Origin of the sequence: Streptomyces sp. H27-C3 (assembly GCF_030063415.1) — a bacterium.
Classification (GTDB): Bacteria; Actinomycetota; Actinomycetes; order Streptomycetales; family Streptomycetaceae; genus Streptomyces.
In genome coordinates, this window is the sequence record NZ_JASITA010000018.1 from 110,916 (window position 1) to 161,990 (window position 51,075).

Genomic DNA, 51,075 nt, shown 5'->3' on the forward strand with positions numbered 1-51,075 from the left:
AACGGCGGGCTGTGCGCCCCGACCCGGGCAGGGGGAAGTCGTACTCCCCGGACTCGACGCGTCCGACCGCGGAGGCGAAACCCGCCGCCGCCTCGGCTGCGGGGGCGGCGAGCAGGTCACCGGGCCCCGCGGGATCACCAGGCATGGAACGAGCTCCTTCAGGACGGCCATGGGGGGTGGGGCACGTTGCCCCTCAACTCTGGAACGCCTTTCCGGGTTCCGCGCGGCCACTGCCTCGGCGCAGGGATCTCCCCAGTGCCCCGCCGGGCGGGGTCAAAACCCGCAGGCGCATGCGTGGGACGAGCGGAAACAGGGGAAACCGGGCGCAGGGACGTGCCGGGTCGGATCAACCGGCATCAGGGCATCGGGTGCCCACTTCGGTCCCGCTGAGGTCCCGGCGACGCGCCCCGGCGACGGCCCGGTGACGTCTCGGCCGCGAGCCGGTGGGTCAGGGCCTTGCCCCGACTCGACCGTGCCCCGGCCGGGGCCGACCGAGTTGTGCGCAGAGGCCGTTCCTGTACGGGAAGGCGGCCGGGTCGCTGTCAGCGACCCGGATGACGCGGGCGTGGATGGAGACGCGGGCCGTCAGGCCGCGAGCGCTTCCGGGCCCTGTCGGTCCTGACGGGCGGCCTGGACCTCCAGGAGCAGGTCGGCTGCAGCGAGTGCGTCCAGGACGTCGGAGGTGGCGGTGGTGACGCACAGGGTGTACGAGACGTCCTCCAGTGCCAGGCGTGTGATCTCGCTGGGGTATTCCTCATGGGCCAGCCGGGCCGTCGCGTAGCGGGACAGGAGTACGCGCAGGACCTTCGAGTCGGGCATGAGCATGGCGGTGGCGGCCTTTCCGATGAGATCTGCAGTTCTTACAGCACCGAGAGGAGGTGGCTCCCTCACCCAGCGTTTTGCCCCGTACCCCGTATTCATGCCCGTCGATGCACTGATCAACTTGAACTCTTTCTCCGCGCCCGCCGGGCCCGGAGGCCCGCCTGTGCCGTACCTCTCGATTCAGTGGCCCTCGGGCGGGCATCCGAGTTTTCCCGGCGCGTGCGGCGCGGGGGACGGACGGGGGAACGGCATGACAGGCGCGTGATGGACTGGGTACGCAGCAGCGGGGCGTGGGCAACGCGGGCGCGGCGGTCGCCGGGGCACGAGCGCAGTACCGTCCTGATGATCGGCAAGAGCACGCTGGCGGCGACGCTGGCGTGGTGGGTCGGGCACGACCTGATGCACGCGACCTCGGCGGCGTTCGCGCCGTTCTCCGCAGTGCTGATCATGAACGCGACGATCTACCGGTCGGTGTGGCAGGCCCTGCGCTACACGGCAGCTGTCGCGGCCGGGGTCGCGGTGCAAGGCGCGCTCAAGTTTCTGATCGGATCCGAGCTGTTCGCCTTCCCTCTCGTCGCCGTCATCGCCCTGGCCATAGGGCAATGGGCCGCACTGGGCGAGCAGCGCACCCAGGTCGCCACCGCCGCGTTCTTCGCCTTCTCCACCTACACCACCGCGTCCACCACCGGTGATCAGGCGGCCCAGCTCGGGCAGATCGTCCTGCTCGTCCTCATCGGCTGTGTCCTGGGCCTGATCGTGAACCTGGGCATCGCACCCCCGCTGCGCTATCGCAGCGCCGAGCAGGGCATACAGGTACTGGGCCACGAGGTGGCGACCCTGCTGGACGACATGGCGGAAGGCCTGCGCGAAGGAGACGTCCGTGCCGAACGGACCCAGGCGTGGATCCTGGCCGGCGAGCGCGCCCAGCGCTCGGTCGCCCAGGCGCGCACCGGCCTGAGCATGGCGGAGGACAGCCTGCCGCTCAATCCGCGGCGCCTGTTGCCCGCGCACCGCGGCTACCTCACCTTCGGCCGCTACCGGCAGGTCCTGGTCTCGATGGAGCGCTCCGTCTTCCAGCTGGCGTCCCTCAATCGCAGCCTGGACCAGTGGCAGGAGACGGAGAGCACCTACAGCTACACGCCCGTCCTCCAGGCTTACGCCGACTTCCTGGCCGCCCTGCGCGACATCGCCCAGGTGCTGTCCGCCCTGGACACCGACACCCTCACCGACCAGGCCGCGGAAGCGAGCACGCTCGCCGGCACCGCCCAGGAGAGGCTGCAGGACGTCCTGAAGGCGGCCCGGACCGCCGGGCTGCCCCTGGCCGACCCCTCCCGCCCGTACGGCGTCCTCGTGGTCGAGGCCACCCGGCTGATGGAGGAATTCCAGTACACCTGCGACGCCCTGCAGACCACCGCCACCGGCTAGTCGGTACGGCGACGCCGCTCGCCGCGACGGGGATGCGCGGGACGTCAGGCACTGCAGTACTGACAGGCGGTCAAATACCTTACGTCGCACTCGTATCGTCTGCCACGCCCTGGCTGGTGAGGTCGGTCGGTGAAGTGGACGTCACCCCGGACGGCAGGCGGATCGCGTGGTGCCGGGTGGCCCGGCAGGGTCTTCTTCCGGCCAATTCAACTGAACTGTGCCTAGGGATCGCGGAGTTGTCGCCGGGGCGGTATTGACTGAATGACGTCCTCCAATTTCCGTCACGCGCATCCGGTCTCAGCCTCCGCTCCGTCCGTGGTTGCAGCTCAAGCTATGGCCAGCGCCTTCGCCGCAGGCAGCCTCGACCTGCTGGAACAGTCGTGAAGAAAGCGCTTGGGAAGATCCAATGGCCTCTACGCCCGTGTGCGGGGCGTGTTCCCGTAACTGGCCTGATCGTGGGCAGGGGCATATTCGATGCCGGATCCCCTTTGGCGTGACCTCACCCCAGGGCATACTTCGATCAAGACATACACGTTCGGCGCCACTTGTGGGGGATGGCGCCAACCTGGGGGGTCTATGTGTGTAGTCACTGTGCTGCCTCGGTTGTAGTGCGTTCAACTTCAGGAGTGTGTGGAACGGAGTGGGGGCTGCTTCGTATGGACCGGACTGACCCGCCCTTCCTCGGCGCGGGAGCGGTCATGCTTCCTCGTGGCGCCACCCCTGGAAGCTCCACGAAGGTTTTGCTCTAGCGGTCCGACGTAGCCGGGCTGCCAGGAGTACGAATTCGGGCAATGGCGCGCGTGGTTGGGCCTCTCCCAGGACGTGCGATGCGGTCTGGGTTCGTACGGCCGGTCAGGCGATGCTGTCGCTCGCTGCAGTGGCCACGCTCTGTCGGAATTTGGGGTAGGGGTTGGCCCGACTCGCCTGAGTCCGTGACGTCGGCGCTCCGGTGTTGTGGCGCCGTCGGCATCGTCAGGTGGGTCCACCCTCGCAAGCCCTTGTGCCACGCCGTAGTCGGGCGTGGTGTGTCCAGAGCTCGGTGATCATGGTCGCTTCCGATGCCAGAGAGCGGAGTCTTCTGATGTTAGATGCAACGAACTCGCTGTCCGTACAACTGCTGGGTCCTCTGCGGGTGTGGTTTCGCGATGAGGAGTTGATCATCGGCCCGCCGAAACAGAGAGCCTTGCTCGCGATGCTTGCCACGCATCAAGGGGCCGTGGTGAGCCGTGAGCAGATCATCGATGGGCTGTGGGGTACGGAGGCACCCAGTACCGCCGTCAATGGCGTACACACCTACATTGCCGGACTGCGTCGGGTGCTTGATCCCGTGCGGGGCAGACGGGAGTCCGGTGAGGTGCTGGTCTCCAGGCTGGGGGGCTATGAACTGCAGCTGCCCGCAGACGCCGTCGACGCACTCCTCTTTGTGCGCCAGCGCGAAGAGGCGCGGCAGATGGCGGCCGCGGGGCGGTCGGACGAAGCGTTCGAGCGGCTGGGGATGGCGCTCGGGCTGTGGCAGGGCGATGCGTTAGCCGGGGTACCCGGGCCTTTCGCGGCGTTCGAGCGCAGCCGGCTGCGCGAGATGCGGTTCACGGATGTCGAGGAGTGGACCGGCGGGATGATCGCGACGGGGCGGAGCGAGGAGGCGATCGTCGTGCTGAACGAGGCGATCATCCAGGAGCCGCTGCGCGAGAAGCTGCGATACCTGCTGATGCTTGCGCTGTACTTGTGCGGCCGTCAAGCACACGCGCTCCACGTCTACAGTGACACCCGCGTCTATCTCGACGAGGAGCTGGGTATCACTCCCGGCGTCGAGCTGCGGGATCTGCACTCCCGCATCCTCATGGGCACGGTCGAGAGTGAGGGGTCCGGCCGGATCCGTCCTTCGAGACTGGCCCCGACGCGCGGTTCGGAAGCGGTACGAGGCTCGGAAGCGGGCGGCATGCCGTCGTCGTCCGACTGTATGCCGAGCCACCTTCCCTCCCGCGCCAGCACCTTCGTCGGCCGGAGCGCCGAGCTGGCCGCCGTTCGGGTGATGCTCACTCAGGACAACCCCGAGCGGGGCCGTGCCACCCCCATCCTGGCCATCGACGGCGCCCCCGGGGTGGGCAAGAGCGCGCTGGCTCTGGAGCTGGCCCATGAGTCACTGGACCGCTTTCCGGGCGGTCAGCTGTACGTCGACCTCGGGGGGACCGGGGACAGCCCGCTGAGCGCCTTCGACGCGCTGGCGCAGCTGTTGCAGAGCCTGGGGATCGAACGGGCCTCCCTGCCGGCGGATCTGTCCGGCCGGGTCCTGCTCTACCGCAGTCTGCTGCACGGCAGGCGGATGCTGGTGGTGCTGGACGATGCCGTGGACGCCGATCAGTTACGGCCATTGATACCTCAGGGGTCAGCCTGCCTCATCGTTACCAGCCGCCAGTCGCAGCGCGCTCTGGTCGTGCGGTACGGGGCCCATCGCATCCGGTTGAAGCCACTGGATCCGGAGACCGCGGCGGAACTCCTGCTGAGGCTGACCGGTGTTGAGTACGGCCGGGAGCGCCCGTGCGCCATCGACCGGCTGGTCGAACTGTGCGGGTACTTTCCGCTGGCCATCAGGATCACCGCCGGAACCCTGCTCGGCGATCTGTATGGGCCTCCCGAGCGGCTGGTGGCGCAGTACGAGGATCCCGCCGTGCGGTTGGACCTGCTGGCGGTCGACGGTGACGAAGAGCTGAGTGTCCGCGCCATGTTCACGGCCAGCTACCGCAAGCTGTCGGACGAGGCGGCCCGGATGCTGCGGCTGCTGTGCGCGGCGGGGCTGGAGGAGATCGGCCTGCTGCCTTCTCTGCGGCTCATGGGGACCTCCGTCACCGCGGTTACGGAATGTCTTGAGTCGCTGGTGAACCATGGCCTGCTGGAGCGTGTCGGCCCCGAGCGCTACGGGCTGAACGAGCTGGTGCGGATCTACGGCGCCGAGCGCGCCGAGGCGCAGTCCGAGGCGATACGGCTGCCCACGCCCCGTCAGCTGACGTCGGGTCAGGGCGTTGAGGGGCGTCGTATCGGCGGCCGCGTGAGGTAGCCGACCGGCCCAACCACTGGGCCGGCTGGCTGATTTCAGACCCTGACGCATCGAGTAGGGGATGTGGGGCCGGTGCGACCGTGATTTGATACGGGACAGTCTCGTATCAAAACTCAAGAAGGAGAGCACTGTGCCCGGTCCTGCGGTCTGGAGCAGCCCCAAACGATGGTGGGCGCTCGGCGTCCTCGTCATCTGCGTACTGGTGAACGGTCTCGACGCGACGATCCTCTATGTGGCAATGCCGCAACTCGTCGAGTCGCTGGGCGCCACGAACTCTGACCTCCAGTGGTTCCACAACGCCTACCTGCTCGTCTTCGCCAGCCTGATGCTCCCCTTCGGAGTATTCGCCGACCGGATCGGCCGCAAGCGTCTCCTGATGGTCGGTCTGGCGGTGTTCGGGCTCGCGTCCGCCTACGCGATGAGCGTGGACAGCCCCGGGGAACTGATCCTCGGGCGGGCGCTGATGGGCCTCGGCGCGGCGATCGTCACACCCGTGTCGCTGGCGATGCTGCCGGTGCTCTTCGCTCCGAAGGAGCGTGCGCGAGCCCTGGCGATCTGGTCCGCCGGTGTGGCGCTCGGACTGCCGATCGGCCCGCTCGCGGGCGGCTGGCTGCTGGAGCACTTCTGGTGGGGTTCGGTGTTCCTGATCAACATTCCGATCCTCCTCGTGGCCATCGTGGCCGGCCTGGTGCTGTTCCCCGAGCACAAGGGGCAGCGCGAGCACGCCTTCGACTGGCAGGGGGCCGTGCTGTCGGTACTCGGCCTGGCCTCGCTCACCTTCGCCCTGACCCGGGCGCCGGAGGAGGGCTGGCTGAGCACGGAGACCCTGGGCGGCTCCGCCGCGGGGCTCGCCCTGCTCGGTCTCTTCGTCCTGCGTGAGCGGACCACCGCGTACCCGCTGCTCGATGTACTGGCCTTCCGCGTAAGGCACTTCGGTGCCTCCGTGGTGGCCCTGCTCTTCGTCCACTTCGCCATGACGGGCTTCCTGTTCATGCTCAGCCCCTACCTTCAGGCGGTGCTCGGCAATTCGTCCTTCGGGACCGGCGTGCGCATGCTGCCCGTCGTGCTCGCCGTCATGGTCGGCGCGGGCGCTGCCGAGCGGCTTGCCCCACGGGTGGGGCCGCGCGGTCCGGTGACGGCAGGGCTGCTGCTCATGGCCGGCGGGCTGCTGCTCTTCACCACGACCACCGTCGATTCGGGAGACACCCAAGTGGCGCTCTGCCAGCTGATGCTGGGCATCGGCATCGGTCTCACCCTGGCTATCGCGATGCACACCGCCCTGTCCACCGTGCCCGACGAGAAGTCCGGCGAGGCATCAGGATCGACGAGCGCCTTCCGGCAGGTCGGCGGCGTCATCGGTGTCGCCGTACTGGGCAGTGTGCTGGGAACCGCGTACCGCGACGACATGAAATCGGCCACGCGGGGGCTTCCCGAGCAGGCGGCGGAAGCCGCAGGGGACACGGTCGGCGCGGCACTGCGCGTCGCTCAGCAGCTCGGACCGCAGGGGGAGGGACTTGCCGCGGCGGCCCGCCAGGCCTACGTGGACAGCATGGACCTGGCGCTCATCGGGGGAGCGGTCGTGCTGTTCGCTCTCGCCGCCGTGGTGTTCGCCTGGATGCCCTCCAAGGCCGTCGTCCACGCCACGGAAGCCCCTGCCGACGAACTCTCCACGTCGGGAGCGGGGCCCGTACGATGAGTACTTCGTGGCGCACCGGGACTGTGATGCCACGCATACGGAGGAGCTGACGGTAGAGATGCAGGACACCCGTGAAGGTCGACAGGCCGACGAACGACGTATCGGACGCCCGCGCAAGCGTCAGGCGGACACTGCGATTCTCCAGGCGACGGTCTCGCTGCTCGGAGAGTCGGGGTTCCAGAACCTGACGATGGAACAGGTGGCACGGCGCGCCGGCGTCGGCAGGGCCACCGTCTACCGGCGCTGGAAGACGAAGGAAGAGATGATCATCAACGCGCTCGACACGTTGATGGCCGACTTCGACGTCACGGCGACCGGCGACCTTCACGGCGACTTGTTCGCCATGACCTGCTGGCTCCGCAACGGGCTGCTGACGGCCCCCGAAGGGCGGCTGCTGCCGCACCTGGCGGCCCAGGCGGTCAGCGACCCCAACTTCCCGTCGAGCCACATGGAATCGTGGGTGTGCCCCTGGCGTGACGCGGTGGAGGCCGTGCTGGTCCAGGGCCGCGACGAGGGCCGCGTACGACCCGATGTGAACATCATCGGGATCGTGGACATGCTGGGCGGGGTAGTGATCCTCCGCCTCTTCCTCGGGCAGGGGCGACCCCTCGTCGACGAGCAGATCCGCGACATGATCGACGGCGTACTGAACGGCGCGCTCGTCCGCAGCGAGCCCACCGTCTAGGCGCACAGCGAGACACACCCAACCGCCTCCAGACCACTTGGCATCCGGGCCCGGCCCGGCCCCACCGCAGACGTGCGGATGGGGCCGGACCGGGCCCGGATGCGGTAGGCCACTCAAGGAGTCCCGATGACTGCCCACGCACACCCTTCGCTGTCCGAACCCCGGCCGCTCGGCGAGATCCGTACTTGGCCGGGTTCCTTCACCGACCGCCTCACCTCGCCCTTACCCGGCGTCTCCGACTTCGTCCGCCTCGCGCTGCGGGGTGAACGCCTGCACCCGTCGCCCGCAGGGCGGGCCCAGATCGCCGACCTGCCCTTCGAGCCCGGCCCGCTGCCCGAAGCAGGCCCCGGGGAACTGGCCCTGACCTGGGTCGGCCACGCCAGCTACCTGCTGCGCATCGGCGGTCTCAACGTCCTGACGGACCCGGTCTGGTCGCGGCGGATCGTAGGAACCCCCCAGCGGGTGACCCCGGTCGGTGTCGCCTGGGACGACCTCCCGCGGATCGACGCCGTGGTCATCAGCCACAACCACTACGACCACCTGGACGCCCCCACTCTGGAACGACTGCCGCGCGAAACACCGGTGTTCGTGCCGGCGGGGCTGGCCGCCTGGGTACGTCGCAGGGGCTTCACCCAGGTCACCGAACTCGACTGGTGGGAGGCGGTGGAGCTGCAGGGCGAAGCCGGCCCGGTCCGCTTCGACTTCGTGCCCTCCCACCACTGGAGCCGCCGCGGCCTGAACGACACCTGCCGCAGCCTGTGGGGCGGTTGGGTACTGACCGTGCCCGGCGGGCAGCGGCTGTACTTCGCCGGTGACACCGGCTACGGCCACTGGTTCGAGGAGATCGGCAGTCGATACCCGGGAATCGACATCGCGCTCCTGCCAATCGGTGCGTACGAGCCGCGCTGGATGCTCTCGCCCGTCCATACGTCTCCCGAGGAGGCGGTCCAGGCCTGCGTGGATCTCGGCGCGCGGATCATGTCGTCCATGCACTGGGCGACGTTCCTGCTCTCCGCCGAGCCGCCGCTCGAGCCCCTGCACCGGGTGCGAGCTGCGTGGAAGGCGGCCGAGCTGCCCGCCGACGATCTGTGGGATCTTCCCGTGGGCGGGTCCCGCGTCTTGGGCCGCAACTGATCCTTCAGCGGTGTCTGTAGAGCCGCCCAGGCCCAATCCAGATCGGATGCAGACGCTCTCCAGTACGTCCAATGCAGACTGGCGACGCGCAATACGGCGGGTGCTGAAACAGCCTCACCCGCCTGCCTCTGCATAGGACTAGGGGAAGGTCTACGCATGTCGTCCAGTATCTTCGGCATTTCCGCCGAATATGACGTCATCGTCATCGGGGGAGGCCCGGCCGGAGCCACGACGGCCGGCCTCCTTGCCAAGCGAGGACACCGCGTACTCGTGCTCGACCGGGAGCGGTTCCCGCGCTATCACGTCGGTGAGTCCCTCATTCCCGCGTTTATGCGTCCTATGGAGGAAATGGGACTCACTGAGCGCATGGACGAGCGCGGTTTCGAGCGCAAGTACGGCGGAAGTCTCGTCTGGGGAAACAACCAGGTGCCGTGGAAGTTCGGCTTCCTCAAGGGAAAGTACCCCTACGCGTACCACACCCGCCGTGCCGACCTGGACGCGATGATCCTCGACCGTGCACGCGAGCTGGGCGCGCACATCATCGAGGACGCCACGGTCAAGGAGCCCATCGAGGAGAACGGCCGCGTCGTCGGCATCCGCTACGCCCTGCGCGGCATGGACGGGGTCCGCGAGGTGCGGGCCGGGCTCGTGATCGACGCCTCCGGCCAGGCCCGTGTCCTCAGCCGCCGCTTCACCGAGGTCAAGTGGCACGAGGAGCTCCGCAACGTCGCGGTGTGGACGTACTACGACAACTGCGAACGCCTCGAGGGCGACGAGTATACGAACATCCTCATCGAGGGCCTGGACGAGGGCTGGTTCTGGGCCATCCCGATCGACAAGGGCACCGTCAGCGTCGGGTACGTCACCCGCTCCGCGACTGCGGGAGAGGCCGGGCACTCCCTGGAGGAGCTCTTCCACTCCGAGGTCGGCCGGACCACCAGGCTCAAGAAGATGCTGAGCGGCGGGCGTCAGTCCGCAGGCTTCCGTACGGCCCGCGACTGGTCGTACCACTCGGACCGGTTCTACGGCGACGGCTGGGTGCTGGTCGGCGACTCGGCCGCCTTCGTCGACCCGCTGTTCTCCACCGGGGTGGCCCTGGCCACGCTGGCCGGCAGCACGCTGGCGCAGATCGTCGACCAGATCATCAAGCACCCGGAGATCGAGACCAAGGCACTCGACCGGTACGCCACGGCCTACTCCACCTTCTTCGACGAGATCCGTGAATTCGTCGAGCGGTTCTACGACCGCACGAAGTACAAGGAGTTCTACCACAGCCTCGCCCAGGAAATGATCGACCCCGAGCACGAGCAGAAGCCCGCCGATGACTTCGTCACGCTGATTTCCGGCCTCAGCGGAAATCACCCCATGTTCCACATCAATCTCGACGATCTCATAGCGGATGTGTCGCAGCCGGTGATCGCGCAGTCCTGAATTTCTCCTGTGACAGCCGCCGCAGCGGGCGGCTGTCACAGGTGTGTCCGAAAATTCGCGCAGTCGATTGATGAAGGCCACGGGGCAATGACCAGCCATCAGTTGCAGATTCTGTTTTTCGATATCGCGCTTATTCTCATCATGGCGCGCGGACTTGGATACCTGGCGACGCGGATCCAGCAGCCACCGGTCGTCGGTGAGATCCTCGCGGGAGTCCTCCTCGGCCCCACGCTGCTCGACGGGGCGATGAGCGAGCTGCTCTTCCCCGAGGAAGTGCGCCCGATGCTGATCGGGATCGCCAACCTGGGTGTTGCCCTGTTCATGTTCGCCATCGGTCTGGAGATCGAGGCCGGCACGCTCAAGGGCAACGGGCGGGTCACCGTCGCATCGGCGATCGGCTCGACGATCGTGCCGTTCGTCCTGGGTATCGGCCTGGCCTTCATCCTGCTCTCCCGCCACGAGACCCCGAACAAGGGGGCGTTCGTGGTCTTCATCGGCCTGGCCGTATCGGTCACGGCCTTCCCCGTACTCGCCCGCATCCTCACGGATCGCGGACTGAGCCGCACCGCCATCGGCGCGATCGCCCTGACCACGGCGGCCTTCGTCGACGTCGCGGCCTGGGCGGCACTCGCCGGGGTCAACGCATCGGTGGGCGCCGGGGGAAGCAACTGGCTGGTCGCCCTGATCCTGCCCTACCTCGCCGTCATGCTGTTCGTCGTGCGGCCGCTCCTGAGCCACTTCCTCACACCCGAGGGCAAGCCCGCGCCGGCCACCGCGCTCAAGTACGCCGTGGTTGTGGTCGGCGCCCTGCTGTCGGCCGCGGCCACCGAGGCCATGGGCATGCACCACATCTTCGGAGCCTTCCTCTTCGGACTTGTCGTACCGAGGAAGGGCGCCGACGCGCTGAGGGCCGACATCCACGACCGCACCGGGCACCTGACCTCACTGTTGCTGCCCGTCTACTTCGTGGTCGCCGGATTCCAGGTCAACCTGAGCGGGATCGGCCTGTCCGGACTGCTTGAGCTGGGACTGATCCTGCTCGTGGCCGTACTGGGCAAGTTCGGTGGCACCTACCTCGGCGCCAGGTCGCAGAAGCTGCCGCGACGGGACGCGGCGACGCTCGCAGCACTGATGAACACCCGTGGTCTGACCGAGCTGGTCATCCTCGGGGTGGGACTCAAGCTGGGGCTGCTGGACGGCCCGCTGTACTCGTTGATGGTGGTCATGGCCGTGGTCACCACCGTGATGACGGGCCCCCTGCTGACGCGCATCCGGCCCAAGGCGGTCGAGGCGGAGGCCGAAGCCGGTGCGGTGGCCGGGGCCGCGACCACTCCCGAACCGGCGCCGGCCAGGGAGCGCACCGACGTGCCGTTGTAGGGCCACCGGGCCGCCGGTCCACCTGGCCCATTGGTCCACCTGGCCATTGGTCCAGAGGCCCGCCGGTCCACCGGGAATGTCAGCGGGACACCATGGGGGGACAGATCATGCGCTTGGTCGAACGCGACCGGGAGCTGTCGGTACTGGCGGACATGCTCCGCCAGAGCACCAACAGCGGCGGCCACGTCACACTCATCGCCGGCGGCATCGGATGCGGCAAAACGTCGTTCCTGGCCGAGGTCGCGGCCCGCGCCACCGCGCAGGGCTTCGAGGTCCACGGCGCGGCGGGCTCCCTGGCCGAGCGGCAGTTGCCCGGCGCCGTACTCGGCCAACTGCTGCGCAACGTGGACCTTCCGCTCCATGACCGCGAGGCCCTGGCGGACCTGTCGGCGCAGTCAATCGGGCAGAGCACAGCGGGCTCAGTGGCGGAACTCGGTCCGTCCGCTCTCGAACCGGAAACCTCCCGGAGTCTCCAGCGGTTGTGCGACGCCGTCGAGCGCAGCGCACAGGCCGCTCCGCTGCTGCTGTGCGTGGACGACGTGCAGTTCATGGACGCGCTGTCGGTCCACTGGATGCTGCTCATGCTCCGCAGACTGCCCACCACCCGGATCACCCTCGCGATGACCGAGTGCACGCTCTCGCGGCCCGCCGACCCGAGGCTGCACGCCGAACTGCTGCGCCAGCCCGGATACCGGCCCATCACGCTCGACCGGCTCTCCCCGGCCGGGGTCGCCACCATCCTTTCCCAGCACGGCCTCGCCGCCGTCGCGCAGGTTCTGGCGCCCGGCTGCCACGCCGTCAGCGGCGGCAACCCGCTCCTTGTCAGGGCGCTCGCGGAGGACACCCGCCACCTCGGGGCCGACGGCGCAGGCCCGCACCCGGCGGTCGGTGACGCCTACCTCGACGCCGCGACAGGCTGCCTGCACCGCGGCTGGCCGGCCCTGCTGCGCATCGCCCAGGCGCTGGCCGTCCTGCACGACGACAGCGCGCCACCGGAGCTGGTCGCGCAGCTCGCGGATGTGGAGGGCGCCGTACTGGCCCGCGGGATGAAGGCGCTGGACACCGCGGGCCTGCTCGCCGAAGGCCGCCCACGCCACCCGGCCCTGCGCAGCGCCGCGCTCGGAGGCCTCACCGGTCAGGAAGGCTCCGCACTGCACCGGCGCGCCGCAGCCCTCCTGTACGACGAGGGCGCGCCGGCGGTGGAAGTGGCACGCCACCTGCTCGCGGCCGCCGAGCCCTCCGGATTCCCCTGGGCCGTGGCCCAGTTGCAGGAAGCCGCCGAACGGCATCTGGTGGCCAGCAGGCCGGCCGAGGCGCAGGGCTGCCTCGAGGCGGCCCTGCGCGTGTGCGCCGAGGAACCGCAGCGCCTGCGCATCAAGGCGCTGCTCGCCGGCACGGCCTGGGTCCTTGACCCGTCGGTCGGCGCCCGCCACCTCGTGGAGCTGGCCGTGGCGGTGCGCGAGGGGCGGCTGCCCGCCCACTACTCCCTGATGCTGGCGAAGTATCTGCTGTGGCACGGCAAGTACGACGAAGCCGCCGATGCCATCGACCGGATCACCCGCACCGGCGACGAACCCGATCCGATCGCCGCAGCCGAGGCACGCGCCACCCGCGAGCTCCTCTCCGCCACCTACCCGGCGCTCGTCCCCAGCAACAGCGCCCGCCCGGCATCGGCGCGACAGCAGGCGCCACTCCCCAGCGATCCGCGCAGCAGGGGGGCGGCCGCGCTCTCCGACGTGCTGCGGCACGGGCCAGGACCCGAGGCCGTCGCCGCCGCGCAGGCCTCCATGCGCGCCATGCGGCTGGGCAGGAACACCCACGAGTGGCTCACCTGCGCGGTGTCGGCCCTCCTGTTCGCGGACCGCATCAAGGAGGCCGCCGACTGGTGCGACCACTGGCTGGCGCAGTCGCGCAGCCGACGCGTCCCCCTGTGGATCGCCGAGTTCTCCTCGCTGCGCGCGGGGATCGCCCTGCGCCAGGGCAGGCCGGTGCTCGCGCGCGAGCTCGCCGAGGCCGCCCTGGCGCAGGTGCAGGCCGAGAGCTGGGGGGTGTGCATCGGTGGCCCCCTGGCCAACCTTATCCAGGCCAACACCGACATCGGTGATCATGCAGCTGCGGCGGAATACCTGGAAGTCGCCCTCCCCGCAGGCATGTTCCACAGTCGGTTCGGCCTGTACTACCTGCACGCGCGCGCCAGCCACTACCTGGCGACCGGCCAGCCCCAGGCGGCCCTCGACGACTTCCTCAACTGCGGTGCGGTGATGGGGCGGTGGGGGCTGGATCAGCCGACGCTCATCGCGTGGCGATCCGGCGCCGCTCGCGCGCAGCTCGCTCTGGGCGACACCGCGGGTGCGCTGGCGCTGGCCCGCGAGCAGATCGCGCTGGCCGGCGAGGGGCTCTCGCGCACCCGGGGCATCTCGCTGCGGACCCTGGCCGCGGCGAGCCGGCCTGCGCAGCGCGGCAGCCTGCTGACGGCTGCCGTGGGGATCCTGGAGGAGTGCGGCGACCAGCTGCAACTGGCTCATGCCCTGGCCGACTTGAGCACCACGCACATACGGGCCGGCCGATTCGACCGGGCCGAGGCGCTCCTGGGCCGGGCCGCCGGGCTGGCCCAGGAATGCGGCACAACAGGTTTCGGGGAGGAACTGCGCGCGGCCCGGCCCGTACCGATCGGATCTGCACGCGCGGACCGCCAGACGGTGGAGCGGGCCTTCCATCTGCTGAGCCCGGCGGAGCAGCGCGTCGTCGACCTGGCGGCCCGAGGCCATACCAACCGGGAGATATCCGATCGCCTGGGAATCACCGTCAGCACGGTGGAGCAGCACCTCACCCGGATATTCCGGAAATTGGGTGTGCGTACGCGCGGCGACCTTCCGCAGCGCGCGGTCATTGAGGCGGCCGCGGGCTGACGCATTGTCCCGGCAGGTTCACCCACGGATTCGACGACCTTGAGCGATTGATGGATTGAGAGGAAGAGGAAGACCATGGCTCGTAAAGACCAGTACGATGTCGCGATTCTCGGCAGCGGTATGGCAGGTGGGATGCTCGGAGCGGTCCTGGCCCGAAACGGCGTCAAGGTGCTGTTGCTGGACGCCGGAACGCATCCGCGGTTCGCTGTGGGCGAGTCGACGATTCCCTACACCTCGGGCATGACGCGGCTGGTCGCCGACCGCTACCAAGTGCCGGAGCTCCGGGCCCTGTCGAGCTTCAAGGGAATTCGCGACAAGGTGTCGCGGAACTGCGGGCAGAAGCAGAACTTCGGATTCGTCTACCACCGCGAGGGCCGGGCCCAGAACGCCCAGGAGATCAACCAGTTGGTGGTGCCGTCCATCCTGCGTACGGAAACCCATCTGTTCCGCCAGGACATCGACGCGTACCTCTTCCATGTCGCCGTGAAATACGGCGCCGTCCCGCGCCTGAACACCAGGATCGTCGACATAGAGGTGGACCCCGAAACGGGCGCCGTCCTGCGTACCGACAGCGGTGAGGAATTCCGCGCCAGCTATGTGGTCGACGGAAGTGGTTTCCGCTCACCGCTGGCCGACAAGTTCGACCTGCGCGAGACACCCACCCGCGCCCGGACCAACTCGCGCTGCCTGTTCACGCACATGACCGGAGTGGAGGCCTTCGACAAGTCGCCTGCCGCCCGGAACCACGACCAGCCCAACCCCTGGCACAACGGCACGCTTCACCATGTGTTCGACGGCGGCTGGCTGTGGGTCATCCCCTTCGACAACCACTCCGAGTCCCTCAACCCGCTGTGCAGCGTGGGTCTCACGCTGGACCCCCGGGTCTTCCCCAAGGGCGAGGAGACTCCCCAGCAGGAGTTCGACGAGTTCCTGCGGCGGTTCCCGGAGATCGCCCACCAGTTCCGCAACGCCAAGCCGGTACGCCCCTGGGTGTCCACCGGCCGGCTCCAGTACTCGACGAAGCAGGTCGTCGGCGAGCGCTACTGCCTCACCTCCCACGCGTCGGGCTTCATCGACGCCCTGTACTCCCGCGGCCTGACCAACACCCTCGAACTCGTCAACGCCCTGGGCTGGCGCATCATCGAGGCCTCCAAGGACGGGGACTGGTCCCTGGAGCGTTTCGGCTACCTGGAAGAGCTCCAGCAGGGCCTGTTCGACTTCCACGACGACATCGTCTACAGCTCGTTCGTGGGCTTCCGCGACTACGAGCTGTGGAATGCGGTGAACCGGACCTGGATGCTGGGCACCATGCTCGGCAACGTCATGCTGGAAGATGCGTACTACCGGTTCGAGCGCACCGGAAACGACGCCGTATTCCGTGAGCTGGAGACGCACGGGCACCCGGGATCCCCGCTCCCCGTCAGCTCCGGTTTCAACGAAATGGGCAAGATGACCCGCGAGTTGTGCCGTGCCGTCGAGGCAGGCGGCGAACAACCCGGCGACGCGGCACGAAAGATCCTCACGCACATCCGTGACGCGGACTTCATCGCCCCGTCCTTCAAATTTGGTGAGCGCGACACCCGGTGCTTCGCCATGTCGCCGGGCAAGATGGCGATGAATGCCCGCTGGTGCCGCAATGACGCCCCGCCGGAAATCGGAAAGCGCATGATCAACGCGAGTAAGGGTCTTGTGCGTCAGCGGTTGCGGGCCGGAAGGTAAACACCCCGGAAGCGCCTGGGCACCCCCGGGCAGCCCCACCCCTATCTCTCCTTGAGGGGGACCCGGGGAAACTCGCCGCCCGATGAGGCAGGGGGTTTCCCCGGGGACGACCGGCTCATAGTCTCAAGTGCAGGTGAACCGCGGATATCCGGCTGTGAAAAGCGGCTGTAGAGGTCCGGGGAGTTACCTGCAGACCCCGAGTGCACGACCGGGACCGGTCAACTCCTCCAGGATGAGAAGGCAGCGAATGAACGCGCATGCACTGCTTGACCCCGCGGACTCGATCGCCGTCGTCGGCATGGCCGGCCGGTTTCCCGGGGCCCCGGACATCGACAGCCTGTGGACGCTCATGATGGACCGCCAAGAGGCGATCCAGAGCGTGCCACCCGCCCGCTGGGACAGCTCGGCCCAGCTTGACCCGCAGCTGCGTATCCCCGCCTTCGGCGGGTTCCTGGACGACATCGACCTCTTCGACGCCGGATTCTTCGGAGTGTCCCCCCGCGAGGCCGCCGCCATGGACCCCCAGCAGCGCCTGCTCCTTGAAGTGGGGTGGCGGGCCATGGAGGACGCGGGCCAGCGCGTCGCCGACCTCGCGGGCAGCCGCACCGGTGTGTACGTGGCCACCGTCTGGCACGACTACGAGCTGCTGCGCAAGGCGCGCGGCGCCCGGCACACCTCCCACACCCTGGTCGGAGCCGGCCGCGACATCCTCGCCAACCGGCTCTCGTACTTCATGAAGCTGCGCGGCCCGAGCCTGGCCGTGGACACCGGTTGCTCCTCCGGGCTCGTCGGGCTCGACCTGGCCGCCCGCGCGCTGCGCCACGGCGACATCGAGGCCGCGATCGTCGGCAGCACCAACCTGATGATGGACCCGCACGTCAGCGTCGGCCTGACCCACTTCGGCGGGCTGTCGCCCGACGGCCGGTGCGCGTCCTTCGCCAAGTCCGCCAACGGCTTCGTCCGCGGTGAGGGCGTCGTCGCGGTGTATCTGAAGACGCTGAGCCGGGCCCATGCGGACGGCGACCGCGTCCATGGGGTGCTGGTCAACACCCTGACCAACAACGACGGCGGTGGCTACAGCATCGTCAGCCCGAGCCAGGAAGGCCAGGAGGACCTGCTGCGCCGCAGCTACCGCAGGACGACGGTACCGGCCGCGGCCCTGTCGTACGTCGAGGCGCACGGCACCGGCACCAAGCGCGGCGACCCGACCGAAGCCGGCGCGCTCGGCGCAGTCCTGGGCCGCGCACGGCCCGCCGGCGATCCGCTCCCGATCGGCTCCCTCAAGACCAACATCGGTCACCTGGAGGGCAGTTCGGGCCTGGCAGGGCTAGTCAAGGTACTGCTCTCGCTGCGCCACCGCGTCGTGCCCCCGACCCTGCACGCCGAGGAGCTCAATCCCGACATCCCCTTCGACGAGTTGAACCTCAGCGTGGTGCGCGAGCCCCTGCAGCTCCCCGCCGAGGGGCCCGTCTACCTCGGGGTGAACTCCTTCGGCTGGGGCGGCACCAACGCCCACATCGTCGTGGCCAGCCCGCCTCCGGTGGCGGCCGAAGCCACCCGTCACCAGTACCGGCCGACGGCCGACATCGGCCTGCCTGCGGTTGTCGCCCTCTCCGCTCAGCGCGCACCCCTGCTGGCCCGCCGGGCCGCGCAACTGTCCAACGAGCTCGCCGTCAGGCAGACCGACACCCACGACGTGGCCGGGGCGCTCGCCTGGCGCCGCGACCACTTCGCCCACCGGGCTGCCTTCGTGGCCGGTGACGTACACGAGCTGCGCACCACACTCGATGCGTTCAGCGGATCGCAGGCCGAGGGCGCCGAGGCTGCCGGTGTGGTCACCGGACGGGCGACAACGCGCGGCAGGACCGCCTTCATCTTCCCCGGCCAGGGCTCGCAGTGGCGGGACATGGGCCGGGAGCTCTACCGCGACAGCCCGCTGTTCGCCTCCGTCGTCGACCGCTGCGCCAAGGCACTCTCGCCGCACATCGACTGGGACCTGATCGACATCTTCGGCAACGACGCGGCCGATGCCGACGACGCCACCGATGCTGACCACGCCACCGCGACGAGTGGCATCGCCGAGACCTGGACGCGGCGCACCGATGTGCTCCAGCCCGCACTGTGGGCCATGTCCCTGGGTCTGGCGGAGTTGTGGACGTCGTCCGGTGTGACCCCCGACGTCGTACTCGGCACCAGCCAGGGCGAGATCACCGCGGCCACCTTCGCCGGTGTCCTCTCGTACGACGACGCGGCGCTGATCCTGGCCCGCCGCGGCACCCTCATTGCCGACCGGGTCTCCGGGCGCGGGCTCATGCTCGCGGTCGATCTCGACCGCGAGGCCGCCATGGAGGCGATGGAGGGCTTCGAAGGCCTGGTGTCCTTCGCCGCCCACAACGGGCCCAACTCCTCGGTGCTCTCCGGGGACAAGGAGTACATCCTGGCCCTGAAGGAGCTGCTGGAGGCCGACGGCACCTACTGCGGCCTGGTCAACATCGACTACGCCTCGCACAGCGCCGGGATGGAAGAGCTCAGGGACGACCTCATGTCCGCGCTGGCCCCCATCCAGCCGATGGCCGGGACGACCCCGGTCATGTCGACGGTGCATGCCCGACTGGTGGTGGGTACCGAACTCGACGCGGACTACTGGGTCCAGAACCTGTGCAGGCCCATCGAGTTCGTCACCTCCATGACGGAACTGTTCGACAGCGGAGTCACCCACGTGGTGGAGATCAGCCCGCACCCGGTGATCTCCCCGTCCCTGGAGCAGCTCGCGGCCACACGCCCGGAAACACCCGCCGTACTGACCACCCTGCGCCGGGAGCAGGGCGGCGTCCGCGACTTCGCCCAGGCCCTGGCCCGCAGCTACACGACCGGCCTGGAGCCCTTCGGCGCACTGCCCCACGACAGCCACTTCCCCGTGCCCGGATATCCCCTGGAGCGGGAGAGTTTCTGGCCCGCCGACGGCCCCCGCCGCACCACCGGGGCCTCGCAGGGATTCGAAGCCCCCCTCGCTCCGGCGCCCGGCCGGTCCGGCGTCTGGCAGGGCGCGCTGGAGCTGTCCCTGGACGACCAGCCCTGGCTCGGCGACCACAAGCTGTACGACACCCCTGTGCTGCCGGCGGCCGGAATGCTGGTCCTCGTACTCAATACCGCACTGGCCCGCACTGGCGCGCTGCCGCGCCGACTGTCCGGCATCGCCTTCCGTAAGGAGGTGACACTCGGCCAGGACCCCGTGCGGTTCACCACCGAGTGGCAGGACGCCCCGGGCGGCGGGGGCGACACGCGACTGCTGTCCCTGTCCCCGGGGGCCGCCGCATGGGACGTCATCGCCACGGCGCACGCGGACCAAGGCCAAGCCGCCCTGCCCGCACCCGAGTTCCCCGGCTGGGCCACCGCACTGGAATCCGCCGACATCGAGGCCTTCTACAGCCAGGGCGCCGAACGCGGCCAGGTCTACGGGCCGGCCTTCCAGGGCGTACAGAGCCTGTACAGCCACCCCTCCCTGGACGAAGCCCTGGGCGAGGTGCGGCTCGGCGGGAAACTCCGGGCGGCTGCCCGCCCGGATGTCCTGCACCCGGCCCTCTGGGACGCCGCGCTGCAGGTCGGCCTGGCGCTCAACCAGGGGCGGGAAGCACTGATGCCGACGGCCGTGCGCGCCGTCCACCTGCTTACCACCCCACCGGAGCCCGTCGAACGCCTCTGGTCCCATGTCCTGCGCAACGCGGACGGCACCCTGGACGTACGGCTCTTCGACGCCGACCATCGCGCGCTGCTGGTGATGGAGGGCCTGCTGCTCCAGCCATTGCCCAGCAACGCGGGGCGCGACGCCGACGCGGACCGGCTGCACCGTATCCGCTGGACCGAGATCCCGGCGCAACCTGCGTCGGCCGCGCCCGCCGGGCAATGGATCGTCTGCGGTGGCACCGACGCCATGGCCCAGACCCTCGCCGACGCGCTGTCCGCGACCGGTGCGCAGGTCCGCCACCTCGGGGCCGACGCCTGCACGGCGGAGCCGTTGGGTGATGTCTCCGACGCCGCTGGTGTGGTGTTCGTGGCGCCGCGCTCCTCGGCCGGCGCCGACGCGCAGCAGCGGGGCCTGGGCCATCTCACCGCCGTCATCCGGGCCTGCTCGGGCCTGGCCACCCTGCCCCGGCTGACCGTGATCACCGACCGGGCCCAGCTGGCCGGCGGCGACGAGGTCCCCGACCCGGGCGCCGCGCTCTACTGGGGCTACGGACGTGTCGCGCAGCGCGAGCACTCCGAGCTGGAGCCCCGCCTCATCGATGTGGACGCCTCCGCCCAGGACTGGGCCGGGGCCTGCGCGGCGGCGATCCTGGCCACCGGGGGAGCGGACCAGCTGGCCCTGCGCCACGGACGGCAGCTGGCCGCCCGCATCACCCGGGGCGCCGTCGACGGCGATGCCGTCACGCCCTTGCCCGGGTGGCGTACGGGAAAGCAGCCCTTCCGGATCGGCGCCGCCCGGCACCCCGGACGTACGACGGCGGAGTTCCTTCCGCTGGTACGCACCGCGCCCGGCCCCGGCGAGGTCGAGATCGAGGTGACCGCGGGCGCACTGTCCTCCGCCGACGCGGATGAACTGGCAGTCGGCGGGTCCCTGCGGATCGGCCGCGAATGCGTCGGCCGGATCACCGCCGTGGGCCCTGACGTCTCCGCCCTGCACATCGGCGACCGCGTGGTCGCGGTGGCCGCCGGTGCACTCGCCAGCCACACCGTCGCGGTGGCCACCCATGTCCTGCGGATCCCCGAGCGGTTCGGGGACGCGGAGGCTGCGGCGCTGTCGCTGCCGACGGTGGCGGCCTGGTACGCGCTGACGGAGGTGGGACGGCTCGCCGCAGGCGAGACGGTACTGATCCACTCGCCCTCCCTCGCGGACGGCCTGGCGGCCGTCCAGATCGTGCGGGGTCAGGGCGCCCGACCCGTCGTCGTCGCGGCGATGGGTCCGAAGCAGCATGCACTGCTGATCGAGGCGGGCGCCGAACTGGTGCTTGACGTAAAGGACTTGGGCTGGCCGGCCGCCGTACGTGAGGCCACCGACGGCCGCGGTGCCGACATCGTCCTGGGGCCGCAGACCGGTCCCGCCGCAGCATCGGCCCTCGAACTGCTCGCGCTCGACGGCCGATTCGTGGAGATCGCCGACGCAGGGGAAAAAACCACCCAGCCGTTCCCCGGCCGCGAGGTCCCCCGCAAGGGGATCAGCGTCAGCTCCGTCGACCTGGACGGGCTGCGGGAACGCAAGCCCGAGACATTCGCCCGCCTGCTCGCGGCGGTCTGGGCCCTGGCCGCCGCGGGCCGACTCACCCCTTTGCCTGTACGGACCTACGACTGCTTGGCGCCGGCCGGGACGACCGCGGATCTCACCCACGATCACGATCTGGCGCGGCTCGTGCTCACCGGGCTCCAGGGCGTCGACCACGTCGCGCCCGAGCCGATGCCGGGCGGCCGCTTCCGCGCCGACGCGAGCTACCTCATCACCGGCGGACTGGGCGCGCTCGGCCTGTCCCTGGCCGAGTACCTGGCCGCCCACGGCGCCGGCACCCTCGTCCTCGTCGGCCGCTCGGCACCGAGCACCGAGGCCATGGAGCGCATCACCACGCTGCGCGCACAGGGCACTGGCGTCGAGATCCTGCGCTGCGACATCGCCGACCGCTCCGCCCTGCGCCAGGCGCTCCAGGGCCTGCGCGACGGCGGGTTGGCGCCGCTGCGTGGGGTGGTGCACGCGGCCGGTGTGGTGGCCGATGCCACGATCGCCAATGTCACACCGCGTCAGATCGCCAAGGTGCTCCAGCCCAAGGTGGAGGGCGTACGCAACCTGGACGCGGTCACCGCCCAGGACCCGCTGGACCTCTTCGTGATGTTCTCCTCCGCGGCAACCCTGGTGGGCAACCCGGGCCAGGCGGCTTACTCGGCGGCCAACGCCTATCTGGACGCCTTCGCCGAGTCCCGCCGGATGCGCGGGCTGCCGGCCCTCAGCGTGCAGTGGGGCCCGTTCGCGGGCATCGGTCTCGCGGCGAAGGACGCGCAGGCGGGCGCCCGCCTGGGGGAGCGCGGCCTGGAGAGCTTCTCCGTCGAGGAGGCCTGGACGGCGCTCGTCCGGCTGCTCGGCCAGGACCAGCCGGTGGTCGGGTACGTCCCCGTCAACACACGCCGGTGGTTCGACGCCTACCCCAACACCGTCTCCCTCAGCGCCTGGAGCGAGCTGTACGCCGCCCTCAAGGAGGACAGCGCCGCCGTCTCGGGCAGCGCCTTCCTGACCGCGTTGCACCAGACCCCGCCGCAGGACCGCCCCGCCCTGGTCGAGGCGAAGGTACGGGAGCTTGCCGCCCGGGTGCTGCGCCTCGCCCCGGAACGGCTCGACCGCGCCGCCCTGTTCGACTCCCTGGGCCTCGACTCGCTGATGAGCCTCGAACTGCGCAACCGGCTGGAGGCGGCCTTCGGGCTGCGTCTGTCGCCGACCCTCCTGTGGACCTACGGAACCCTGCAGGCACTCTCCGGCGCCCTGCTCGCCCAGATCACCCCGACGGACGAGGTGCGGTAATGGCCGGCCCGACCGACCGCCCGACGCACCCCGGCCCTCTACCGCAAGGAACCCCGATGGACTCGTTGGAAGCGACACTTGCCTCCGGGGGAGGCAAGCAGACCCCGCTGACCAGGGCTCTGGACACCATTCGCACACTGCGCCGGCAACTGGGCGCCGAGCAGGGCAGCCAGCCCGTCGCGGTGATCGGTGCGGGACTGCGGCTGCCCGGGGGCATCGAGGACCTCGACGGCTACTGGGCGGCGCTCGCCGAGGGCCGGGACGGGGTGCGGCCCATGCCGCACAGCCGCAAGGGCCCCTTCGCCAAGGAGTGGGAGGGCCTGCCGCAACGCGGCGGATTCCTCGACGAAGTGCTCGACTTCGACGCCGCGTTCTTCGGCATCAGCCCCCGCGAGGCCCGGCACCTGGACCCCCAGCACCGGCTCCTGCTCGAAGTGGCCTGGGAGGCCATGGAGCACGCCGGAGTGCCCTCCGACACGCTGGCCGCCGCCCGTACCGGCCTCTACCTCGGGGTCATGTGGCAGGACTACCGCGAGTGGTGCGAGGGCGAGCCGGACGCCTACTGGGCCACGGGCAACGGCCACAACTTCGCCGCGGGGCGCATCGCGTACGCACTGGGACTGACCGGACCGGCCATGACGGTCGACACGGCCTGCTCGTCCTCGCTCGTCGCCGTCCACCTCGCGGTGCAGGCCCTGCGGCGCGGGGACTGCGAGATCGCCTTCGCCGCCGGCGCCAACCTCATCATGTCCCCCCGGACCATGAAGCTGGTCCAGGAGACCCGTTCGCTGTCTCCCGACGGCCTGTGCAAGACGTTCGACGCACGGGCCAACGGATTCACCCGCGGGGAGGGCATCGGGGCCGTACTCCTCAAGCGCCTCGACCACGCCCTGCGCGACGGCGACCAGGTGCTCGGCGTGATCCGCGGCACCGCCGTCAACCAGGACGGCCGCTCCAGCGGGTTCACCGCCCCCAATGTGCTGGCCCAGGTGTCGCTGATCGAGACGGCCCTCGCCGACGCGGGACTTCAGCCGTCGGACGTCGGCTACGCCGAGACCCACGGCACCGGCACCGCACTCGGCGACCCCATCGAGATGGAGGCGATCGCCACCGCACTGGGGCGGCGCAACGGCGGCGCCCCCCTCCCGGTCGGCGCCGTCAAGACCAACTTCGGCCACCTGGAAGGCATGGCGGGCATCGCCGGGCTGATCAAGGCGATGCTCTGCGTGAGCAGGCGCCAGGTCCCCCCGGTGGTGCACTTCCGCACCCTCAACCCGCGCATCGATCTGTCCGGCACCGGCATGCTCGTGCCCGGCACCCTCCAGGACTGGTCGGCCGAATCGGGCGACTGCGCCTCCGTGAGCTCCTTCGGCATGAGCGGCACCAACGCCCACGCCATCGTCGGTCCACTGCACCCCGACGAGGTGCCCGTCGACCGGCGGGGTGAGCAGACCCCGGCCGACGTTGCCGGGTTCGAGCTCTCCGCGAAGACACCCGAAGCCCTCCGCGCCCGCGCCGCGCAGTACGCCGAGCATCTCGCCGCCATCGACCCCGCCGACTACGCGGCGTTCGCCTACACCGCCACGGCCGGCCGCTCCCGGCTGGAGGCCGGGGCCCGGATCGCGGCCGCGGACCCGGCCACCGCCGCCGCGGCGCTGCGCACGCTCGCCGCCGGTGAGCCCTCGCCGCAGATCACCCTCACCCAGGGCCGGGAAAGTGCGGGCGACGACCTCGTCGCCGCACTGCCGCGCCGCCTGCTCGACCTGCCCGCCTACCCCTGGCAGCGCCGACGCTTCGCCCCCGAGCAGCTCGCGCCCGCCCCCGCTGCCGAGACGCCGCAACTGCCCACCCACCACGCGGTGGTGTGGGAGGCCGCGCAGCCGCGCACCGCCACCCCCGGCGGCGAGCTTCTCCTCGCGGGGGACGACCAGGCGCTGCTCACCGGGCTGACCGACCGCGCCGCCGGAATCGGCCTGCGCGGTACCGTCCTGGCGCCGCACCCGGTGACGGCACTGCCGGAGGGCTGGCGACACGTCACCCTGCCCAGTGACGCCACCGACTGGGCCCGCTTCTGGGCAGCCGACACCACCTCCGGATCCACCCCGCTGCTTCTCGCCCTGCGGGCCACAGCTCTGCCGGTCGCCCAGGACGGGACACCGGCCACCGACCCGGCCGAAGCGGGCGCCCGGCTGTGCGCGACGGTGACCACGGCGGTCGCCGCCCTCGCCGAAAGCGGCCGCGCCCACCGCGCCTTCGCCCTCACCCGCTCCGCCTGCCGCAGCAACCCCGAAGAGCAGGTCGCGGCCACCGACCACGGCCTGCTCCCGGGGCTCGCGCCGGTGCTCGGCCTCGAATTCGGCCCGGCCTGGGGCGGGATCGTCGACCTCACCGACGCACCCGCGGAACAGGAACTCGACACCCTGCTCGCCTTCGTGGCCTCCGAGGGGGCGGTCCCTGCCGACGGAACCTCCCTGCTGGAGGACCTTGCTGCCGTCCGCGCCGACGGGCTCAAGGTCGCGCGGCTGCGGACGAGCACCGCCCCGGCCGGCACTCTCGAGGTGCGCGAGGAGGCCACGTACCTCGTGACCGGCGGTCTGGGCGGCGTCGGCCGTGAGCTGACCTCCGAACTGGTGGCCCGCGGCGCCCGGCATCTGCTGCTCATCGGCCGCAGGCCCGAGGCCGAGCTCGGCGCCCCTGCATCCGCGTTGCTGCGGGAGCTGACCGACAATGGCGTCCAGGTGGTCTATCGCGGCGGCGGCTGCGACACCGCCGAGGCGATGGAGGCCGTGCAGGTCGCCCTCGCCGACCTGCCGCCCGTACGTGGTGTCCTTCACGCGGCGGGGACGCTGGAGCGAACTCCCGCCAAGGAAGCCGGTGTTGAGGAGTTCGCGGCTTCGCTGCGCGGCAAGTTCGCCGGAGCCTGGCTGCTGCACCAGGCCTCCCTGGACTGGGCACTCGACTTCTTCGTGACCGTGTCCTCGGTGTCCGCGGTGTGGGGCACCGAGCGCTGCGCCGCGTACGCGGCGGCCAACGGCGGCCTCGACGCCCTCGCCGCGCACCGTACGTCGCTCGGCCTGCCGGCCGTCAGCCTGGCCTACGGGCCGTGGGACCTCGGCGACTCGGGCATGGCCGACTCCGCGTCCCGCGACACATTCGCACGCGTCGGGGTGGGAGCCCTGAACGCCGCGGCCGGCCGGGCGGCCCTGACCGGGCAGGCCTCCGACGGCTCGGGCCACCTGATCGTCTGCCCGCTCGACCTGACCCGGTTCCTGCCGGTCATGTCCCGCATCCGGCGCCGCGGCCTGTTCGCCGGCGCCCCGACGGCGGACGGCGCCCCGGCCCAGGTGAGCGACATCCCACGGGAGCCGTCCATCGCCGCGGAGCTGACGGCCCTGCCGGAGCGCGCGCGGGCCGGCGCCGCCCGCGGCCATGTCGCCCGCATAGTCGCGGCCCAGCTCGGGCACGACAGTGCAAAGGCCATCGGCGACGACACCGGCTTCTTCGACCTCGGTCTTGACTCCATCATGACGGTGGACCTGGTGGCCCGGCTCTCCCAGGCGTTCGGGGTCGCCGTGCTCGCCGCCGACGTCTTCAACCACCCGACCGTGGCCCGGATCGCGCAGCACCTGCTGAGCGCGGACCCGGCGCCACAGGCACTCCCCGTTGCCGCCGATACCCCGCAGTCGCACCCGGCCGCACTCACCGGCATGACGGCCCCCGCCGCCCAGAGCCCGGCCCAGGACGGCGAACGCGAACCCATCGCGATCGTCGGCATGGCCGGCCGCTTCCCCCAGTCCGACTCGGTGGACGAACTCTGGGACCTGCTGCGCGACGGCAGCGACCCCATCGGCCCCGTCCCCGACGGCCGCTACGACAAGGCCGCCTTCCACGGCGAGGACGGCGAACCGCCCAGGATCACCACCGACCAGGGCGGCTTCCTCAACAACATCGCCCGCTTCGACGCCGCGTTCTTCGGCATCCCGGCCCGCGAGGCCGAGAACCTCGACCCCCAGCAGCGGCTGCTCCTGGAATCGGCCTGGCACGCCCTGGAGAGCGGCGGGATCTCCCCGCACTCACTCAAGCACTCCCGGACCGGAGTCTTCGTCGGCATCAGTTACGCGGACTACGCGCGGCTGCTCGCCGAGTCGGGCTCCGAGCACGTCGACGCCTACTACAGCACCGGCACCTCGCTCAACGCGGCCGCCGGGCGACTCGCCTACAGCCTCGGCCTCAGCGGCCCCGCGATGGCCGTGGACACCGCCTGCTCCTCATCCCTGGTCGCCCTCCACCTGGGGGTCCGCTCCCTGCGCTCCGGCGAGTCCGACGCCGTACTCGTCGGAGGGGTCAACGTCATCCTCGACCCTCTGGCCTCCGTCTCGGCCAGCCGCGCCCACATGCTGTCGCCCGAAGGCCGCTGCCGTACGTTCTCCGCCGACGCCAACGGCTTCGTCCGCGCCGAGGGGTGCGGAGTCCTGGTGCTCAAGCGGCTCAGCGACGCACAGCGCGACGGCGACCAGGTGCTCGCGGTGGTCCGCGGAACCGCGGTGAACCAGGACGGCGCGTCCTCCGGGCTCACCGCGCCCAGCGGCCTGGCCCAGCAGACGCTGCTCACCGACGCACTGGCCGACGCCTCCGTCAACGGTGCGGACGTCTCGTACCTGGAGGCGCACGGTACGGGAACCTCACTCGGCGACCCGATCGAGCTCGGCGCCGCCTGGAAGGTCCTCGGGCCCGGACGCAGGCCCGGGGAACCGCTTCAGGTCGGCTCGGTGAAGAGCAACATCGGGCACTGCGAGTCCGCCGCGGGAATGGCGGCGCTCATCAAGACCATCCTGGCTTTGAGACACGATCTCATCCCGGCCAACCTCCACTTCAGCGAACCCAACCCGCATGTGGACTGGCCCGAAATGAACGTCCGGGTGGTCGCCACCCCGACCCCCTGGCGTACAGGCATCAAGCCCCGTGTGGCCGGCGTCTCCGGTTTCGGACTGACCGGCACCAACGCCCACATCGTGCTCGCCGAGGCCCCGGCCGGCAATCCCGCCGTCACAAGCGGCGAGCAGGCCGGAGCCACCCACATCCTGCCGCTGTCGGCCCCTGATTCCGAAGGTCTCGCCCGCCTCTCCGAGGCCTGGGGCGAGCGCCTGCGCGGTGCGGCCGACGAGGAGCTGGCCGGTTTGGCCGCCACCGCCACCGCGGGCCGCAGCCACTTCCCCCACCGTCAGGTGCTGCTCGGAGCGACCCGCGACAAGCTCATCACGCAGCTGGCCGCGCCGCTCCCGAAGCAGCCGGTCCGAGCGCCGCGTATCGCGTTCCTCTTCTCGGGCCAGGGCAGCCAACGCTTCGGCATGGGCCGCGACCTGTACGAGACCGAGCCGGTCTTCCGCGACGTCTTCGACGCCTGCGACCGTGAACTCGCCCCCGCCCTGGGCGGCTCACTGGTCGAGCTGACCCTGCACGGCACCGACCCGAACGCCATCAACGAGACGCGGGTGACCCAACCGGCTCTGTTCGCAATGGAGTTGGCCCTCGCCGCCCTGTGGGAGTCCTGGGGCGTCACCCCCGACCTGGTGATGGGCCACAGCGTCGGCGAGGTCGCCGCCGCCGTCCACGCGGGAGTCATGGACCTCAAGACGGGACTCCTGCTGATCGCCCGGCGGGCCGACCTCATGCAAGGCACCGAACGCGGTGCCATGCTCGCCGTCGTGGCCGCCGAGGAGCAGGTGCTCGGCTGGATCGCCGGCATGGAGCTGGACATCGCCGCGGTCAACACCCCCACCGCCACGGTGGTTTCCGGGGATCCCGCCGAGATCGACCGGCTGATGGTAAAGCTGGGTGACGAGGGCGTACGCAACATCCGACTCGGCGTCTCGCACGCCTTCCACTCCCGACTGCTCGACCCCGTACTCGATGAACTGCGCACCGCACTGCAGCCGTTGGAGTTCGGCCCGCCACAGGTGCCGCTGGTATCCAACCTGACCGGACAGCTCGCAGGACCCACCACCATCGACGCCGAGTACTGGGTGCGCCACGCCCGCAACCCCGTGCGCTTCCACGACGGGGCCCGGCAGTTGAGCGCCCAGGACATCGACATCTGCCTGGAGATCGGCCCCGACCGCACCCTGGTGAACCTGGTGCGCGCGGCCGGGCTCGCCCCGGACGGCGGCGTCGTGCCGTCGCTGTACCGAGGCTCCGGCGACCGCGCGGCTGTGCTCGCGGCCGTGAAAGCCCTCTACGAACAGGGCCAGAAAATCGACTGGCGGGCCGTCCAGGCGCCGCGCCGCACGGCGAGGAGCGCAGCGCCGCTCTACCCCTTCGCCGCCACCACCCACTGGCGCCCCAGCCCTGCGCAGAGCACCCCCACCGGCGTACCTGCGGTGAGTCAGGCACAGCCCAGTGCACCCGTGGGGCCGCCGTGGGGGACCGAGTTGCGCTCGCCGGCCGTCAAGGGCCGCGTGTTCGTCACCGAGCGCAGCACCGTCTACCCTCCGCACCTCGACGACCACCGCCTCTTCGGCACCGTTCAGGTCGCAGGCGCGTCACAGACGGCCACCGTCCTGTCGGCGCTCGGCAGCGCCGGCGAACCCGTGGTGCTGGAAGACCTGCACTTCCCCCGCGCTCTTGTGCTCCACGACGGCGAGCGCTACGAACTCCAGGTCATCGAGGGTGAGGCCGACCACGGCACCCGCACGGTCAGTGTCCAGAGCCTGCTCGACCCGGAACGCGGCCAGTGGCAGGAGCACCTGACCGCCCGGCTGCCCGGCGCCGACCCGGTTGGCGACAGGATGGCGCCGGACACCGACGCGTTCATCGCCGGCGCCGACCGTCACCTCAGCGGTGAGGCCTTCTACCGCTACCTGCGCGGGATCGGCTACCTCCTCGGCCCGTCCTTCAGCTGGGTCGGGGACGCATGGATTCGCGGAAACGAGGCGCTGATCCGGTTCGACTGGCCGCAGGAGATGAACGAGGACCCGGCGGGATACCAGATCCACCCGGGGCTGTTCGACTCCCTGCTGCAGAGTTCCGTCAGTTTCGCGGTGCACGAGGAGGACCCGGAGCCGCAGGACCAGGAAGACGCCCTGGTGATCCCCTTCGCCGCCGCCCGGGTGTCCTTCCCGGGCCGGCCCGTCCCCGGTCGGCCCCTGTGGGGCCACGTGCATGCGGCGCTACGAGAGGTGCCTGAGGCAGGTTTCCACCAGGTGGACACCGCCGACCTGCAGATCTTCGACGAGGACGGCACGACGATCCTCGCGATGGACGGCTTCCGCTTCCGCCTTGCCTCCAAGGCGCTGCTGCAGTCGTCCCTGCGGCAGGGCACCTGGCACGCGTACAGCCTGACCTGGGCGGACCGGCCCGAGCCGGCCGCCGCGAGCGGAAGGGACCGTACGCACCACATCGCGGTCGTCGGGGCCGACACCTCGGCAGGCCGGGAGGTGTACAAAGCCGGTGAGGAGCTGGGGCACCGGATGACGGCCCTCGCCGAGGACGACTTCGCCACCGTGGCGGCCGACCTGATCGTCGACGCCCGCTTCCACCCGGCCGCAGACGCACCGGCAGAAGCGGAGACCGCCCTCGACGCGGCACTGACCCTCACCCGGACCCTCCAGACGGCATCCCCGGACATCCCCTACGCCGTGCTCGGCGCCGACGACCCCGCGCAGGCCCCCGTCCGCGAGACGCTCTGGGGAATGCTCGCCTCCCTGGAGGCCGAGGAAACCGACCGGCGTCTCCTGCGGGTCACCCTCGCCGCCGGATGGGACGGCGAGGGCCTGGTCGGCGCCCTGGACCGGGCACTGGGCGACGGCCTTGCCGAGCCCCGGCTCAAGGTCGGCGGTCAGGGCGTTCAGGTGGCACGGCTCGCTCCGTACAGCGGCCACCTCGCGCCCGCCACCGCCCCGGCACACGACACCGGCGCCGCTCTGATCACCGGCGGGCTCGGGGCACTCGGCCTCAGCTCGGCGGCGATGCTCGCCCGACAGGGCTGCCCCGCGATCACCCTGATGGCACGGTCGGCCCCGGACCCGCAGACCCAGCAGATCATCGACGAACTCGTCGCCACCGGCACCCGCGTGAGCATCGTCCAAGGCGATGTCACCGACCCAGCGGACTGCGCGCGGGCCGTCGCCGAGGCCGGCTCCCACGCATCGCTGCGTACGGTCCTGCACCTGGCGGGAACCACCGACGACCGGGCCTTCATCCGCGTGGACCGCCCGGCCCTCGAACGGGTCTTCGCGGCCAAGGCCCTGGGCGCGACCCGACTCGCAGCGGCCCTGCGTGGCCACACCCTGGACGCCTTCGTGCTGTTCTCCTCGGCCTCCAGCGTGCTCGGCTCGGCCGGGCAGGCCAACTACGCAGCCGCCAACGGCTTTCTGTCCGGCCTGGCCGACACTCTGCGCGCCGAGGGGATCCCGGCCACCAGCATCGCCTGGGGCCCGTGGATTCCGCAGGCCAGGGGCGGGCTGGCAGCCGCCGAGGCCGTACGCCGTGCCGCGGACAGGCTCGGAATCGGCTCGCTCACCGACGAGTCGGCGCAGCCGCTGCTGCTAACGGCCCTCACCGACGGCCCCGCGAGGCTGGTGGCGGTCGATGTGACCGCCGACCGGTTCACCGCACAACTCGGGGACCACCCCCGTGCGGCCCTGCTCACGGATCTCGCGGACACCGCGGGCCGGACCGGCAAGGCGGCGCAGCCGGGCGGGCGGCCGCGCGGCTGGCTCAAGAGGAGCGGCGGAGGCCTCGACGCCCTGAGCGCACAGGCCCGCAGCGACGCACTCCAGCAGTTCATCCGGGATGCCACCGCCGAGACGCTCGGCGCCCCGGAGCCGGTCGACAACGAGATCACCTTCGGTGACATGGGCCTCGACTCGATCATGGTGATCGATCTGCGGACCCGGCTCTCCCACGCCCTGGGGATCGACCTCCTGGCCACCGTCGCACTCGACCACCCGACCATCCCGCGGATCGCGACGCACATCCTCGGCCTGCTGTACGAGGAGGAGCCCGACCCCGCCCCGACCCCGGCCGCACCGCAGCGCCCCGCAGCCGCAGCACCCCAGGAGGACCTCACCGAGCTGTCCTTCGAAGACCTCATCCGGGCTGTCGAGAGCGATGTCTCGGCCCAGAAAGGAGACGGCAGGCCATGAGTGACGCCATGAACCCCGACAGCATCCGGACTCTGATGGAGGACCAGCTCAGGCTCTCCCACCGACTCCGCGCCAGGATCGGCGAGTTGGAGGACGAGCGGCACGCCCCCGTGGCCGTGGTGGGCATGGGCCTGCGCCTCCCGCCCGCCATCAACACCCCTGAGCAGTACTGGGAGTTCCTCCTCGGCACCGACAGTGCCCGAGCCGGGATTCCCGAGGACCGCCCCGGCCTGCGGGTCGCCTATGACCCGGTACCCGGCCGGGCCGGACGCTCCTACGTCCAACACGCCGGATTCCTCGACGAGATAGCCCACTTCGACGCCGACTTCTTCGGCATCTCCAAGCGAGAGGCCAAGCTCCTCGACCCCCAGCAGCGGATGCTCCTCGAGACATCGTGGGAGGCGCTGGAGCGTGCCGGTGTCGCGGTCCGTCGCGCGGACCGGCTCAATGTCGGGATCTACCTCGGCATGATGACCTCCGAATACAGCGAGCGGAACGAGGACCGCGCCGACCTCTCGCGCATCGACCCGTACTACGTCACCGGCGGCGGACTGAGCTTCGGCGCCGGACGGGTCAGCCACCTGCTGGGTTTCTCCGGCCCGGTGATGGGCGTGGAGACGGCCTGCTCCTCCTCCATGACCACCCTGCACCTGGCGATCCAGGGGCTGCGCAACCGCGAGTGCCGCTACGCCCTGGCCGGCGGCGCCAACCTGTTGCTCTCCGCCACCCTGATGGTCGCGCTCTGCCAGACCAGGGCACTGTCGGCGGACGGCCGCTCCAAGTCCTTCCTCGCCTCCGCGGACGGCTACGGGCGAGGTGAAGGAGTCGGGGTCGTGGCCCTGATGCGCCTCGATGACGCCGAACGCGAGGGCCGCCCGGTGCTGGCGGTCATCCGGGGCTCCGCCGTCAACCACGACGGCGCCGCATCCGGCCTCACCGCGCCCAACGGCCCCGCCCAGCAGGAAGTGATCCGGACCGCGCTGGCGGACGCGCGGATCGACCCGGCCGAGGTGGGCTTCGTGGAGGCCCACGGCACCGGGACCGTGCTCGGCGACCCGATCGAGATCGGCGCCCTGGACGGAGTGCTGGGCAAGGCAGTACGGGGCCGCGGTACGCCGCTGTCGATCGGCAGCGTCAAGTCCAGGCTCGGGCACCTCGAAGGCGCCTCGGGGATCGCCGCCGTGATGAAGACGGTCCTGATGCTCCAGCACGGAGTCATCCCGGCGGCCGCCGCACCCGACGACGGGGAGCTCAACGCACACATTCCGTGGGACCGGATGAAGTTCACCGTCCCCCGACAGAACCAGCCCTGGCCCGCCCAACTGCCGCGCCGCGTAGTGGGGATCAACTCCTTCGGCATGAGCGGCGTCAACGTCCACGCCGTCCTGGAGGCCTACGAGCCCACAGCCGGGACGAGCGAGGCGGTCGTACGACCCGAACTGCTCACCCTCTCCGCCAAGGACGCCGACGCCCTCACCCGGCTCGCCCAGCAGGTCGCCCGGCACCTGGATCAGGCGGACGCCGCCGCACTGCCCGGCGTCTGCCACACCCTGCGCGCCGGACGGGCCCCCTTCGCCCATCGGATCGCCGTCACGGGATCCACGGCGGGCGAACTGGCCGAAGCCCTGCGCGCCACCCCGCCCAGGGCGCCCGCACCCACCCTGGCGGCACCGCTGTCCGTCACCCTTGACGTCACCGGCGAGGGGCAACGGCTCGAGGCCGCGCTGGCCGCCCTGGGCAGCGCCTTCCCGGCGCTGACCGAAGTACTGGGCGGCGATGGTCCGGGGCCACGGTGGCGGTCCCTGCTGCAACACTTCGGGCTCCGCGTGCAGTTGCACCGCCGGGAGGAGAGCGCCACCGGGGTACTCGCCGAGATCGGGTGGGAGGCGGCCGGCGTCCGCCACACGCTGCCGCTGGCCAACGAGCACCCGGACACCGCGCCGGTCCTGCTCCAAGCCGCGCTGGGCGCCCTCTTCCTCACCGGAGCGGACCTGCGCCTCGACGCCCTGAGCGCTCCCGGTACCCGCTTCGCGGGCGACCTGCCCACGTACCCGTTCCAGGGCAAGCGCCACTGGATCGACGAACCCGCCGCGTCCGACGAAGGGGCCGGGCAGCCACAGGGCGACCCGCAGAGCATCCTCGCGCCCCTCACCCTCGACCAGGACGGCCTCGTCGACTATCTGCTGGCCCAGTTGCAGGACGTACTGCAGGCCGATGAGATCGACCCGGAAAATTCGTTCCTGGACCTGGGCGGGGACTCCTTCCTGTCCACCCTGTTCATCACCCGAGTCGAGGCACGCTACGAGGTGGGCATCACCGCCGACCAGCTCTCCTTGGACATGCCGCTGCGCGACCTTATGGGGAAACTCGCCGAGAGCATCGGCGCGACCGCCGAGGCGAAGCGGCGGGCCAAGGGCGCCGGCGAGGGCACCGGCGCGACCGCAGAGGCGAGCCAGCGGGGGGCAGGTCGATGAGCGCCGCCGACGCATTCACCAGGGCACGCACCGTCGACACCCCCACGCTGCGCCTCGTCGTGGTGCCGCACGCGGGTGGTTCGGGAAACGTGTACTACCCCATGTCCCGCTCCCTGCCGCCCACCTGGGAACTACTTCTGCTCGACCTGCCGGGGCGCGGCCGACGGCACACCTCCGACCCGCTGGTGGACATGACCTCCGTGGTCGCCCGGGTCACGGACGACATCCTGGCCGTCTCCGACGCCACCCCGACCGCGATCTTCGGCCACAGCCTCGGTGCGGTGATCGCCTTCGAAGCGGCGCGGTCCCTGCAGGCCCAGGGTGCCGCCCCGGTGTGGGTCGGCGTCTCCGGTCGGCAGGCGCCCGTACTCCAGCCCGCCAACCGGCTGCTCGACCCCAGCCTCTCCGACGTGGAGCTGGCCCGCCGACTGGCCCGCCTGGGCGGGCTGCCCGCCCGGCTGGACGAACTGCCCGAGTTCCGGGACCGGTTCATCAAGCTCATCCGCGCCGACCTGCGGGCCCTGGACTCCTACCGGCCCGATCCGCAGCGGCAGCCGCTCACCTGCCCGCTCACCGTCTTCGCCTCCACCGACGACGCGATGGCCGCACCGTCCGGAGCCTCCGCCTGGGGCCGCGAAACCACCATGGGATTGCGTCAACAGGTCTTCGACGGCGGGCACTTCCACTTCTTCGGAGAGACATTCCCCGCGTTCACCGCAGTACTGGCCTCCGAGATCCAACACGCCCTGGGCCGACTCGAAGCCGCCGCACCCGGTACCTGACACGACCAGTGCCGCAGCGGAGCGCCTTATGTAGGCGCTCCGCTGCGGGACCCCACCCGATCGACCAACCTGCCAGGAGGACACGGCATGACGTCAGAACAGCACCCGGCACACCAACTGGCCGGCCCGCCCGTCTCCGGGGCCCTCTCGGCAGTGCCACGTGAGCAGCCAACAGACTTCCGCTCTCTGATGTCGGGGTTCCCCACCGGCGTCACCGTCGTGACCACCTGCGGTGCCGACGGCATCCCCCGCGGGATGACCCTGACCTCTCTGTGCAGCGTCTCCCTGGACCCGCCCGTCCTCCTGGTCTGCATGCGCACGGGCAGCCCCACCCTCGACGCCGTCCTGGAAAGCGGGTCGTTCGCGGTCAACCTGCTGCACCTGAGGGCCCGGACCACCGCCGAACTCTTCGCCTCCGGAGCACCCGACCGGTTCGACCGGGTGTCGTGGCACGCACAGGCACCTGCCGCCGGCCCACACCTGCTGGAAGCGGCCCACACCATCGCCGACTGCTCGGTCACCGCCCACCACGAAGTCGGCGACCACGTCGTCATCATGGGCGGAGTCATGGCCGTCAGCCGCCTCGGGGGCGACCAATACCCCCTGCTCTACGGGCTCTGCCGCTTCGCCACCTGGCCGGAGACCGACGACCTCCTGTCGTACGACTTCATCTCCTGACACTCCTGACACCTCTCACAATCCTGAAGCGGCCCGGGGTTTTTTGATACGGACCAGGGTTTCTTGAAACGGCCCGGGATTTCTTGAAACGGCCAGGCACACCACCGGAACGAGGGGGGAACAGTGATCACCGACCAGGCGACGGCCCTTCGCCGTCCCACGCAACTCTCGGCAAGGCAGCCCGAAGCCACCGGACTCACCCTCGACCAGGTCTTCGCGACGATTGCGCAGCACCACCCGACGCGGATCGCGGTCCAGGACGGCTGGAGCCAACTGACGTACGGCCAGACCGACCGCCAGGCCACCCAGCTCGCCGCGGCCCTGGTCCAGGGCGGGGTCCAGCTCGGCGACCCGCTGTTCGTGCACTGCGAGAACCACCGCCACGCCCTGGTGGCGCAGCTGGCCGTCCTGAAGGCGGGTGGCGTATGCGTGCCCACCCCCCGCGCGCCCTACGAGGGCGGTCTGCCCGCCGCCGCCCGGCAGATCTCGGCGCGCGCAGTCCTGTGCAGCCGCTCCACCTACGACAAGGACGTGGGCTCCATCCCCTCCTTGGCGCTGGACGACCCGGCCACCTGGCGCAGGATCGCCTCGGCCGCACCGGAACCGACCCTGCCGAGGTCCGCCCCCGAGGCAGCCGCGTACCTCCTGCTGGGCGGTGACACGAGCCCGACCGCCCACGGCCGGCTCATCGACCACCGCTCCTGGCTCAGGTCGGCCGCCGACCGCTCCCGCCGCATCGGCAGCGAGCCACAGACCGTGACCATCGACGAACCTCCCATGTCCCCGGCCGCGCTGGCCGCCATGTGGTGGGCCTTCTCCCGGGCCGGCACACTCCACACCGCCCCCTGGCAGAGCGACGGGCAGTGGCCCCTGACCGGGGGGCCTGACAGCGCCGCCGTACTCACTCCGGCCGACTACGCCCACCACCTCGCGACCGAGCCGACCGACCTGCCGCCGCAGGGATCCGCCGTGAACCCGGCGGCCGTGGTGCTCATCGGAGGCCCCTGCTCGCGGGACATCATCGCCCGCCACTTCCGCGCCCGCCCCGGCACCCGGCTCTGGGCGGAGTTCGCCCCGGCGGACGGATCCGTGCCCTGGACGGCGCAGGAACTCCTCGCAGGGGACGCGAATCGCCCGAGCACCCTCGACGTGGGAGGCCCGGTGCCACCCGTCCTGCTCCGCGTGCTCGGGCCGGCGGGGGAGACCCTGCCACGGCACAGACATGGCGAACTCGTCGCCATCGGGCCCTCACGGCTCTCCGAGGACGTCCACCGCTCCGGCTGGTACGGGCACTGGACGCCCGAAAACACCCTCGACCTCACGGGGCGGCAGCGCCCGCCCGGCGGCGCTGTGTGAACGGTCCGACCCGGCACGACAGCCCTGCCCACTACGCCGAAGCCGAAATGGAAGCCTCATGACTGTGCCCAGGACGTCCCACGCGGCGAACTTCTCCGACGCACTGAGTGCCTTCACCACCCATGCCTTCACCACCCACACCGAGGAGCCCGCACCGATCCAGCTCTTGACGCCCGCAGGCACCCTCGTACACCATCCGGACGACACGCCTGGCTATGATCCCGTCCAACTACGTGCTTTCTACCGGGACATGGTGATGGCCCGCAGTATCGACACCGAGGCAACCGCACTCCAGCGCCAGGGCGAACTGGGCCTGTGGCCTCCGCTGACAGGTCAGGAAGCAGCACAGATCGGCTCGGCCCACGCCCTGCGCGCCGACGACTACGCCTTCCCCAGCTATCGCGAGCACGGTGTCGCCTGGTGCCGCGGGGTCGACCCCGTGGACGTCGTCAGGATCTACCGCGGGGTCACGAACGGCGGCTGGGACCCACGGGAGAAGAACTTCCACCTCTACACCCTGGTCGTCGGCTCACACGCCCTGCACGCCACCGGCTACGCGATGGGCCTGGCCAAGAAGGGCTCCGACGCGGCCGTCATCGCCTACTTCGGCGACGGCGCCACCAGCGAGGGCGATGTGTCCGAAGCCTTCACCTTCGCCGCTGTCTACGACGCACCGGTCGTCTTCTTCTGCCAGAACAACCAATGGGCCATCTCCGAGCCCGTCGAGCGCCAGCTGCGCGGACCGCTGTACCGGCGCGCCCACGGCTTCGGATTCCCCGGCGTCCAGGTCGACGGGAACGACGTGCTCGCCGTACACGCGGTGACCCAGGCAGCGCTGGAGCACGTACGGACCGGCAACGGGCCCTTCTTCATCGAGGCGTCGACCTACCGCATGGGCGCCCACACCACCTCGGACGACCCGACCCGCTACCGGCGCGCCGCCGAAGTGGACGAGTGGCGCGCCAAGGATCCGATCGATCGGATCCGGACCCATCTGATCAGCGAGAACCATGCCACGCAGGAATTCTTCGACGGCGTCGAGCGCGAGGCCACGGAGCTCACCCATCGCATCCGACGCGAGGTACGCACCATGCCGAATCCCGACCGGATGGAGGTCTTCAGCCACGTGTACGCCGGCGGACACCCGCTCGTGGACGAGGAGCGCGCGCAATTCGCCGCCTACCAGCAGTCCTTCGCCGACGACGGGGCCAAGTAACCATGCCTGCAGAGAAAATGACGCTCGCGAGGGCGCTCAACGAGTCCTTGCGCAAGGCCCTGGAGGACGACCCCCAGGTGCTGGTGATGGGTGAGGACGTAGGCAGGCTCGGCGGTGTGTTCCGGGTCACCGACGGCCTGCAGAAAGACTTCAGCGAAGAGCGGGTCATGGACTCGCCGCTGGCCGAGTCGGGCATCGTGGGTACGGCGATCGGCCTCGCGCTGAGTGGCTACCGCCCCGTGGTGGAAATCCAATTCGACGGGTTCGTCTTCCCGGCGTACGACCAGATCGTGACCCAGCTCGCGAAGCTGCACGCACGCTCCGGGGGCCTCCTGCCGATGCCGGTGGTGATCCGGATCCCGTACGGCGGGGGCATCGGTGCCGTTGAGCACCACAGCGACTCCCCGGAGGCGCTGTTCGCGCACGTGGCCGGGCTGAAAGTGGTCTCGCCTTCGAATGCCTCGGACGCCTACTGGATGCTGCAGCAGGCCATCAAGAGCAACGATCCGGTGATCTTCTTCGAGCCGAAGCGCCGCTACTGGGACCAGTCCGAGGTCGACCGCACGGCGCCGGCCGCCCCATTGCACCAGGCCAGGACCGTACGCGCCGGGACGGATGTCACGCTCGTGGCGTACGGGCCCATGGTGAAGCTCTGCCTTGAGGCAGCGGCCGCGGCGGCCGAGGACGGCACCTCCCTGGAAGTGATCGACCTGCGGTCGGTCTCACCGGTGGACTTCGACGCGGTGCAGCGGTCGGTGGAAAGAACCCGCCGTCTGGTGGTGGTGCACGAGGCCCCGGTGTTCTTCGGCGCGGGCGCGGAGATCGCCGCCCGGATCACCACACGGTGTTTCTACCACCTCGAAGCACCCGTCCTGCGCGTCGGTGGCTTCCACGCACCGTACCCGGCAGCCCGACTGGAGGAGGAATACCTGCCAAGCTTGGACCGGGTGCTGGATGCCGTTGACCGCTCGATGGGATATTGAGGAACCACCCGATGACTGACACACCCAGCCGCCTGCACGAGTTCAGGATGCCCGATGTGGGCGAGGGCCTGACCGAGGCGGAGATCCTCAAGTGGCACGTCCGGCAGGGCGACACGGTGGCCGACGGCCAGATCATCTGCGAGATCGAAACGGCCAAGGCGGTGGTGGAGCTACCGTGCCCGTTCGAAGGCGTCGTGCAGGAACTGCGTTTCGCCGAGGGGCAGATGGCCAATGTGGGCCAGGTCATCATCTCGGTTGCCGCAGATGCCCCGGCTGCCGCGTCGCCCGCATCGGGCGCGCTGAACCGTGAACCGGTCCTGGTCGGGTACGGGGTCGCGCAAGGCACCACGAAACGCCGGCCGCGCAAGCCGGTCACCGTGGACGTTGCCTCCCTCGTCCCCGGCCGCGCACTGGCGAAGCCACCGGTGCGCAAGCTGGCCAAGGACCTCGGCGTGGATCTGGCGGCCGTGCTGCCTTCAGGGCCGGGCGGCACCGTTACCCGCGACGATGTGCACGCGGCGGTAGTGCCGGTTCCGGCGCCGGTACGGGTGGACGCCCCGGTGCCGGAACCGGTGATGGGGCCTGTGCCCGGGCCGCGTGAGACCCGGATCCCGGTCAAGGGGGTACGTAAGGCCACCGCCGCGGCGGTGACCGCCTCCGCGTTCACCGCGCCGCACGTCACGGAGTTCGTGACGGTGGACGTGACACGCACCATGAAACTGGTACAGGACCTCAAACAGGACCCAGAGCTGACCGGGCGGCGCATCACCCCGCTGCTCCTCGTCGCCAAGGCGCTGCTCACGGCGATCAGACGAAACCCCGAGGTCAACGCGTCCTGGGACGAGGCCGCGCAACAGATCGTGCAGAAGCACTACGTCCACCTCGGCGTCGCAGCCGCCACGCCCCGTGGGCTGCTTGTGCCGAACATCAAGGACGCCGATGCACTGACACTCCCACAACTTGCCGACGCCTTGATCGAGTTGGTGTCCACCGCACGGCTGGGAAAGACACCCCCGGGCGTGCTGCAAGGTGGCTCGGTCACCCTCACCAATATCGGCGTCTTCGGAATCGACACCGGCACACCGATACTCAACCCCGGCGAATCCGCGATCCTCGCCATCGGTGCGATCAGGCCGCGACCGTGGGTGCACAAGGGGCGGATCCGGTCCCGCCAGGTGGTGACGCTTGCACTCTCCTTCGATCACCGGGTGGTCGACGGGGAGTTGGGCTCCAAGGTTCTCTCGGATGTCGCGGCGATTCTGGAGCGACCCAAGCGACTGATCACCTGGGGCTGAAGCCAGTGGAGACAGGCAGTGAGCGGCCGGCGGCACGGACTGTCCAGGAGAAATGCAGACCACTTACAGGCGGCCTCCGCAGACTGTGTTTCACCCCCACCCCGTTACAGGGTCGGCCCTCCAGACACCCCCGGTCGGGGGCCGACCCGTTTTTCTGCCTTTCCATGACCTTGAATGTGCCCCTGCGACCTTGAACAAGGAGCCCTCTGTGTCGGTCGACGCCTCGGCGAAGACGGTGAAAATCGTCAATCGGGTGATCATTCGTTTTGCGGGTGATTCGGGTGACGGGATGCAGCTGACGGGGGATCGGTTCACGTCGGAGACGGCGTCGTTCGGGAATGATCTGTCGACGCTGCCGAACTTCCCGGCCGAGATCAGGGCGCCGGCCGGGACGCTGCCGGGGGTGTCGAGTTTTCAGCTGCACTTCGCCGACCACGACATCCTGACCCCCGGCGACGCGCCGGATGTGCTGGTGGCGATGAACCCGGCCGCTTTGAAGGCGAACATCGGGGATGTGCCGCGGGGCGCGGAGATCATTGTGAACACCGATGAGTTCACCAAGCGCCCGATGGCCAAGGTCGGCTACGACACCTCACCTTTGGAGGACGGGTCCCTGGAGGCCTACAGCGTCCATCCGGTGCCGCTGACGACCCTGACGATCGAGGCGCTCAAGGAGTTCGGGCTTTCGCGCAAGGAGGCCGAGCGCAGCAAGAACATGTTCGCGCTGGGGTTGCTGTCGTGGATGTATCACCGCCCGACGGAGGGCACGGAGAAGTTTTTGCGGGCGAAGTTCGCGAAGAAGCCACAGATCGCCGAGGCGAATGTGGCGGCGTTCAGGGCCGGGTGGAACTTCGGGGAGACCACCGAGGATTTCGCCGTCTCCTACGAAGTCGCCCCCGCCACGGCAGCGTTCAGGGCGGGAACCTACCGCAATATTTCCGGGAATCTGGCCCTGTCGTATGGGCTGATCGCGGCCGGGCAGCAGGCCGACCTGCCGCTGTATCTGGGTTCGTATCCGATCACTCCGGCCTCCGACATCCTGCACGAACTGTCGAAGCACAAGAATTTCGGGGTCCGCACCTTCCAGGCCGAGGACGAGATCGCGGCGATCGGGGCGGCACTCGGCGCCGCGTTCGGCGGGCAACTGGCCGTCACCACCACCTCCGGACCGGGCGTGGCCTTGAAGTCGGAAACCATCGGGCTGGCGGTGTCGCTGGAGTTGCCGCTGCTGGTGGTGGCGATCCAGCGTGGCGGGCCCTCGACCGGGCTGCCGACCAAGACCGAGCAGGCGGATTTGTTGCAGGCCATGTACGGCAGGAACGGCGAGGCGCCGGTGCCGATCGTCGCCCCGCAGACCCCGGCGGACTGCTTCGACGCCGCCATCGACGCGGCCCGGATCGCGGTCACCTACCGCACCCCGGTGCTCCTGCTCTCCGACGGCTATCTGGCCAACGGCTCCGAGCCGTGGCGCATACCCGAGGTGAATCAACTACCGGATCTACGGGTGCAGTTCGCGACGGGACCCAACCACACCCTGGCCGACGGGACCAAGGTGTTCTGGCCCTACAAGCGCGACCCGCACACCCTCGCCCGCCCCTGGGCGGTGCCCGGCACCCCCGGCCTTGAGCACCGGATCGGGGGGATCGAGAAGCAGGACGGCACCGGGAACATCTCCTACGACCCGGCCAACCACGACTTCATGGTCCGCACCCGCCAAGCCAAAATCGACGGCATCACCGTCCCCGACCTCGACGTCGACCACCCCGCCGGCGCCACCACCCTGGTCCTCGGCTGGGGCTCGACCTATGGGCCGATCACCGCCGCTGTGCGTCGGCTGCGCGCCGCCCACATTCCCATCGCCCAGGCCCACTTGCGCCATATCAACCCGTTCCCGGCCAACCTCGGTACCGTCCTGGCCTCGTACGACCGGGTGGTGATCCCCGAGATGAACCTGGGCCAGCTCGCCACCCTCATCCGGGCCAAATACCTGGTCGATGTGCAGTCCTTCACCCAGGTCAACGGGATGCCGTTCAAGGCCGAGCAGCTGGCCGACGTCCTTCAGGAGGCCACCCATGAGCACTGAAATGCTCTCCCTTGTCCCCAAAAGCGAACTCCACCTGAGTGCGAAGGACTTCAAGTCCGATCAGGAAGTGCGCTGGTGCCCCGGCTGCGGTGACTACGCGGTCCTGGCCGCCGTGCAAGGGTTCATGCCCGAACTCGGCCTGGCCAAAGAGAACATCGTCTTCGTCTCCGGCATCGGCTGCTCATCGCGCTTCCCGTACTACATGAACACCTACGGGATGCACTCCATCCACGGCCGCGCCCCCGCCATCGCCACCGGACTGGCCTCCTCCCGCCGGGACTTGAGCGTCTGGGTCGTCACCGGCGACGGCGACGCGCTGTCCATCGGCGGCAACCACCTCATCCACGCCCTGCGCCGCAACGTCAACCTCAAGATCCTGCTGTTCAACAACCGGATCTACGGGCTGACCAAGGGCCAGTACTCACCCACCTCCGAAGTCGGCAAAATCACCAAGTCCACCCCGATGGGCTCCCTCGACGCACCCTTCAACCCCGTATCCCTGGCGATCGGCGCCGAAGCGAGCTTCGTGGCCCGCACCGTCGACTCCGACCGCAAACACCTCACCAGCGTCCTGCGCCAGGCCGCCGACCACCCCGGCACCGCCCTGGTCGAGATCTACCAGAACTGCAACATCTTCAACGACGGCGCCTTCGAAGCTCTCAAAGACAAACAACAGGCCGAAGAAGCCGTCATCCGCCTGGAACACGGCGAACAGATCCGCTTCGGCGCCGGCCGCGCCAAGGGCGTCGTGCGCGATCCGGCCACCGGCGACCTGAAGGTCATCGCCGTCACCCCCGACAACGAAGCCCAGATCCTGATCCATGACGCGCACGCGACCAGCCCCACCACCGCCTTCGCGCTCTCCCGCCTCGCCGACCCCGACACGCTGCACCACACCCCCATCGGGGTACTCCGCAGCATCCACCGACCCGTCTACGACACCCTCATGGCCGACCAACTCGAAACCGCCGTCGAACAACTCGGCAAAGGCGACCTCGGCACACTGCTCGCCGGCAACGACACCTGGACCGTAGTCGGCTGACCGCGCGGCTCGGCAGGTGCCCCTACCTCTACGGTGGTGTCACCAGCCTCAATTCGTAGGCCAGGATGACCAGTTGCACCCGGTCGCGCGCATCCAGTTTGGTCAGCAGTCTGCCCAGGTGCGCCTTCGCGGTGGCCATGCTGATGTGCAGCTGCGCGGCGATCTCCGCATTGGACAGCCCGCGGCCCACCAGCGCGAGCACCTCCCATTCCCGGGCGGTGATCCCCTCCACGGGGCGCGGGGGTGGCGGAGTGTCGGCGGGCCGGGCTGCGAACTCCGCGATCAGGCGGCGTGTCACGCTCGGCGCGATGAGGGCGTCGCCGCGACGACCTCGATCGCGGTGAGGATCTGATCCATGTCCATGTCCTTGACGAGGAAGCCGCTCGCCCCCGCGCGCAGCGCCCCGTAGACGTACTCGTCGTCGTCGAACGTGGTGAGGATCAGGATCTTCGGCGGTGTCTCCGAGCTCGCGGCGATGTGCCGGGTGGCTTCGATACCGTCCATGCCCGGCATCCGGATATCCATCACCACCACATCGGGCGCCAGCTGCTCCGCGCGCTGCACCGCCTCCTCGCCGTTCGTCGCCTCGCCCGCCACCTCCAGCCGGGGATGGTCGGCGATCAGCACCCGGAGCCCGTGCCGGATCAAGGGCTGGTCCTCGGTGAGCAGCACCCGGATCATTCGACCGCCGCCGCGGGTATGGGGAGGCGCGCCGCCACGCGGAAGCCGCCTCCCTGGGGGCGCGGTCCGGCGGTGAACTCGCCGTGCAGCAGCGCTGCTCGCTCCCGCATGCCGGTCAGTCCGTAGCCGGCCGCATCGGGCAGGCCGGAGAGACCGCGGCCCTCGTCGGTGATTTCGAGCGAGAGGTCGCCCTGTCGGCGGTCGATGCTGACCCGGCAGGAGTGGGCGCCCGAGTGGCGGACCACGTTGGTGATCGCCTCCTGGACGATGCGGTACGCGCGCCCGTGAACGGAAGGGCCGACGGCAGGACCTCGTCGTCGGCCAGCCGACGCCAGCGCAGGCGCAGCAGCATCAGGGCTCCCGGATAACCCGCGGCGAGGACGCACAGGGCTGTGGTGACGGCCACGCTCCCGGGGATGGTCATGTAAGCGCGCCACACGTCCCCCTCGCCCCTCACCTCCGCCACTCCGCCGCGCCAGAAGGTCAGCTCGACACGGTCGCCCGCCTGGAAGCGCGAGGCGACCTCCTGCGGCACGCCAAGTCGCTCCTGCGGCCGGTTGTCGGCAAAGTACCGCCAACTGTCCGGCAGGTTTCTGGCCCACCACACTGCCGAGTGGTTACGGGACGTCGCCCCCTCCAGGAAGGGCTGGGCCGGATCCTGCGGGATCGTTCACCGCGGCGCCCGGCGGTGTTCGACTCGTACGCGATCCAGCCCCTCCGTGGTGGCGCCACCGCGGGTCTCAGCCGGGGATCGTCTCGATTCGTTCACGGTTGAGCAGATACAGGGGCAGGTACGGCTGCTTCGAGACGACGGGAAACCCCTGGTCGTGCGCAAGGCTCGCGACAGCCAGCGGTCCAAGGGCCACCTGGGCGCGCGGTGCTGCCGAGTCGCCCCAGTATCGGCCGTGGTCCGCGAGGGCCTCGGCGAGTGTCTCGGCGAAGGCGTCGGGGTCGCGTGCGATCAGGCGATGGAAGAGGGCCACCGGCTGGTAGTCGACGCAGTTCACGAAGTCCTTCGGCGCCCGGGTCAGGTTCTCCGGCATGGATGCCTGCATGGTGGTGAGCAGCTTCGCCACGACATCGTCCACGGGGCTCTCGGAGAAGTAGGTCTGCAGCGTGTCGATCCAGTGCAGCACGTACTCGTCGACGGAGTCGTCCTGCCGCAGCGTCTGCAGCGGCACCTGGCACAGCCGGCTGATCCGGTCCCGCTGGCGGCACACGACCGCGAGATAGAGGGCATCGAGCCATGCGTGGGCGTCCGCAGGCGGCTCGGCGGCGAGGGCGGGCAGTTGCCGTAGGAAGTCCTCGCCCAGGCTGCACTGCTGCGGCTGTGCGCCGGTGAACAGCGCGGAACCGAGCTGTACGGCGACGGCCCAGGCATCCCAGGTGTCGATGTGCGCTCCCTGGGGGTCGGCGGCGCAGCGGGCGAGGCCGAGTGTGAGAGCCGAGGAGAAGGTGTCGGCGAGCCCGGACGGGCTTTCGGTGAGGCGGGCTATCCCCTGGGTGGTGGTGGCGGTGAGTCCGGCCATGTCGGGCGCCTTGGCAGCGGCGCGAGTGGCGAGCCGTCCAGCGCCGTCGAGACGGACCAGGCCCTTCATCAGCGCCAGCAGTTGCGGCGGCGGACGAAGTGAGAAGGTGAGGGTGTCGTGGTCGATGTCCGTGAGTGACGTCAGACCACCGCCCTGCCACCAGTAGACCCGCGGCGACAGCGCGCCAGGGCCGTCCTCGTGCGCGCCCAGGGCGTACGCGGCAAGGTCGTTGACGGCGTCGACAACCGAGCCGTCGACAATGGGATGGAACGCCAGCAGGTGCCGGGTCGGCATGACGACGAGCGCTCCGGCGTCCGGCAACGACTCGCCGGTGACCTCCCGGGCCAGAGCGGACAGAAAGAGCGCCCTGCCCGCCACGAACGGGGATTCGCCGTGCACCGAGTGCAGCAACGCCCGCCCCTCGATTGCTATTTCGTCGTACTCGAAGGGCACCCGCATCAGGTTCGCGTACGCTGCCGCACCCAGTGCCTCCAGCCCGGCGCGCTCCACATCGACGTCGGTGAGGATCCGCACGCTGGTGGGACTGTCGAGGGCGTAGGTGAAGACCAGCCCCTCGGCCACCACGCGCGCGTAGCTCAGCGAGCCGGCGACTTCCGGGGGCAACGAGTCGACGGGTACCAGTCGCGCATGCGCGCCGCGCAGCAACTCCTCGGCGCTCTCGCCGCCTTGGCTCGCTCCCCGTAGCTGGGTGAAGTGTGCCGCGACCAGCTCGGGCCAGCGTTCCTGCGGTGCGCGGCGGCAATAGTGGGCGAGGTTGTGCAAGGAGTACTGGTGATCGGCCTGAACGTAGGGGGCGGCGAGTGCCCGGAGGTATGCGGCCTGCGCGCCATTCAGCATCGGCAGGGCGGTATCGGGGGCGTCTGGCGCGGAAACGGCGTCGTAATGGTTCACCCCTGTGACCCTATGAGTTATGTGACACGCGTCGACGTCGGGGTGTCCACTGACAAGGCTGCAGCCTGACTTGGGCAAAGGTTGTTCGGTGGGGCGCACTTGTCGCGCTGGTGGGCCCAACCGTCAGCCCGCCCCTGGCACGGTGAGACGTGTGCGCAGCAGGTCCAGGAAAACTGTGGCTGCGGGTGTGGAGGGACCGTCCGTCCGCCAGGTCAGAGCGACCCGGCCGCGCAGCTTCGGCTCGGTTATCTCCAGCGTCCGCACCCCGAAGCCTGCCGCCTCGTCGGCGGTGAGTGCCGGAATCACCGCCACGCCGAGACCGCGGGCGGCGAGCTGCGCGAGGAACGGTGGCGCCGCCGCCTCGAAGGCGATGCGGGGCTGAAACCCCGCCTGCGCGCACGCGCGGTCGAGTACCCCACGCAATCCTGTGCCACGGGGCAGGCTGATCAGCGGGCGATCGCGCAGCCCAGCCAGCGGAATGCTCGTGCGGCCCAGGTACGTCACGGCCGGGTCGCCCGGGGAGACGGCAGCGACCAGGGGTTCGTCGATCACGACGCCAGGACCCTCAAGTTCTTCGGAGCCGACCTCAAAGGCATCGAACTGCGCGCCGACGACCTCGAATGGTCCTTCGGTACCGGAACGCCTCTGCACGGCGCCGCCCAGGATCTTCTCCTGCTCGCATACGGCCGACGGCTGCCTCCGGACCACCTCCGTGGCGAGCTGCGCGACCGCTTCATTGTCGTGTAAAGGCCTAGTGGTAGAGGCCTCAGTGGTAGAGGCCGAGGAAAATACCCCCCGGCGTGTTGAGGTCGTCGTTGTACAGGTGGAAGGCGCGGATCGCCCTGGCAACCTCCCGCTGGGAGATGAAAGCGTCGCGGTCCAGGTCCAGTTGGCGGAAGATGATCGCGGCGTCAGAGCTGGAGATCTGGCAGAAATCGAGATATCTGGCGAACTCATCTCTGTTGATGCGTTTGTCGGCATCGACGTCCAGCACATTGAAAACGGCCTGCGCGAGGTCCTCCAGCAACGGCGCCGCATGCGTGCCGTAACCCACCGCGCGATGTGCGGCGACGAACTCGCCCTGGGACAGCCGGTCCTGCCCGGGGGTCGCCTGCGACAGGAGTCCCAGCCACTGTGCCCAGTACGCCCTCTGCAGGTGCTCGATCCTGGCATCACTGGTCGCCAACGCGTAGCCGGTCGTGTACCTGTCCACGATGTGCTGGTAGTTGTCCCAGGTCACAAAGCCCCTGCCCGCGGTGTCAAGGGCCGTGAAGAGCCGCTGCAGCCGACGGGTGATCGGATCGGACGTCACCATGTGTTCCGTGCCCTCTCGCTAGACCTCATTGACGAGTGTCATCCATGCCTGCCGCTTGCGGTCCGCGCCGCGAACGAGGACTCGTCGTACCAGACGTTCAAACGCCTTCAGAGGTTCATCCCTCGCTGAACGATCACCCGTGGAGCCGCCCTGGCCGGGCGTTCCGGCGGGCGCGAACCGGCGTTGGGCCAGGGAGCCGCGGCGTCCGGTCAGGGCTGCTTCTCCAGGACGCACAGCTCCCCATTGTCAGGGTCGCCGATGTAGGTCCACAGCACGGGCCGCCGGGTGGTTCCCCGGGCTTCGTACTCGGTCCAGACGGCGCTCGGCGCAAAGGCGATGTGGACCGCTGTCACACGGGGGTCGTCGTTCCCGTCGGCCGAGGACGAGCTGCTCCAGGTGCCGGAACCGGAGTCCGGGGTGAACACGCTGTTCAGGTCCTCGTCCACGAAATCGCCGCACGCCCCGACCGAGGTGAACGAGCCGTCGGGACGCACCAGTAGTTGCCCGCCCCGGTCGTCCTGCCAGGTGCCTACGACCGCTTCGGCCTGCAGGACGAGGGCGGCACCCTGCGGCACCGGGGGCGGGCTCAGTGTGCGTCCCATCATCAGGAGAGCAGCCGGCCCGCCGACCAGTACCGCCGGCACGAGCAGCAGACCGGCCACCCCGAGCGCAGTGGCGATGGTCCTGCGGCTGAAGCGCTGCGGCGGGCGCACGTTGCGAGGGTTCACGTCTTCATGCAGCGTCGTCTCGGCGCGTTCGGACGGCTCCTTGCTGATCCCCACGCATTCCCCCTGCGATCGGCCGCGAGGCCGCGGCACCGAGCGCCATCATGCCCCCAGGCCTGCGCGCCGCTGCACGCCAGGGTGCTGACCAGATGGCGACCTACTTGTACGCCGTGCACGCCCAGGTGTCGGACGGGACCACCATCGCCAACGCCGCTCATCCGCAGCCTGCTTCGCCGGGGCCGCGCCTTTCGACGTCCGCGCCACGCGACGAAGGCCCGTCGTGAGTCCTGCGCAACCACTCGTCGAGCGCGACGTAGTCAGCGGTGGTGAGGCCCTCGTGGGGGTCGACGCGATGAAGTAGAGCCTGTCCTCGATGGTGGGCGGATACCCACGCCCGGTCGGTGTCGGTGATCTCGTCGTCCGCCCAGATGAAGGGCTGAGTCGGCGTATCTGTGGGGTAGTCCTGGGCGTCGATCGCCGCGGCAGCACGGGAGTGGATCCGGCCCGCCCGTGGCAGCTTCGCCTGCCGCTGGCCGCCCTGTTGGGTATTCGCGCACGCCCGCCTGTACCGCCCACGTGGGGATCGGCGGGGCCGGGCCCCACGGGTGTGGGCGGCGAGGGCGAGCGAGGTGACGTGCTCGCGGGTGAGGTCGCGCGGGCCAAGGAAGCCTGGCAGGAGGCCTTGCTGGAACGTGGACTTCTGCCGTTTTTACGGGAGGCCCTCGCCGACCCCGACTCGGAAACCCGGCGTCGTAGCACTCCGTCGGCTTCGACGAAACGCAGTGCGCGCCTGGGCTACGCCCGCCCGGACTTCACCAGTCCCGGTGACGGCTCCCCACCGGACTCACACCCGAATTTCACGAGCCCTGACTTCACGAGCCCTGACTTCACGGACATCAATGGACCAGAAGGACCACCGGCGTGACCGGGCCTTGGCGGCACGGCCAGGTGGTGGTGCGCGCGGGGGCCTTCTGTAGGAGCGTCACGTCAGTTTCGCTTCCTGGGTACGGAAGTCGGCGACCCACCGGGCCGAGGCCTTGATCCCGCCGAAGGTGTAGAAGTGCAGCTTGATGACACCGTGGCGGTGTGGGTCGTAGCCGTCCGCCAGGGCGCGGACGAAACGGTCGGGGCCGGCTGTTCCCATCAGGTTGGTGATCGAGAATCCGTACTTCTTCGCGATGGAGGTGCTGGTGCCGACACCGAAGCGGGTGGCGTAGGTCATCAGCCGCTTGATCCCGGCAGGGCCGGGGACCCCGATGCGTACCGGTGTGTCGATGCCTCGGGCGCGTACGGCTTCGACCCACGTCAGTACCGGGGTGGCGTCGAAGCCGAACTGGGTGATGATGTCGCCGGTCAGCTCGTGCCGGGCCAGGGCCGCGGTCTTGTCCTTGATCGCCGACCAGAGCGTCGGGCCTGCGATGGCGGGGTGCCCCGCGGGATAACCGCTGATGCCGACGTGGCGCACGCCGTATTCCTGGAGGAGCCCGGACTCGATGAGGGCGAGGGAGTCGTCGTACGGGCCGTGGGGCGTGGGCGGATCGCCGCCGATGACGAAGACGTTCTCTGCTGTACCCGCCGAGCGCAGTGCGTCGAGGAACTGTTCGAGCTCCGCGCGGGAGCGCAGGCGGCGGGCCGATATGTGGGGAACGGGGGTGTACCCGAACTGCTGGACGGCGCGGGCCGCGGCCAGGCGTACGCCCAGGTCTTCGTTGCCCAGGAAGGTGATGTTGATGCGGGTACCGGCGGGAATGCAGTCGCGGGCCTCTTCGAGCGTGGGGACGTCCTTGCCCGTCATCTCCAGGGAGAAGTCCTCCAACAGGGAGACGACGGCTGAGGCAGAGGCCGTGGAGAGGCAATCCATGGTGCTCCTTGTTCACGTGGATCTTCCTGGGCCCGCGGGTGGTGCGTGGGCGGAGGCGGGGCGCACGCCGGCCTCGCACGCTAATCCGGCGATCAGTGCGCGGGAGGGCTGCGCGGGAACTGTATCCGGGCTGGACCGGTACCTCGGTGCCCGGTACGGCGTACTGATGGTCTACGAGTGCCAGGGGGGGG

30 protein-coding genes and 3 pseudogenes (1 of these 33 cut by a window edge) are annotated in these 51,075 nt (G+C 70.0%); 23 read left to right on the forward strand and 10 right to left on the reverse strand.

What is annotated here, in order from left to right; all coding sequences use genetic code 11:
- Nucleotides 1–145, reverse strand: the 5' portion of a protein-coding gene (locus QMK30_RS19830) for an acyl-CoA dehydrogenase family protein (RefSeq protein ID WP_283519622.1). 860 nt of this gene lie to the left of the window's left edge; the window shows 145 of its 1,005 coding nt (coding positions 1–145); it begins with the start codon at nt 143–145; its stop codon lies beyond the left edge, outside the window.
- Nucleotides 146–585: 440 nt separating this feature from the next.
- A complete protein-coding gene (locus tag QMK30_RS19835) occupies nt 586–819 on the reverse strand; it encodes a DUF5133 domain-containing protein (RefSeq protein ID WP_349362085.1) in 234 nt (77 codons plus the stop codon).
- Nucleotides 820–1,164: 345 nt separating this feature from the next.
- Here QMK30_RS19835 and QMK30_RS19840 point away from each other — a divergent pair, with 345 nt between their 5' ends.
- The 20 genes from QMK30_RS19840 to QMK30_RS19935 all read left to right on the forward strand — a co-directional run bounded on the left by QMK30_RS19840 (nt 1,165) and on the right by QMK30_RS19935 (nt 43,861).
- On the forward strand, nt 1,165–2,247 hold the full coding sequence (locus QMK30_RS19840; protein ID WP_283519624.1) for an FUSC family protein: 1,083 nt from the start codon (nt 1,165–1,167) through the stop codon (nt 2,245–2,247).
- A gap of 1,045 nt (nt 2,248–3,292) precedes the next feature.
- Nucleotides 3,293–5,302 (forward strand): AfsR/SARP family transcriptional regulator, encoded by a 2,010-nt coding sequence (locus QMK30_RS19845; protein ID WP_283519653.1) that lies wholly within the window; start codon nt 3,293–3,295, stop codon nt 5,300–5,302.
- Nucleotides 5,303–5,432: 130 nt separating this feature from the next.
- The gene (locus QMK30_RS19850; protein WP_283519625.1) at nt 5,433–6,998 is read left to right on the forward strand and encodes a DHA2 family efflux MFS transporter permease subunit; all 1,566 of its coding nucleotides are present in this window, start codon (nt 5,433–5,435) and stop codon (nt 6,996–6,998) included.
- 58 nt (nt 6,999–7,056) lie between these two features.
- Nucleotides 7,057–7,683 carry a TetR/AcrR family transcriptional regulator gene (locus tag QMK30_RS19855; RefSeq protein WP_283519626.1) on the forward strand — a complete coding sequence of 209 codons (627 nt, stop codon included), beginning with the start codon at nt 7,057–7,059 and terminating at the stop codon, nt 7,681–7,683.
- Between the two features lie 126 nt (nt 7,684–7,809).
- The gene (locus QMK30_RS19860; protein WP_283519627.1) at nt 7,810–8,817 is read left to right on the forward strand and encodes an MBL fold metallo-hydrolase; all 1,008 of its coding nucleotides are present in this window, start codon (nt 7,810–7,812) and stop codon (nt 8,815–8,817) included.
- A gap of 156 nt (nt 8,818–8,973) precedes the next feature.
- Complete coding sequence (locus QMK30_RS19865; RefSeq protein ID WP_283519628.1) at nt 8,974–10,248, forward strand: NAD(P)/FAD-dependent oxidoreductase; 1,275 nt, start codon at nt 8,974–8,976, stop codon at nt 10,246–10,248.
- Between the two features lie 141 nt (nt 10,249–10,389).
- The gene (locus QMK30_RS19870) at nt 10,390–11,625 is read left to right on the forward strand and encodes a cation:proton antiporter domain-containing protein (RefSeq protein ID WP_283519629.1); all 1,236 of its coding nucleotides are present in this window, start codon (nt 10,390–10,392) and stop codon (nt 11,623–11,625) included.
- Nucleotides 11,626–11,732: 107 nt separating this feature from the next.
- Nucleotides 11,733–14,534, forward strand: coding sequence for an AAA family ATPase (locus QMK30_RS19875; protein WP_283519630.1), 2,802 nt, complete (start codon nt 11,733–11,735; stop codon nt 14,532–14,534).
- 75 nt (nt 14,535–14,609) lie between these two features.
- Complete coding sequence (locus tag QMK30_RS19880) at nt 14,610–16,253, forward strand: NAD(P)/FAD-dependent oxidoreductase (protein ID WP_283519631.1); 1,644 nt, start codon at nt 14,610–14,612, stop codon at nt 16,251–16,253.
- Between the two features lie 247 nt (nt 16,254–16,500).
- Nucleotides 16,501–22,809, forward strand: coding sequence for a type I polyketide synthase (locus QMK30_RS19885; RefSeq protein WP_283519632.1), 6,309 nt, complete (start codon nt 16,501–16,503; stop codon nt 22,807–22,809).
- A 56-nt stretch (nt 22,810–22,865) separates the two neighbouring features.
- Entirely contained in the window at nt 22,866–31,952 is a 9,087-nt protein-coding gene (locus QMK30_RS19890) for a type I polyketide synthase (protein WP_283519633.1), read from the forward strand.
- Nucleotides 31,949–34,426: a beta-ketoacyl synthase N-terminal-like domain-containing protein gene (locus QMK30_RS19895; RefSeq protein ID WP_283519634.1), complete on the forward strand. Its 2,478-nt coding sequence runs from the start codon at nt 31,949–31,951 to the stop codon at nt 34,424–34,426. The genes QMK30_RS19890 and QMK30_RS19895 overlap by 4 nt, the downstream gene beginning before the upstream one ends.
- Entirely contained in the window at nt 34,423–35,208 is a 786-nt protein-coding gene (locus QMK30_RS19900) for a thioesterase II family protein (protein ID WP_283519635.1), read from the forward strand. Before QMK30_RS19895 ends, QMK30_RS19900 begins: the two co-directional genes overlap by 4 nt.
- An 87-nt stretch (nt 35,209–35,295) precedes the next feature.
- Nucleotides 35,296–35,886, forward strand: a complete 591-nt coding sequence (locus QMK30_RS19905; protein WP_349362086.1) for a flavin reductase family protein — start codon at nt 35,296–35,298, stop codon at nt 35,884–35,886.
- Between the two features lie 123 nt (nt 35,887–36,009).
- Nucleotides 36,010–37,242, forward strand: a complete 1,233-nt coding sequence (locus QMK30_RS19910) for an AMP-binding protein (protein ID WP_283519636.1) — start codon at nt 36,010–36,012, stop codon at nt 37,240–37,242.
- A 58-nt stretch (nt 37,243–37,300) separates the two neighbouring features.
- Nucleotides 37,301–38,458 carry a pyruvate dehydrogenase (acetyl-transferring) E1 component subunit alpha gene (pdhA, locus tag QMK30_RS19915; protein WP_283519637.1) on the forward strand — a complete coding sequence of 386 codons (1,158 nt, stop codon included), beginning with the start codon at nt 37,301–37,303 and terminating at the stop codon, nt 38,456–38,458.
- A 2-nt stretch (nt 38,459–38,460) separates the two neighbouring features.
- Nucleotides 38,461–39,441 (forward strand): alpha-ketoacid dehydrogenase subunit beta, encoded by a 981-nt coding sequence (locus QMK30_RS19920; RefSeq protein ID WP_283519638.1) that lies wholly within the window; start codon nt 38,461–38,463, stop codon nt 39,439–39,441.
- 11 nt (nt 39,442–39,452) lie between these two features.
- Nucleotides 39,453–40,736, forward strand: a complete 1,284-nt coding sequence (locus QMK30_RS19925; protein WP_283519639.1) for a dihydrolipoamide acetyltransferase family protein — start codon at nt 39,453–39,455, stop codon at nt 40,734–40,736.
- A 208-nt stretch (nt 40,737–40,944) separates the two neighbouring features.
- On the forward strand, nt 40,945–42,819 hold the full coding sequence (locus QMK30_RS19930) for a 2-oxoacid:acceptor oxidoreductase subunit alpha (protein ID WP_283519640.1): 1,875 nt from the start codon (nt 40,945–40,947) through the stop codon (nt 42,817–42,819).
- A complete protein-coding gene (locus tag QMK30_RS19935) occupies nt 42,809–43,861 on the forward strand; it encodes a 2-oxoacid:ferredoxin oxidoreductase subunit beta (RefSeq protein ID WP_283519641.1) in 1,053 nt (350 codons plus the stop codon). Before QMK30_RS19930 ends, QMK30_RS19935 begins: the two co-directional genes overlap by 11 nt.
- Before the next feature lie 28 nt (nt 43,862–43,889).
- Here QMK30_RS19935 and QMK30_RS19940 read toward each other — a convergent pair.
- The 4 genes and pseudogenes from QMK30_RS19940 to QMK30_RS19955 form a co-directional block, all read right to left on the reverse strand.
- Nucleotides 43,890–44,542 (reverse strand): annotated as a pseudogene (locus tag QMK30_RS19940) (response regulator transcription factor).
- Nucleotides 44,539–44,787, reverse strand: coding sequence for a sensor histidine kinase (locus QMK30_RS19945; RefSeq protein ID WP_502963171.1), 249 nt, complete (start codon nt 44,785–44,787; stop codon nt 44,539–44,541). The pseudogene QMK30_RS19940 and the gene QMK30_RS19945 overlap by 4 nt, the downstream one beginning before the upstream one ends.
- Before the next feature lie 495 nt (nt 44,788–45,282).
- The gene (locus QMK30_RS19950; protein ID WP_283519642.1) at nt 45,283–46,983 is read right to left on the reverse strand and encodes an immunity 49 family protein; all 1,701 of its coding nucleotides are present in this window, start codon (nt 46,981–46,983) and stop codon (nt 45,283–45,285) included.
- 123 nt (nt 46,984–47,106) lie between these two features.
- Nucleotides 47,107–47,535: a LysR family transcriptional regulator substrate-binding protein gene (locus tag QMK30_RS19955; protein WP_502963172.1), complete on the reverse strand. Its 429-nt coding sequence runs from the start codon at nt 47,533–47,535 to the stop codon at nt 47,107–47,109.
- Nucleotides 47,536–47,541: 6 nt separating this feature from the next.
- Between QMK30_RS19955 and QMK30_RS19960 the strand changes: the two are divergent.
- Nucleotides 47,542–47,730 (forward strand): annotated as a pseudogene (locus tag QMK30_RS19960) (maleylpyruvate isomerase family mycothiol-dependent enzyme); the annotation flags it as partial.
- Nucleotides 47,731–47,749: 19 nt separating this feature from the next.
- Here QMK30_RS19960 and QMK30_RS19965 read toward each other — a convergent pair.
- Nucleotides 47,750–48,298 carry an EF-hand domain-containing protein gene (locus QMK30_RS19965; RefSeq protein ID WP_283519643.1) on the reverse strand — a complete coding sequence of 183 codons (549 nt, stop codon included), beginning with the start codon at nt 48,296–48,298 and terminating at the stop codon, nt 47,750–47,752.
- Between the two features lie 209 nt (nt 48,299–48,507).
- Nucleotides 48,508–49,080 (reverse strand): hypothetical protein, encoded by a 573-nt coding sequence (locus tag QMK30_RS19970; protein ID WP_283519644.1) that lies wholly within the window; start codon nt 49,078–49,080, stop codon nt 48,508–48,510.
- Between the two features lie 92 nt (nt 49,081–49,172).
- Here QMK30_RS19970 and QMK30_RS38485 point away from each other — a divergent pair, with 92 nt between their 5' ends.
- Entirely contained in the window at nt 49,173–49,307 is a 135-nt protein-coding gene (locus QMK30_RS38485; RefSeq protein WP_349362087.1) for a hypothetical protein, read from the forward strand.
- Nucleotides 49,308–49,312: 5 nt separating this feature from the next.
- Here QMK30_RS38485 and QMK30_RS38815 read toward each other — a convergent pair.
- A pseudogene (locus tag QMK30_RS38815) lies at nt 49,313–49,462 on the reverse strand (HAD domain-containing protein); the annotation flags it as partial.
- A gap of 543 nt (nt 49,463–50,005) precedes the next feature.
- Entirely contained in the window at nt 50,006–50,884 is an 879-nt protein-coding gene (locus QMK30_RS19985; protein WP_283519645.1) for a methylenetetrahydrofolate reductase, read from the reverse strand.
- Between QMK30_RS19985 and QMK30_RS19990 the strand changes: the two genes are divergently transcribed.
- Nucleotides 50,883–51,075, forward strand: a 193-nt coding sequence (locus QMK30_RS19990) for a hypothetical protein (protein WP_283519646.1), incomplete at its 3' end; no start/stop codon positions are given. The two genes, QMK30_RS19985 and QMK30_RS19990, sit on opposite strands and share 2 nt — an antisense overlap.

Coding starts and splice junctions, on each gene's coding strand:
- pdhA (WP_283519637.1), top strand. CDS start 37,301: ATGACTGTGCCCAGGACGTCCCACGCGGCGAACTTCTCCGACGCACTG.
- QMK30_RS19840 (WP_283519624.1), top strand. CDS start 1,165: ATGATCGGCAAGAGCACGCTGGCGGCGACGCTGGCGTGGTGGGTCGGG.
- QMK30_RS19860 (WP_283519627.1), top strand. CDS start 7,810: ATGACTGCCCACGCACACCCTTCGCTGTCCGAACCCCGGCCGCTCGGC.
- QMK30_RS19985 (WP_283519645.1), bottom strand. CDS start 50,884: ATGGATTGCCTCTCCACGGCCTCTGCCTCAGCCGTCGTCTCCCTGTTG.
- QMK30_RS19835 (WP_349362085.1), bottom strand. CDS start 819: ATGCCCGACTCGAAGGTCCTGCGCGTACTCCTGTCCCGCTACGCGACG.
- QMK30_RS19880 (WP_283519631.1), top strand. CDS start 14,610: ATGGCTCGTAAAGACCAGTACGATGTCGCGATTCTCGGCAGCGGTATG.
- QMK30_RS19890 (WP_283519633.1), top strand. CDS start 22,866: ATGGACTCGTTGGAAGCGACACTTGCCTCCGGGGGAGGCAAGCAGACC.
- QMK30_RS19935 (WP_283519641.1), top strand. CDS start 42,809: ATGAGCACTGAAATGCTCTCCCTTGTCCCCAAAAGCGAACTCCACCTG.
- QMK30_RS38485 (WP_349362087.1), top strand. CDS start 49,173: ATGGCGACCTACTTGTACGCCGTGCACGCCCAGGTGTCGGACGGGACC.
- QMK30_RS19885 (WP_283519632.1), top strand. CDS start 16,501: ATGAACGCGCATGCACTGCTTGACCCCGCGGACTCGATCGCCGTCGTC.
- QMK30_RS19900 (WP_283519635.1), top strand. CDS start 34,423: ATGAGCGCCGCCGACGCATTCACCAGGGCACGCACCGTCGACACCCCC.
- QMK30_RS19920 (WP_283519638.1), top strand. CDS start 38,461: ATGCCTGCAGAGAAAATGACGCTCGCGAGGGCGCTCAACGAGTCCTTG.
- QMK30_RS19895 (WP_283519634.1), top strand. CDS start 31,949: ATGAGTGACGCCATGAACCCCGACAGCATCCGGACTCTGATGGAGGAC.
- QMK30_RS19925 (WP_283519639.1), top strand. CDS start 39,453: ATGACTGACACACCCAGCCGCCTGCACGAGTTCAGGATGCCCGATGTG.
- QMK30_RS19855 (WP_283519626.1), top strand. CDS start 7,057: ATGCAGGACACCCGTGAAGGTCGACAGGCCGACGAACGACGTATCGGA.
- QMK30_RS19865 (WP_283519628.1), top strand. CDS start 8,974: ATGTCGTCCAGTATCTTCGGCATTTCCGCCGAATATGACGTCATCGTC.
- QMK30_RS19875 (WP_283519630.1), top strand. CDS start 11,733: ATGCGCTTGGTCGAACGCGACCGGGAGCTGTCGGTACTGGCGGACATG.
- QMK30_RS19870 (WP_283519629.1), top strand. CDS start 10,390: ATGGCGCGCGGACTTGGATACCTGGCGACGCGGATCCAGCAGCCACCG.
- QMK30_RS19845 (WP_283519653.1), top strand. CDS start 3,293: ATGGTCGCTTCCGATGCCAGAGAGCGGAGTCTTCTGATGTTAGATGCA.
- QMK30_RS19965 (WP_283519643.1), bottom strand. CDS start 48,298: ATGGTGACGTCCGATCCGATCACCCGTCGGCTGCAGCGGCTCTTCACG.
- QMK30_RS19905 (WP_349362086.1), top strand. CDS start 35,296: ATGACGTCAGAACAGCACCCGGCACACCAACTGGCCGGCCCGCCCGTC.